This window comes from Streptomyces sp. NPDC085927, from assembly GCF_044540975.1.
Lineage (GTDB): Bacteria > Actinomycetota > Actinomycetes > Streptomycetales > Streptomycetaceae > Streptomyces > Streptomyces hirsutus.
In genome coordinates this window covers 256864-313625 of record NZ_JBITSN010000002.1, presented here as the reverse complement: position 1 = coordinate 313625, position 56762 = coordinate 256864, and the positions used below count along the sequence as shown (strand labels likewise).

General features: G+C 71.5%; 52 protein-coding genes, 2 tRNA genes and 1 pseudogene (2 of these 55 only partly in view). 30 read left to right on the top strand and 25 right to left on the bottom strand.

Annotation, left to right across the window (positions count from 1 at the left end; genetic code table 11):
• Nucleotides 1-1904, bottom strand: the 5' portion of a protein-coding gene (locus ACIF80_RS06360) for a DHA2 family efflux MFS transporter permease subunit (RefSeq protein ID WP_399800077.1). It extends 232 nt beyond the left edge of the window; 1904 of the gene's 2136 nt are visible here — the first part of the coding sequence; the start codon lies at nt 1902-1904; its stop codon lies off the left edge, out of view.
• Between the two features lie 703 nt (nt 1905-2607).
• Between ACIF80_RS06360 and ACIF80_RS06355 the strand changes: the two genes are divergently transcribed.
• Nucleotides 2608-3543 (top strand): peptidoglycan-binding protein, encoded by a 936-nt coding sequence (locus tag ACIF80_RS06355; protein WP_399800075.1) that lies wholly within the window; start codon nt 2608-2610, stop codon nt 3541-3543.
• Nucleotides 3544-3598: 55 nt separating this feature from the next.
• Here ACIF80_RS06355 and ACIF80_RS06350 read toward each other — a convergent pair whose 3' ends face one another.
• Both ACIF80_RS06350 and ACIF80_RS06345 read right to left on the bottom strand, forming a co-directional pair.
• A complete protein-coding gene (locus tag ACIF80_RS06350) occupies nt 3599-4276 on the bottom strand; it encodes an HAD-IA family hydrolase (protein WP_399800073.1) in 678 nt (225 codons plus the stop codon).
• Between the two features lie 283 nt (nt 4277-4559).
• On the bottom strand, nt 4560-5141 hold the full coding sequence (locus ACIF80_RS06345) for a TMEM165/GDT1 family protein (RefSeq protein WP_399800070.1): 582 nt from the start codon (nt 5139-5141) through the stop codon (nt 4560-4562).
• Between the two features lie 525 nt (nt 5142-5666).
• Between ACIF80_RS06345 and ACIF80_RS06340 the strand changes: the two genes are divergently transcribed.
• The 3 genes from ACIF80_RS06340 to ACIF80_RS06330 all read left to right on the top strand — a co-directional run bounded on the left by ACIF80_RS06340 (nt 5667) and on the right by ACIF80_RS06330 (nt 8912).
• Nucleotides 5667-6311, top strand: coding sequence for an HNH endonuclease family protein (locus ACIF80_RS06340; RefSeq protein WP_399800067.1), 645 nt, complete (start codon nt 5667-5669; stop codon nt 6309-6311).
• 89 nt (nt 6312-6400) lie between these two features.
• Entirely contained in the window at nt 6401-8137 is a 1737-nt protein-coding gene (locus ACIF80_RS06335; protein WP_399800064.1) for an alkaline phosphatase D family protein, read from the top strand.
• A 172-nt stretch (nt 8138-8309) separates the two neighbouring features.
• Nucleotides 8310-8912 (top strand): DedA family protein, encoded by a 603-nt coding sequence (locus ACIF80_RS06330; RefSeq protein ID WP_399800061.1) that lies wholly within the window; start codon nt 8310-8312, stop codon nt 8910-8912.
• A 112-nt stretch (nt 8913-9024) separates the two neighbouring features.
• Here the strand turns inward: ACIF80_RS06330 and ACIF80_RS06325 are convergent, their stop codons facing one another.
• Nucleotides 9025-9270 carry a DUF2277 domain-containing protein gene (locus tag ACIF80_RS06325; protein ID WP_399800059.1) on the bottom strand — a complete coding sequence of 82 codons (246 nt, stop codon included), beginning with the start codon at nt 9268-9270 and terminating at the stop codon, nt 9025-9027.
• Between the two features lie 139 nt (nt 9271-9409).
• Here ACIF80_RS06325 and ACIF80_RS06320 point away from each other — a divergent pair, with 139 nt between their 5' ends.
• Nucleotides 9410-9769: a hypothetical protein gene (locus ACIF80_RS06320; protein ID WP_399800056.1), complete on the top strand. Its 360-nt coding sequence runs from the start codon at nt 9410-9412 to the stop codon at nt 9767-9769.
• Nucleotides 9770-9876: 107 nt separating this feature from the next.
• On the opposite strand, the gene ACIF80_RS06315 is transcribed toward ACIF80_RS06320, so the two are convergent.
• Nucleotides 9877-9951 (bottom strand) — tRNA-Val (locus ACIF80_RS06315).
• A gap of 249 nt (nt 9952-10200) precedes the next feature.
• Here ACIF80_RS06315 and ACIF80_RS06310 point away from each other — a divergent pair.
• The 4 genes from ACIF80_RS06310 (at nt 10201) to ACIF80_RS06295 (ending at nt 13770) form a co-directional block, all read left to right on the top strand.
• Nucleotides 10201-11037, top strand: coding sequence for a DUF4097 family beta strand repeat-containing protein (locus tag ACIF80_RS06310; protein WP_399800054.1), 837 nt, complete (start codon nt 10201-10203; stop codon nt 11035-11037).
• A 75-nt stretch (nt 11038-11112) separates the two neighbouring features.
• Complete coding sequence (locus ACIF80_RS06305) at nt 11113-12567, top strand: hypothetical protein (protein ID WP_399800051.1); 1455 nt, start codon at nt 11113-11115, stop codon at nt 12565-12567.
• A gap of 114 nt (nt 12568-12681) precedes the next feature.
• Nucleotides 12682-12909, top strand: coding sequence for a zinc ribbon domain-containing protein (locus ACIF80_RS06300; RefSeq protein WP_079130690.1), 228 nt, complete (start codon nt 12682-12684; stop codon nt 12907-12909).
• A gap of 99 nt (nt 12910-13008) precedes the next feature.
• A complete protein-coding gene (locus ACIF80_RS06295) occupies nt 13009-13770 on the top strand; it encodes a DedA family protein (RefSeq protein ID WP_399800048.1) in 762 nt (253 codons plus the stop codon).
• A gap of 84 nt (nt 13771-13854) precedes the next feature.
• On the opposite strand, the gene ACIF80_RS06290 is transcribed toward ACIF80_RS06295, so the two are convergent.
• The 3 genes from ACIF80_RS06290 to ACIF80_RS06280 are packed head-to-tail and all read right to left on the bottom strand — an operon-like array spanning nt 13855 to nt 18472.
• On the bottom strand, nt 13855-14667 hold the full coding sequence (locus ACIF80_RS06290; RefSeq protein WP_399800046.1) for an HAD family hydrolase: 813 nt from the start codon (nt 14665-14667) through the stop codon (nt 13855-13857).
• A complete protein-coding gene (locus tag ACIF80_RS06285) occupies nt 14667-17273 on the bottom strand; it encodes a phosphoribosyltransferase (RefSeq protein WP_399800043.1) in 2607 nt (868 codons plus the stop codon). The genes ACIF80_RS06290 and ACIF80_RS06285 overlap by 1 nt, the downstream gene beginning before the upstream one ends.
• A 32-nt stretch (nt 17274-17305) precedes the next feature.
• On the bottom strand, nt 17306-18472 hold the full coding sequence (locus tag ACIF80_RS06280; RefSeq protein ID WP_399800040.1) for an HpcH/HpaI aldolase/citrate lyase family protein: 1167 nt from the start codon (nt 18470-18472) through the stop codon (nt 17306-17308).
• Between the two features lie 204 nt (nt 18473-18676).
• On the opposite strand from ACIF80_RS06280, the gene ACIF80_RS06275 reads away from it, so the two are divergent.
• Nucleotides 18677-19597, top strand: coding sequence for a TerD family protein (locus tag ACIF80_RS06275; RefSeq protein WP_399800038.1), 921 nt, complete (start codon nt 18677-18679; stop codon nt 19595-19597).
• Between the two features lie 18 nt (nt 19598-19615).
• On the opposite strand, the gene ACIF80_RS06270 is transcribed toward ACIF80_RS06275, so the two are convergent.
• The 6 genes from ACIF80_RS06270 to ACIF80_RS06245 form a co-directional block, all read right to left on the bottom strand.
• Nucleotides 19616-20353, bottom strand: a complete 738-nt coding sequence (locus tag ACIF80_RS06270; protein ID WP_399800035.1) for a Tellurium resistance — start codon at nt 20351-20353, stop codon at nt 19616-19618.
• A gap of 216 nt (nt 20354-20569) precedes the next feature.
• Nucleotides 20570-21709 carry a DUF475 domain-containing protein gene (locus ACIF80_RS06265; protein ID WP_399800032.1) on the bottom strand — a complete coding sequence of 380 codons (1140 nt, stop codon included), beginning with the start codon at nt 21707-21709 and terminating at the stop codon, nt 20570-20572.
• Nucleotides 21710-21784: 75 nt separating this feature from the next.
• Nucleotides 21785-22360, bottom strand: a complete 576-nt coding sequence (locus ACIF80_RS06260; protein ID WP_399800029.1) for a TerD family protein — start codon at nt 22358-22360, stop codon at nt 21785-21787.
• 323 nt (nt 22361-22683) lie between these two features.
• The gene (locus ACIF80_RS06255) at nt 22684-23259 is read right to left on the bottom strand and encodes a TerD family protein (RefSeq protein ID WP_055691342.1); all 576 of its coding nucleotides are present in this window, start codon (nt 23257-23259) and stop codon (nt 22684-22686) included.
• A gap of 132 nt (nt 23260-23391) precedes the next feature.
• A complete protein-coding gene (locus ACIF80_RS06250; RefSeq protein WP_399800026.1) occupies nt 23392-23850 on the bottom strand; it encodes a peroxiredoxin in 459 nt (152 codons plus the stop codon).
• 157 nt (nt 23851-24007) lie between these two features.
• On the bottom strand, nt 24008-24445 hold the full coding sequence (locus ACIF80_RS06245) for a DUF3052 domain-containing protein (RefSeq protein ID WP_042170042.1): 438 nt from the start codon (nt 24443-24445) through the stop codon (nt 24008-24010).
• A 409-nt stretch (nt 24446-24854) separates the two neighbouring features.
• Between ACIF80_RS06245 and aceE the strand changes: the two genes are divergently transcribed.
• Nucleotides 24855-27602 (top strand): pyruvate dehydrogenase (acetyl-transferring), homodimeric type, encoded by a 2748-nt coding sequence (aceE, locus tag ACIF80_RS06240; protein ID WP_399800022.1) that lies wholly within the window; start codon nt 24855-24857, stop codon nt 27600-27602.
• Between the two features lie 121 nt (nt 27603-27723).
• Here the strand turns inward: aceE and ACIF80_RS06235 are convergent, their stop codons facing one another.
• Both ACIF80_RS06235 and ACIF80_RS06230 read right to left on the bottom strand, forming a co-directional pair.
• Nucleotides 27724-28032 carry a small hydrophobic protein gene (locus ACIF80_RS06235; protein WP_399800021.1) on the bottom strand — a complete coding sequence of 103 codons (309 nt, stop codon included), beginning with the start codon at nt 28030-28032 and terminating at the stop codon, nt 27724-27726.
• A gap of 262 nt (nt 28033-28294) precedes the next feature.
• Nucleotides 28295-29917, bottom strand: coding sequence for an MFS transporter (locus ACIF80_RS06230; RefSeq protein ID WP_399800018.1), 1623 nt, complete (start codon nt 29915-29917; stop codon nt 28295-28297).
• Between the two features lie 195 nt (nt 29918-30112).
• Here ACIF80_RS06230 and ACIF80_RS06225 point away from each other — a divergent pair, with 195 nt between their 5' ends.
• From ACIF80_RS06225 to ACIF80_RS06215, 3 genes are all read left to right on the top strand, one after another.
• A complete protein-coding gene (locus ACIF80_RS06225; protein WP_399800016.1) occupies nt 30113-30787 on the top strand; it encodes a TetR family transcriptional regulator in 675 nt (224 codons plus the stop codon).
• Nucleotides 30788-30873: 86 nt separating this feature from the next.
• On the top strand, nt 30874-32091 hold the full coding sequence (locus ACIF80_RS06220; RefSeq protein WP_399800013.1) for an alpha/beta hydrolase: 1218 nt from the start codon (nt 30874-30876) through the stop codon (nt 32089-32091).
• 67 nt (nt 32092-32158) lie between these two features.
• On the top strand, nt 32159-33007 hold the full coding sequence (locus tag ACIF80_RS06215; RefSeq protein WP_399800010.1) for a DUF4429 domain-containing protein: 849 nt from the start codon (nt 32159-32161) through the stop codon (nt 33005-33007).
• A gap of 57 nt (nt 33008-33064) precedes the next feature.
• Here the strand turns inward: ACIF80_RS06215 and ACIF80_RS06210 are convergent, their stop codons facing one another.
• Together ACIF80_RS06210 and ACIF80_RS06205 are read right to left on the bottom strand one after the other, a co-directional pair.
• A complete protein-coding gene (locus ACIF80_RS06210) occupies nt 33065-34117 on the bottom strand; it encodes an aldo/keto reductase (RefSeq protein ID WP_399800007.1) in 1053 nt (350 codons plus the stop codon).
• The gene (locus ACIF80_RS06205) at nt 34114-34590 is read right to left on the bottom strand and encodes a MerR family transcriptional regulator (protein ID WP_399800005.1); all 477 of its coding nucleotides are present in this window, start codon (nt 34588-34590) and stop codon (nt 34114-34116) included. The genes ACIF80_RS06210 and ACIF80_RS06205 overlap by 4 nt, the downstream gene beginning before the upstream one ends.
• Nucleotides 34591-34678: 88 nt before the next feature.
• Between ACIF80_RS06205 and ACIF80_RS06200 the strand changes: the two genes are divergently transcribed.
• From ACIF80_RS06200 to ACIF80_RS06185, 4 genes are all read left to right on the top strand, one after another.
• Entirely contained in the window at nt 34679-35164 is a 486-nt protein-coding gene (locus ACIF80_RS06200; RefSeq protein WP_399800002.1) for a GNAT family N-acetyltransferase, read from the top strand.
• Between the two features lie 18 nt (nt 35165-35182).
• Nucleotides 35183-36010, top strand: a complete 828-nt coding sequence (locus ACIF80_RS06195) for a serine hydrolase domain-containing protein (protein ID WP_399799999.1) — start codon at nt 35183-35185, stop codon at nt 36008-36010.
• 483 nt (nt 36011-36493) lie between these two features.
• Nucleotides 36494-36679, top strand: a complete 186-nt coding sequence (locus ACIF80_RS06190) for a GNAT family N-acetyltransferase (RefSeq protein WP_399799996.1) — start codon at nt 36494-36496, stop codon at nt 36677-36679.
• Nucleotides 36680-37539: 860 nt separating this feature from the next.
• Nucleotides 37540-37908, top strand: a complete 369-nt coding sequence (locus ACIF80_RS06185) for a nuclear transport factor 2 family protein (protein ID WP_266073587.1) — start codon at nt 37540-37542, stop codon at nt 37906-37908.
• On the opposite strand, the gene ACIF80_RS06180 is transcribed toward ACIF80_RS06185, so the two are convergent.
• The 5 genes and pseudogenes from ACIF80_RS06180 to ACIF80_RS06160 all read right to left on the bottom strand — a co-directional run bounded on the left by ACIF80_RS06180 (nt 37865) and on the right by ACIF80_RS06160 (nt 41516).
• Nucleotides 37865-38515 (bottom strand): transcriptional regulator, encoded by a 651-nt coding sequence (locus ACIF80_RS06180; protein WP_399801197.1) that lies wholly within the window; start codon nt 38513-38515, stop codon nt 37865-37867. The genes ACIF80_RS06185 and ACIF80_RS06180 overlap by 44 nt on opposite strands.
• 66 nt (nt 38516-38581) lie before the next feature.
• Nucleotides 38582-38662, bottom strand: a pseudogene (locus ACIF80_RS06175) (transcriptional regulator); the annotation flags it as partial.
• A 139-nt stretch (nt 38663-38801) separates the two neighbouring features.
• Entirely contained in the window at nt 38802-40274 is a 1473-nt protein-coding gene (locus ACIF80_RS06170) for an MmgE/PrpD family protein (protein WP_399799992.1), read from the bottom strand.
• Nucleotides 40271-41281 (bottom strand): diacylglycerol/lipid kinase family protein, encoded by a 1011-nt coding sequence (locus tag ACIF80_RS06165; protein ID WP_399799989.1) that lies wholly within the window; start codon nt 41279-41281, stop codon nt 40271-40273. Before ACIF80_RS06165 ends, ACIF80_RS06170 begins: the two co-directional genes overlap by 4 nt.
• Before the next feature lie 147 nt (nt 41282-41428).
• A tRNA-OTHER gene (locus ACIF80_RS06160) sits at nt 41429-41516 on the bottom strand.
• A 210-nt stretch (nt 41517-41726) separates the two neighbouring features.
• On the opposite strand from ACIF80_RS06160, the gene ACIF80_RS06155 reads away from it, so the two are divergent.
• The 11 genes from ACIF80_RS06155 (at nt 41727) to ACIF80_RS06105 (ending at nt 54045) form a co-directional block, all read left to right on the top strand.
• Nucleotides 41727-42845 carry an acyl-CoA desaturase gene (locus ACIF80_RS06155; protein ID WP_399799987.1) on the top strand — a complete coding sequence of 373 codons (1119 nt, stop codon included), beginning with the start codon at nt 41727-41729 and terminating at the stop codon, nt 42843-42845.
• Between the two features lie 351 nt (nt 42846-43196).
• A complete protein-coding gene (locus tag ACIF80_RS06150) occupies nt 43197-44615 on the top strand; it encodes an MFS transporter (protein WP_399799984.1) in 1419 nt (472 codons plus the stop codon).
• Nucleotides 44616-45015: 400 nt separating this feature from the next.
• Nucleotides 45016-46614, top strand: a complete 1599-nt coding sequence (locus ACIF80_RS06145) for an aldehyde dehydrogenase family protein (protein ID WP_399799981.1) — start codon at nt 45016-45018, stop codon at nt 46612-46614.
• Nucleotides 46615-46641: 27 nt separating this feature from the next.
• Nucleotides 46642-47778 (top strand): acyl-CoA dehydrogenase family protein, encoded by a 1137-nt coding sequence (locus ACIF80_RS06140; RefSeq protein ID WP_399799979.1) that lies wholly within the window; start codon nt 46642-46644, stop codon nt 47776-47778.
• A 29-nt stretch (nt 47779-47807) separates the two neighbouring features.
• The gene (locus tag ACIF80_RS06135; RefSeq protein WP_399799976.1) at nt 47808-49094 is read left to right on the top strand and encodes an aspartate aminotransferase family protein; all 1287 of its coding nucleotides are present in this window, start codon (nt 47808-47810) and stop codon (nt 49092-49094) included.
• A gap of 6 nt (nt 49095-49100) precedes the next feature.
• Nucleotides 49101-49595 carry a type II toxin-antitoxin system RatA family toxin gene (locus tag ACIF80_RS06130; protein ID WP_399799973.1) on the top strand — a complete coding sequence of 165 codons (495 nt, stop codon included), beginning with the start codon at nt 49101-49103 and terminating at the stop codon, nt 49593-49595.
• A gap of 236 nt (nt 49596-49831) precedes the next feature.
• On the top strand, nt 49832-50356 hold the full coding sequence (locus ACIF80_RS06125) for a hypothetical protein (RefSeq protein ID WP_399799971.1): 525 nt from the start codon (nt 49832-49834) through the stop codon (nt 50354-50356).
• A 141-nt stretch (nt 50357-50497) separates the two neighbouring features.
• Nucleotides 50498-51466, top strand: a complete 969-nt coding sequence (locus ACIF80_RS06120) for a VlmB-like protein (protein ID WP_399801194.1) — start codon at nt 50498-50500, stop codon at nt 51464-51466.
• On the top strand, nt 51463-52488 hold the full coding sequence (locus ACIF80_RS06115; RefSeq protein WP_399799968.1) for a beta-ketoacyl-ACP synthase III: 1026 nt from the start codon (nt 51463-51465) through the stop codon (nt 52486-52488). Before ACIF80_RS06120 ends, ACIF80_RS06115 begins: the two co-directional genes overlap by 4 nt.
• A 106-nt stretch (nt 52489-52594) precedes the next feature.
• Complete coding sequence (locus ACIF80_RS06110) at nt 52595-52825, top strand: acyl carrier protein (RefSeq protein ID WP_055605733.1); 231 nt, start codon at nt 52595-52597, stop codon at nt 52823-52825.
• Complete coding sequence (locus tag ACIF80_RS06105; RefSeq protein ID WP_399799965.1) at nt 52822-54045, top strand: beta-ketoacyl-[acyl-carrier-protein] synthase family protein; 1224 nt, start codon at nt 52822-52824, stop codon at nt 54043-54045. The genes ACIF80_RS06110 and ACIF80_RS06105 overlap by 4 nt, the downstream gene beginning before the upstream one ends.
• A 258-nt stretch (nt 54046-54303) precedes the next feature.
• Here the strand turns inward: ACIF80_RS06105 and ACIF80_RS06100 are convergent, their stop codons facing one another.
• Nucleotides 54304-55038 (bottom strand): BTAD domain-containing putative transcriptional regulator, encoded by a 735-nt coding sequence (locus ACIF80_RS06100; protein ID WP_399799962.1) that lies wholly within the window; start codon nt 55036-55038, stop codon nt 54304-54306.
• Nucleotides 55039-55911: 873 nt separating this feature from the next.
• On the opposite strand from ACIF80_RS06100, the gene ACIF80_RS06095 reads away from it, so the two are divergent.
• Nucleotides 55912-56427: a transposase gene (locus tag ACIF80_RS06095; RefSeq protein ID WP_399799959.1), complete on the top strand. Its 516-nt coding sequence runs from the start codon at nt 55912-55914 to the stop codon at nt 56425-56427.
• Nucleotides 56428-56722: 295 nt separating this feature from the next.
• On the opposite strand, the gene ACIF80_RS06090 is transcribed toward ACIF80_RS06095, so the two are convergent.
• Nucleotides 56723-56762 carry the 3' end of a thioesterase II family protein gene (locus ACIF80_RS06090; RefSeq protein WP_399799956.1) on the bottom strand. 737 nt of this gene lie beyond the right edge of the window, so the window shows 40 of its 777 coding nt (coding positions 738-777); its start codon lies off the right edge, out of view; its stop codon occupies nt 56723-56725.

Sequence of the window (56762 nt, the reverse complement as noted above, 5' to 3'; positions counted from 1 at the left end):
AGGCCGAGGCCCTCGCGCCGGGCGAGGTGCCGCACCTCGGCCTGGCGGGCGGCCTCCATGACGACATCGAGCGGGACGGTACTGCGCTCGGCGAGCAGGGCCGGTTCCACCGAGCCGTGCCTCCTGATCCGCAGCAGCAGCCAGCTCGTCGCGGGCAGCAGGTCGTAGCCCGCGCGGGTGGTGGTCTTCCGGTAGATGTCACGCCGGCCCTCGCGGGTGCCGAGCAGGGACAGCGCGCGGCACACCTCGTCGTACGACGACCGTTCCACCGGGTTGCTGGCCAGCGTCTCGGTGCCGTCGGGCGCGGTGACCGAGGTGCGCAGCTTGTCCTCCTTGAGGAACCAGGCGAGGACGAACCCGAGGAGGACGACGGGAACCGCGTACAGGAAGACGTCGGTGATGGCGGAGGCGTACGCGTGGACGGCCTCCGGGCGCAGGGCGGCGGGCAGGTTCTGGATGCCGCGCGGGTCGGCCTCCAGCGCGTCGGCGGAGACGCCGGGCGGGAGCCGGGCACCGCGGAAGGCGGCGGCGAGCTTGTCGCCGAGGCCGTTCGTGAAGATCATGCCGAAGACGGCGACGCCGAAGGAGGCGCCGATGGAGCGGAAGAAGGTCGCGCCGGAGGTGGCGACGCCCAGGTCCCGGTAGGAGACGGCGTTCTGCACGATCAGTACCAGGACCTGGATCACCAGGCCGAGCCCCAGGCCGAAGACGAAGAAGAAGGCGCTCATCACGAGGGTGGTGCTGTTCTCGTCGAGCTGGTGGAGCAGCAGCAGGCCGATGATGATGAGGCCGGTGCCCGTGATCGGGAACACCTTCCAGCGGCCGGTACGGCTGACGATCTGTCCCGAGGCGGTCGAGGCCAGCAGCGTTCCGGCCACCATCGGCAGCATGTGCACACCGGACATCGTCGGGCTGGCGCCTTGGACCACTTGGAGGAACGTCGGCAGGTAGACGCTCGTGCCGAACATGGCGAAGCCGACGATGAAGCTGATCACGGCGGTGAGCGTGAAGGTGCGGATCCGGAACAGCCCCAGCGGCAGCACCGGTTCGACGGCCCGGCGTTCCACGGCAACGAACGCGACGGCGAGGACGGCGCCCAGCACCGCGAGGCCGATGATCTGCGGCGAGCCCCAGGCCCAGGTGGTGCCGCCGAGGGAGGCGACCAGGACCAGGCAGGTCGCGACGGAGGCGATGAGGAAGGTGCCGAGGTAGTCGATGACGTGCCGGGTCGACCTGCGCGGGATGTGCAGCACCGTCGCGATGACGGCGAGGGCGACGATCCCGAGGGGCAGGTTGATGTAGAACACCCATCGCCAGCTCAGGTGCTCCGTGAACAGTCCGCCCAGCAGCGGTCCGAGGACGCTCGTCGTGCCGAAGACCGCGCCGAACATGCCCTGGTACTTGCCCCGTTCACGGGGCGGCACGAGGTCGCCGACGATCGCCATGGACAGCACGATCAGTCCTCCGCCGCCCAGTCCCTGGAGCGCGCGGAAACCGATCAGCTGGGCCATGTCCTGCGCCACGCCGCACAGCGCGGACCCCACCAGGAAGATGACGATGGCGGTCTGGAACAGCCGCTTGCGGCCGTACTGGTCGCCGAGCTTGCCCCACAGCGGGGTCACGGCGGTCGAGGCCAGCAGATACGCGGTGACCACCCAGGACAGATGCTCCAGACCGCCCAGTTCACTGACGATGGTGGGCAGCGCGGTGGCCACGATGGTCTGGTCGAGTGCGGCGAGCAACAGGCCGAGGAGCAGTGCGCTCATCGAGACGATGACGTTGCGGGGCACCTGCTCACCCTCACCGCCCGGCCCGGCGCCGGGGGCCGGCGGTCCGGAACCGGCGCCGGGCGAGGGCCGCGCGCTGCCCGCCCTCTTTGCCCTGCCGTGCGCGTCCCCGGACATGGCCACCTCCACAGGTTCTCGTCTCCACGCTCCATCGTGATCGGTGTGACCGGTTATGGCCTGTCGAGTCCCTCCGGAAGACCGCATTCCGGGGGCGTGTGCGTCGGCGTGTGGAGAAGATCTGCATAATCTCTGGAGATCGCGAGGGGAGGGAGTACACGTGGACGATTCGACGGGCACCCCGTGCCCGGCATGCGGTGCGCCCAGGAACAGGGACAACACCCCTTCCTGCGCCTGCACTCTGCGCGCGTCCGACGCCCTCCGCGACGCCCGTACGGCGCAGGCGGCGGAGGCCGAGGACTTCACCCCGCTCCGCATCCGTCCGTACGTCGAACTCGACGACGGCACGACGGCCGCACCGGGTACGCCGAACAGTGGTGGTACGCCGGGCGGCGACCGCGCACCGGAGCCGGAAGCCGGACGAGGAGCCGGCCGGGTCGGACAGACCGGCCAGGCAGGCCAGGCAGGTCAGGCAGGTCAGGCAGGTCAGGCAGGTCAGGCAGGTCAGGCAGGTCAGGCAGGTCAGGCAGGTCAGGCAGGTCAGGCAGGTCGGCCCGGACAAGAGGCGGAAGAGTCCCCCGCCCCGCCCGGCACGGACCGGCAGGACGCGCCGGCGGCTCACGACGGGCTCGCGGCGCGGAACGAGCGGACTCCCCGGGACGGGCGGACGACGCCCGGCGCACCGCAGCCGGCCGACGCGACCATGCAACTGCGCGCCATCACCCCGGACGCGCCCGCCGCGCCCGGGACCCCGGACACTCCCGTCGCCTCCGGGATCCCAGGGGCCTTCGAGGACCCGGACGCGACGTCCGTGCTCCCCTCGGCCACTCCGGTGACGGCCTCTCAGCCCCCGCCCCTCGCCGCGCCCCTCGCGCCGCCCACCACGGAGCCGAGCGCCACCGACCTGAACCTGTTCGACTCCACCCGTCCGCTCGGGGCGGTGTCCGCCGCGGCAGGGCCGCACGCGGGCCCGGCCCCGGACGCCGGCGAACCCGCGCCCTCCGGTGGCCGTCGCCGTCGCACCACGCTGCTCGTGGCCGCCGGAGCCGTCGTGGCGGTGATCGGGGCCGCCGGATGGGCGAGCGGGCTGTTCGCCTACGAGACGCCGTCGCGGGACGGCGCACTGCCGAAGGACGTACGGGCGAGCGTGCCGGACGCGCCGTCCGACGCGCCCTCGGCGGCACCGGCCACGAGCGTGTCCGGCTCACCGGAGGCGTCCGCCCCGGCGTCGGCCTCGGCTCCGCCGTCCGGGAGCGCGAGCCCGTCGGCGTCGCCGTCGGCCTCGGAGTCGGAGGCGGAGCCGGGCGCTTCGGCGACCCCGTCGGCCGCGGCGGAGCCCTCCGCGGCCCCGACGACCACGGCCCCGGCCGACGCCCCCGAGGAGGCGGAGGAGCTGGACGACGGCGCCACCGCCGGTCCCACGCTGAGGCGCGGCGACCAGGGACCGGAGGTCGCCGACCTCCAGCAGCGCCTGAGCAGGGTGTACCTGTACAACGACTCGGTCCACGGCCGGTTCAACCGCCGCACGGAGGACGCCGTCCGCACCTACCAGTGGTCGCGGGGCCTCCGCGGCGACGAGCTGGGCGTGTACGGACCGGAGACCCGGGCCCGCCTGGAGGCGGAGACCGGCAACCGCTGAGGCGACGGAACGTGCCGCACCGGCCTCACCGCCGCGCGGCGGCAGGCAGGCGACGTCAGCCCGTGTGCCCGGCGTCCGTGATGTGCAGCAGGATCGTCCCGTCCGCGCCGCGCTCCACCCGTACCCGGGTCAGGTCGCGTACGACCACGTCCGGGTCGTGGAACCCGGCGCGCGGGCCGATGCCGACGACGCGCATGCCGGCCGCGCGCCCCGCGGCGATGCCCGCCCCTGAGTCCTCGAAGACCACGCAGTCGGCCGGTGCGACGCCCAGTTCCGCCGCGCCCTTGAGGAAGCCCTCGGGGTCGGGCTTGCTCGCGCCGACCGACTCGGCGGTCACCCGCACCTCGGGCCGTTCCAGCCCCGCGGCGGCCATCCGCGCCGTGGACAGGGCGACGTCGGCGGAGGTCACCAGGGCGTGCGGGAGGCCGGCGAGCGAGGCGAGGAACGCGCGGGCGCCCGGTATCTCGACGACGCCCTCGGTGTCCGAGGTCTCCTCGGCGAGCATGCGTGCGTTGTCGGCGTGGTTCTGCTCCATCGGCCGGTCCGGCAGCAGCAGCGCCATCGAGGCGTAGCCCTGGCGGCCGTGCACGACCTTCATGACCTCGTCGCCGTCGAGCCCGTTCCGCTCGGCCCAGCGCCGCCAGACACGCTCGACCGAGGCGTCCGAGTTGACGAGGGTGCCGTCCATGTCCAGCAGGAGGGCGCGGGCGGTGAGTACGGCGGTGGCCGTCATCGGCAGCTCCAAAGCGCGGGGCGGGCCCGGGAGGGGCCCCGGTGCGGTTCCCGGGGAGGGGGAACAAGGCGGCCCCGCCCGCCGGTCAGGGGAAACGGGCGGGAGCCACTTTGTTCATCCACGATACAAAACAAGTCCGGCATCCCGCCAGCTCCTCCGCCGACCGTTCACGGATCGTTGGCCGCGCCGTCGCCCCCGCAGCCGCCGGCGGAACCGGCCGACCGGCCGGCCACCCCGCCCGGCCCGCCCTCCCCGGTCCACCCGCCGGCCCGGCCCGCCCCGCTCAGCCGGTCACCGCCTCCCACAGGCTCCACACCCCGAGCCCCAGCATCAGCAGCGCCGCGATCCGGGTGATCAGCTTGAGCGGCACCCGCTTCATCAGGGCCTTTCCGCCGACGATGCCGAGCCCGGCCACCGCCCACAGCGCCAGCACCGCACCCAGGCCGACGGAGAGCGGGTCGTCGTAACGGGCGGCGAGGTTGGCCGTCATGATCTGGGTGAGATCGCCGAACTCGGCGACCAGGATGAGCATGAAGCCCGCCCCGGACACCTTCCAGAAGGACTGGTTCTCCGGCTTGCGGATCTCCTCGTCGTCCTCGTCCTTCTTGAACAGCAGCATCGCCGCGCCGCCCAGGAAGAGCACGCCCGTGATCGCGTGCACGAGCTGCTGCGGCAGCAGGGTGAGCACGCTGCCCGCCGCCACCGCGAGCGCGACATGCACGGCGAAGGCGGCGGCGACACCGGCGAAGACGTAGGAGGCCCGGTAGCGGGTGCCGAGGACGAGGCCGGCGAGCGCGGTCTTGTCCGGCAGCTCGGCGAGGAAGACGACGCCGAACACGACGGCCGTCACGGTCAGGTTGATCAAGGTTCCTCGATCGGTCGGGGCTGCCCCGCCGAGAGTCTGCGCGTGTCCACGGGACGCCTCGGCACGGCAGCGCACATGGCACCCGTGCCGAGGGGCACGGGCGTGCACTGCTTGCCGAAGGTCTCGCCGGCCGACCCCTGTACGGGGCCTGCCTCCGGGCGCCGGCTCAGACGAGCTGAGCAGTATGTCGACGGTCCGGCGAAGGGCTACTCCCCCTCTGCGCCACCCATCGTACGCGAGGCCGGTCCGAACACCCGCCCGAGCGCTCGCCGGGCAGCCGTACGCACCTCTCCGCGCACGTCTCCGCCCGCCCCTCCGCGCACCCGCGCCCCGTCCGCGGGGGCGGGGATCCCGCAAAAACGTCACGCCCGCACGACATCCGCACCACATCGGCACCGCCGCACATCTAGACGCGCCATGCACACGTCATTAACTTCTCACCGAACCCACCCCTCCCCGTAACACCCCGGGGCGAGCATTCCCCTTGCTCGCACTCCAACGGCCCCACCCCACAAGGGAGTTCGCATGCCGAAGTTCTACGCGCGTCGACGTCTGGGCACAGTCGCGGCGCTCACCGCGCTCATAGCCTCCGCCGGGATACTCAACGGCCCGAGCGCCTCCGCAGCCCTCCCCACCCCGGTGAGCGCCTCCACCGCCCGCACCTACCTCGCCTCGCTCAGCGTGTCCGCCGAGAACCGCACCGGCTACAACCGCGACCTCTTCCCCCACTGGAGCACCGTCAGCGGCACCTGCAACACCCGCGAGACGGTCCTCAAGCGCGACGGCACGAACGTCGTCACCGACTCCGCCTGCGCCTCCACCAGCGGCAGTTGGTACTCCCCGTACGACGGCGCCACCTGGTCCGCCGCCTCCGACGTCGACATCGACCACCTCGTCCCGCTCGCCGAGGCCTGGGACTCCGGCGCCGGCTCCTGGACCACGTCCCGGCGCCAGTCCTTCGCCAACGACCTGACCCGCCCGCAGCTGCTCGCGGTCACCGACAACGTCAACCAGTCCAAGGGCGACAAGGACCCCGCCGAGTGGATGCCGTCCCGCACGGCCTACCGCTGCACCTACGTCCGTGCCTGGGTGCAGGTGAAGTACTACTACGGCCTGTCGGTCGACTCGGCCGAGAAGTCCTCCCTGCAGGGCCACCTCGCGAGCTGCTGACCGCGCGGTACACCGCAACGGGCCCAAGATCCCCCGCTCTCCTCCGTCGTTCCGTACCGTACGGGGCGACGGAGGAAGGGGGCACCACCATGACCGGACTGCGCCTCGGGCCGCTGCTGAGGTACATCGACGATTCGTCCGCGACCGTCTGGATCGAGACGAGCCGGCCGGGCACCGCCGAGGTGCGCTGCCCCGACGGGTCCGGCGGGACGGCCCGCACCTTCCAGGTCGCGGGGCACCACTACGCGCTCGTCGAGGTGACCGGTCTGTCCCCGGGCACGACGACGCCCTACGAGGTGTTCCTCGACCGCACCCGCGTGTGGCCGCCGGCCGAGGACGAGGCCTTCGCGTCGCTGCCGCCCTCCGTCATCGCCACTCCCGGCACGGGAGCCGACGCCGGTGTGCGGGTCGCCTTCGGCTCCTGTCGCTGGGCTTCCCCGCCGGCCGGTGAGCCCGATCCCGTCGGCCCCGACGCACTGCACGGCCTGGCCGCGCGCATCGCCGCCGATCCGGGCGGCGAGCGGCCCGACGTGCTGCTCCTCCTGGGCGACCAGGTGTACGCGGACGAGGTCTCCGACCCCACGCGCGCCTATCTCGCCGCCCGCCGCGACCTCGGGGACCCGCCGGGCGACCAGGTGGCGGACTACGAGGAGTACACCCACCTCTACTACGAGTCCTGGCTCGACCCGCTGGTGCGCTGGCTGCTGTCGACCGTCCCCACGTGCATGGTCTTCGACGACCACGACGTGATCGACGACTGGAACACCTCCGCCTCCTGGGTCGCCGACATGCGGGCCACGTCCTGGTGGGGCGAGCGGGTGCGCAGCGGGCTGATGTCGTACTGGGTGTACCAGCATCTCGGCAACCTCTCCCCGCGCGAACTGGAGGCCGACCCGCTGTACGCGTCCGTGCGGGAACGCCCCGACGGGACGGACGTGTTGCGGGCCTTCGCCGCGGAGGCCGAGGCGGACGCGGCCTCGGTGCGCTGGAGTTACCGGCGCGACTTCGGCCGGGTGCGGCTGCTGATGGTGGACACCCGGGCGGCCCGGGTCCTGGCGGAGGGCGAGCGCGCGATGCTCGACCCGGCCGAGGCGGCCTGGCTGCACGAACAGGCGCTGGACGAGCGCGGCGCGTACGACCACCTCCTCATCGGCACGTCCCTGCCCTGGCTGCTGCCGCATCTGGTGCACGACGTCGAGGAGTGGAGCTCCGTACTGGCCCGGGGCGACAAGGGGCCCCGCTGGGCGCGGTTCGGGGAGTGGCTGCGCCGCGCGGCGGACCTGGAGCACTGGGCGGCCTTCCCGGAGTCCTTCGGGGAGCTGGCGGAGGTGATCGCCGAGGCCGGTACGGGGCCGGACGCGCCGGCGACGGTGTGTGTTCTCTCCGGTGACGTCCATCACGCGTACGTGGCGGAACCGAGCTGGGGCGCGAAGGGGCGGGGACGCGGGTCCGGGGACGGACGGGGACGGGTGCGGGAGCCGGAGGCCCGGGTGGTGCAGCTGACCTGTTCCCCCGTGCACAACTCCATTCCCCTGTCGATCCGGCTCGGGTTCCGCTTCGGCTGGAGCACCGTCGCCCGCGGCCTCGGCCGGATCTTCGCCCGGCACGGGCGCTCGGGGCGGCCGCCGGTCAAGTGGCGCAGGACCGGCGGGCCTTGGTTCGGCAACCAGCTCATGACGCTGACGATGCGCGGGCGCTCGTCGGTGCTGCGGCTGGAGCACGCGCACACGGCGGAGCGCCCGGCACCGGGGACGGGCGCGGGGCAGCCGGGCCCGGGACCGGAGGTGCGGCTGAGAAGGGTGACGGAGACCGAACTGAGCGGGTGACGTACGGGGGGAACCCAAGGCGACACGGACGCACGGCGTCGTACGCACGAACTCTTCGTGACCTTTCCGTCACCTGTCCGGCGTACTCTCAGTGACTGTCAACGGTCGTTCCCGCCGCTCTCCGCGCTACCGCGGCACGGTCCGGCCGACGGGGGAGCCACGGGGAGTTCGGGTGGAGAGTTTCGGGTCGCTGATCGGCAGCCCATGGGTGTACGCGGTGGTGGCCCTCTCGGTCCTGCTTGACGTGTTCCTGCCGGTGCTGCCGAGCGGGGTCCTCGTGATCGCGGCGGCCACGGCCGCCGCCGCGGGCACCGCGACCGACGTGCCCGACATCCTGGTCCTGACGCTCTGCGCCGCCACCGCCTCCGTCCTGGGCGACCTGGTCGCCTACCGTCTCGCCTGGCGCGGCGGCGACCGTCTGGACCGGGCGATCGCCCGGTCCCGCCGCCTGACCGGCGCGCAGGAACGTCTCGGCGCCGCGCTGGCCCGTGGCGGCGGCGGTCTGGTCGTCCTCGCCCGTTTCGCCCCGGCCGGCCGCTCGCTGGTCTCGCTCGGCGCGGGCGCCGCCCGCCGCCGGGCCCGCGACTTCCTGCCCTGGTCGGCGCTGGCCGGCCTGTCCTGGGCCGCCTACAGCGTGGCCCTCGGCTACCTCGGCGCCCACTGGCTGGGCGCGACCTGGATCGCCACCGCGGTGTCGGTCGGCGCGCTGTTCGCGGCGGGCGCGGGGGCGGCGTACCTGATGCGCAGGCAGCCGATACCGGTGGAGGCGTCGTAACGGGACAACGGGGGCCCGCACCGCCCCTCTTCACCCGCTCCGTCGTTCACCTCGCCCGTCCCGCCCGTCCCGTCTCCCCGCCTCCTCGTCTTCTCGTCCGTCCCGCCTGCCGCTACCCCGCCTGCCGCGCCGCGGCCGTGCTCGTGCCGGCGCCGCGCACCTCCAGGCCCTCCAGCAGGCCGGCCGTGGCCTCGGCGATCGCGTCCACGGCCCGGTCGAAGACCTCGCGGTTGTGGGCGGCCGGTGCCCGGAAGCCGGACACCTTCCTCACGTACTGCAGGGCGGCGGCCCGGATCTCGTCTTCGGTGGCCTCCTCGGGCAACGCGGGCGGACGCAGGGTCTTGATACTCCGGCACATGCCCTCAGTCTCGCCCCGGAGCGCCCCTGACGGCCATACCGGACGACCACGTACCCGGACTCACCCGACCGGATGAACCGGACGAGGAGACCCCCGAGTTGACTCGCTCCCCAAAATCGAACATGCGTATGATTGGCGCGTGGCTGCGACCTATGACTTCCCGAGTGACCTCCTCGCCGGTCAGGAGGAGTTGCGTCAGGTCCAGGCCGAACTGTCGGTCCTGCTGAAGCGGCTTCCCTGGTCGGTGGAACCGCTCGACGGGTTCAGCGACGACACCGGCTGGCGCCTGGTCGAGCGCCCCGCCTCCCCCGGCTGGACGGACGACGAGCAGGCCGAGGTGGAGAAGCTCCGGCGCCGGGAGCACGAACTGGTGGTGTTCGTCAGCACCCATCGGTACTGGGCGGAGCTGACCGGCGCCGACCGCGTCCACGCCCGCTCCCGGCTGAAGCACGCGCACGAGGCACCGCCGTCGCCGGGCGGGACGGAGCCGTCCCCGTAGGGACACTCCCGGTACGGACGGCACCACGAACAGCACCGTGAACGGAACAGGGCCCTCCGGAGCTGCTCCGGAGGGCCCTGTTCCCGCGAGACCACGGGATCGCGATGTGGTGGGCGCGGACGGTTTCGAACCGCCGACATCCTGCTTGTAAGGCAGGCGCTCTACCCCTGAGCTACGCACCCGGGGCCCGGGCGCACCGCCCGGGCCGGTCGACAGCCTACATGGCCAGGGGATGGGTCCCGGCTCCCGGGTCCTTCCGCATCCGTCCGGGCGGGGCTCCTTCCGGGTCCCCTCCGGGTTCTTCCCTCATTCCGTCCGGGGGGTAACCCCACCTTGGTTCCGGTAGTGGCCCGGATCCCCCGGCGGGGCCCGTTTCCGTACGGTCGTAGAGCGCCGGAAAGCGCGACCGTCCGTCCCAGGGGGAGACCGTCATGACCCGCACGACCCGCACGTCCAGCACCACCGGCACGACCCGCGCCGCCCGCGCCACCGCCGGCTCCTCCCGTGGCGTGCGCCTGCGCGCGGTCGCCCTCGGCGGGGCCGCCGTGGTGCTGGCCGGCGGGCTGACGGCCTGCGGGGCGTCCGCCGCGGACGACACCGCCCCCGACCGCCGTTCCTTCGACCTGCCGGGCAGCATCCTCACCGTCGACTCCGACGACTCCGCACTCGAGATCGTCGCCGTGGACCGCACGCCGTCGGGGAAGGTCGAGGTCACCCGGTGGTTCCAGGGCACCGTCGCCCTCGGCACGGACCCGAAGGCCACCTGGTCGCTGGAGGGCGACCGGCTGAAGCTGCGGATCAAGTGTTCCGGCATCGTCGCCGACTGCTCCGTCAAGCACCGGGTCGAGGTGCCCCGCGGGATCGCCGTGAAGGTCGAGGAGGGCGACGGCAGTGTGCGCGCCCGGGGCTTCCGCGACGCGCTGAACATCCGTACCGGGGACGGCTCCGTACACGTCACCGACACCACCGGCCCCCTGAACCTGCGGACCGGCGACGGATCGGTGCGGGCCGAGGTCGCGTCCCGCACGGTGCGCGCCCGGACCGGCGACGGCTCGATCCGCCTGGAACTGAGCGCCGTACCCGACCTGGTGGAGTCCCGCAGCGGCGACGGTTCCGCCACCGTCGAGCTCCCCCGGGCCACCTACCGGGTGACGTCCGGGACCGGGGACGGCGCCGAGAAGGTGTCGGTGTCCCGCGACGACACCAGCTCCCATGTGGTGGACGTCCGCACCGGCGACGGGAGTCTCACGGTCCGTACGGCGGACTGACCGACCCGTGTGTTCGTCCTCCACCGGTGGGACAATGGCCATCGGGAAGGGCGAACGACAGTACGGGAGAGGGATGTGACGGCGATACCAGAGCAGCCGTACTCGCCGTCGAGACCACGCGTGGGCCGCACGCGTAGTCTTCTGTCCGGGGGTCCGGTCTCCCGGGGCCCCGTCTCCCGGGGCCCCGTCCCCCTGGGCCGGGTCGCCGGTCCGCTCCGTGACGCGCTCGCGCTGACGGCCCTGCCGCTGGTGGCGGCGCTGGCCCTGCCCGCCGCGTTCGCCGGCGGCGGCACCCGGCGCTGGTTCGGCGGGCGGGCCGAGAACCAGCGGGCCGAGGCACAGGCCGCCAAGGACGCGGCGGCGGCCGCGTTCTACGAGCTGGACACCGCCCAGCGGGACCTGCGGATCTCCATCGAGACGATCGCCGCCGTCGACAGCTCCCCCGCCGCCCGTCGCACCGTCGCCGACTTCGAGGCGCTCGGCCGCCGGATCGACGAGGCCAGCCACACGTACATCGAGGCCGTCGACGCCCATGATCTCGACCGCGACGACCTGGAGGCATCCGCCGCCTCCCGGGCCCGTACCGAACTGACCGCCGCCAAGGGTGAGCTGGACCGGGTCAAGCGGGAACTGGACCGCTTCACCGACGGGCTCGGCCCTCTCCTCGGCAAGGCCGAGACCCAGCTGGCCCGGCTCGCCCCCGCCGTCGAGCGGGCCCGTCAGGCACTGCTCGCCGCGTCGAACGCGCTGGACGCCGCCCGTGCGGCGGGGCTGCGGGCCGATGACCTCGCCGCCCGGCTCGCCGCGCTCTCCCCGGAGCTGACCAAGCTGAACCAGGGCGCCGGACAGCACGGCGTGCCGCAGACCCTGGAACGGGCCGAACGGGTCATCCGCCAGGCCGAGGCCATCCGCGCGGAGGCCGACCGGCTGCCGGAACAGGCCGCCGAGACCGGCCGCCGGCTGGTCTCCCTGCGCACCCGCGCGCAGGCCCTCACCACCCGTTCCGAACAGGTGGAACCGGCGCTCAGCGAGCTGCGCCGGCGCTTCAGCGCCGCCTGCTGGCAGGACCTCCAGGGCGTTCCCGACGTGGCCGTGGAGAACGTGCGGCAGGCCGAGAGCAAACTCGCCGAGGCGAGCGCCGCACGCGACGAGCAGCGCTGGGCGGACGCCACCGCTCTGCTGTCGACCGTACGGGCGCTGCTGAACACGACCGACGAGGCCGTGTCCGCCGCCGGAGACCGGCTGCGGCAGCTGAACGCCGTGCAGAAGGACCCGGAACAGGAGATCGAGCGCACCCGCTTCGCCATCCGGGACGCCCAGCGCCTGGCCATGGCCGGCCGCCACACCCCGGACCCGCGCCACGCGCACCCGCTGGACAGCGCCGTGGCCCGGCTGGAGCGGGCCGTCGCCGGGCTGGAGGGCCGCCACCCCGACTACTGGCACTTCCTGACGGAGACGGAAGCGGTCCGCCAGTCGGTGGCGCGGGTGGTGGCCCTGATCCGCGAGGACCGGGGCGGCTCGGCCGGCTGACCGGTACGGACCCGGCCGTCTTCCCCCTCCCCCGCCACGACCCGCGACCCGCGAACCTCGGCCGGCGGCCACCACCACGGGCCACGACCGCCGTCCGCCGGTTAGCCTGTGCGCATGCCTCGCTACGAGTACCGCTGCCGGACCTGCGGCGACACCTTCGAACTGAGCCGTCCCATGGCCGAATCCGCTGCCCCGGCCGCCTGCCCCGCAGGACACGACGACACCGTGAAACTCCTGTCCACGGTCGCCGTGGGCGGTGCCGCCCAGGCACCGGCCGCCGCTCCCCGCGCGGGCGGCGGAGGCGGTGGCGGCGGCTGCTGCGGCGGAGGCTGCTGCGGCTGACGGCCCGCGCCCCGGCCCCCGGGCGCCGGGGCGCGACCGCGGGGCCGCCGGGGATCTTCCTCAGGTTCTCTTCAGCTACGGCTTTGTACGGTTGCCTGCATGACAGCCATCGCAGCGCACACCGTGTCCGTCGCAGCGGGCGGGGAAGCCGGACCCCAGTGGGTCAACGACCTCATGGACACCCTGGGTGCGCCGGGAGCGGGACTCGCCATCGCGCTGGAGAACCTCTTTCCGCCGCTGCCGAGCGAGGTGATCCTGCCGATGGCCGGGTTCGCCGCGAGCGGCGGGCGGATGAGCCTGCTCGCCGTGCTGCTGTGGACGACGGCCGGTTCGGTGATCGGCGCGCTCGCGCTGTACGGCGTGGGTGCGCTGCTCGGCCGGGAGCGGACGGTGGCGATCGCGGGGCGGCTGCCGCTGGTGAAGGTCTCGGACATCGAGAAGACCGAGGCGTGGTTCCTGCGGCACGGGACCAAGGCGGTGTTCTTCGGCCGGATGATCCCGATCTTCCGCTCGCTGATCTCGGTGCCGGCCGGTGTGGAGCGCATGCGGCTGTCCGTGTTCCTCGGCCTGACCACCCTGGGCAGTGCCATCTGGAACACCGTCTTCGTGCTCGCGGGCTACGTGCTGGGCGAGAACTGGCAGCAGGTCACGACCGTCGTGTCGGGCTACTCGAAGGTGGTCCTCGGCCTGGCCGCGCTGGCGGTGCTCGCGTTCTTCGTCCTGCGGATGCTGCGGCCGGGTGCCGGCCGCAGGCGGCGCGACCGGCAGTCGGGCACGGAAGAGGTACGGCCCTCGGACTCCCCCGAGGAGGACGACCCCGCCGGCCGGTACGACCTGGCCGGCCGGGGACGCCACGGCTGACCCCGCTCACCGTTCCCCGGCGGCCTCACCGAGGCCGCCGTCCTACCCGAAGCGCCTCGCAGGAGCCGCCCCACCGGGGCCGCCTCACCGGGGCGGGCGCGCCGCCCTCAGGAACTCCCGCAGGATCTCCTCCCCCGCCACGACCCCGCGCTCGGGGAGCGCGGTGACCCCGGGGGCCGTCCAGTCGGCGTCGGCCAGTTCGCCGTGGCCGGGGCGCCAGCTCCGGTCGGCGGCGAGCAGCAGGTCGGCGTCGAGGAGCGAGTCGCCGGCGGCGAGGGTGAGGTCGGCGCCGGTGCGGCGGGCGACCTCGCGCATGGCCGCGCTCTTGGTGAGCGGCTTGGGTACGGCGTAGATCTTGCGGCCCTGCAGGGAGACCGTCCAGCCGCGGTTCTCCGCCCAGACGGCGAGTTCCTTCACCCATTCCTCGGGCAGCAGTTCGCGCTCGACGACGAGGTAGGCGAAGAGGTCCTCGGCGACGCGGTGCTTGCGCGTCCAGGCCGGGTCGGCGGTCCGCTCCAGGTGGCCGCGCACCTCGGAGAGCGGGGCGCACTCGGCGGCGAGGCGGTCGGTCACCCGGGCGTGCCAGTCGGGGTCGGACTCGCCGTCGACCAGGAGGTGGCCGCCGTTGGCGCAGATCGCGTACGCCGGTGCGGGGCCGGGGAGACTGATGCGCCGGTACTGCTCGCGGGTGCGGGTGGTGGTCGGTACGAACACGGCGGCGTCGCCGAGTTCGGTGAGGAGCCGGGCCGCCGTCTCCGTCAGGTAGGACAGCGGGCGGCTCTCGTAGACCTCCACGCACAGCAGGCGCGGGGCCTCGGCGTCGGGCACGCTCAGGGCGAGGGCGTTGGCGGAGTAGATGAGGGTGCGGTCGAGGTCGCTGGCGACGAGGACGGTCATCAGGCCGTCACCGCCTTGCCGTCGGCGCCGGTCGCGCCGCGCGTGTACCGGGGGTGGATCAGACCGACGCAGGTGTACGGCAGTTCGGCGACCTCCTCGACGGGGACGCCCCGCTGGTCGGCCAGCAGCCTTACGTGGTCGAGGTCGTGGCCGGCTCCGGCGCGCGCGAGGATCTTCCACGGCACCCGGCGCAGCAGGACGCGGGTGGTCTCGCCGACGCCGGGCTTGACGAGGTTCACGTCGTGGATCCCGTACTCCTCACTGATGCGTTCGACCGCGGCCCAGCCCTCCCAGGTGGGGGTGCGGTCGGCGGCGAGCAGTTCCTTGGCCTGGGCGCAGGCGGCGTCCGTGACCTCGGGGAAGCGGGCGGAGACGGCGTCCAGGAAGGCCACCGAGGCGTCCGCGCCGGCGAGTTCGCGGTAGAACTTGGCGCCGTGGAAGTCGTCCGGACCGACCAGGTCGGCGCGGAGCACGGTGCGCGAAACGAGGCCGGAGACGGTCGAGTTGAGGCAGGCGGACGGGATCAGGTAGTCCTCGCGGGTGCCGTACGTCCGCACGCAGGAGCCGGGGTCGGCCAGCACCGCGATCTCCGGGTCGAAGCCGGTGACGCCGTGGGCCTTCTCGAACTCCTGGACAGCCTGGGCGAGTTCGCGGGTGATGGCGCCCTTGCCGGTCCAGCCGTCGACGAAGACGACGTCCCGGGGGTCGTGGTGGGCGGCCAGCCAGCGCAGCGCGTTGGCGTCGATGCCCCGGCCGCGGACGATGGAGACGGCGTAGTGCGGGAGGTCGAGCCGGTGGCGGTACTGGGCCCAGCGGCGCATCAGGATGCCGACGGGGGTGCCGGCCCGGGCCAGGGAGACGAGCACCGGGCGCGGGGACCTCTCGGCGAGCACGGTCTCGGTGACCACGCCGACCGCGTGGGCGAGGCGGGCCGCCGAGGTGTGCAGGGCCGCGCGGAACAGCTCCTGGTAGTCCACGCTCGGCTGGTACTCGACGGGCAGTGACTCGGCGTAGTGCGCGCCGCCGCTCTGGATGGCCTCCTCGCGCTCCTCGGTCGGCGCCTCCAGGGTGACGTCGGAGAGGTCCTGGAGCAGCCAGCCGACGTCCTCGGGCGCGTACGAGGAGAAGGCGGGGCCGCGGAGGGGCTCGGGCAGCATGGGGGCGGGCCTTTCGGGGGCGGCAGGGAAAGCCGGGGCGTCCGGTCCGGCCGGCACCTCGTCGGAGGGGGCGGGTACGTACGACGGTACGACCGCGAGGAGGACCTGCGGGGTGTGGGCGGCGAGTTCGGTCAGCAGCCCGCCGGGCGCGTGCAGCGCGGGGGTGTCGGCGGCCGAGTCGACGACGGCCACGACGGTGTCGAAGCCCGCGCCGGCGACGTTGTAGGCGTAGCGCTCGCCGGGGCCATCGGCGGGGTCGTCGTGGGCGGGGAAGGCCAGCCGGGTGCGTATCGCGTAGCCGGGGTCGTCCACGGCGAGGACGGGCGAGCGGGTGGTGGTCGAGAAGCGGACCTCGAAACCGGCCTCCTGTGCGGCCGGTGCCTGCTCCAGTCTCTGTTCCAGTGCGTGGGCGAGGCGGAGCGGGGCGTACATCAGTTCCTCGAAGCCGAGGACGAGGACGCGGCGGGCGCCGTCGGGCAGCGCGTCGGCGATCCGGCGGGCCATGGCGGGCAGGGCGTCGTCCAGGCGGGCGCGGTGCGCGGGCGTGAACCCGTGCCGCCCGCCGTCGGGCAGCCCGTCCGGCCAGCCCAGCCCGACGCGCGCGACCCGGCCGGTCCGCGCCTCCGTCCCGGCCGCCGTCCGCGCCGCCGCCTCCGTCTCCGCCTCCTGCCGGGCCACGAGCTCCCGGCCCTTCTCCAGCACGCCCTCCGGGAGCCGTACCGTGCCCGAGAGGGTCGTCACCAGGTCGACACGGGCGCCGATCCCGCGGGCGAAGTCGTCCAGCCGGCCGGTGTCGGCGGGCGAGCGCATGTCGACCAGGGCGACCACCACGTACCGCCGCCGGGGGTGGCGTGCGTGCAGGTCGCGGATGGTGTTCAGGATCGTGTTGCCGGTGGAGAACTCGTCGTCGACCAGGACCAGTGGCCCGTCCCCGGCCAGCAGCCCGGGGTCCTCGGGGAGCAGCAGGTGCGAGGTGGCGTGCGAGTGGGACTCCTCGAAGCCGCCCGCCGTGGCGACCCCGGGGACCGGTCGGCGGGTGGAGTGCAGGCAGGGGGCGACGCCCAGGCCGTCGGCGACCGAGTGGCCGAGGCCGGTGGCGGTCTCGGCGTACCCGAGGACCACCGCCCGGTGCGCCTGCTCGCCGAGCAGTTCGCGGACCCGGCGGCCCAGGGCGACGCCGTGGCCGTACACGACGGCGGGCGACTGCGGTACGTGCTTGCCCAGGACGTGGGACACCAGCAGGTGCGCCCGCTTGGGGTTGCGGCGCAGCGCCAGCCCGAGCAGCCCGGTCAGCCGGTCGTCGCCCGCCAGCTCGACGCCCAGCCGCTCGGCGACCCAGCTCCCGGACCAGACGTCCCCGGCGGGTGCGTCCCCGGCCGGTACGTCCCCGCCGGCCGGCGATCCGTCGCGCGCCTCGCGGCGCACTCCCTCGTTCACTGCCTTCTCCATGGATTCCTTGCCGTCGGTCCGGTCGGTTCGGGTCACTTGGCCAGGCCGGCCGCGAGCAGCTCCACGAACCCGATGTCCTCGTTCGCGACGCCGAACACCTCGGCGCGCAGCAGGGTGCGTTCGGCCCAGGCGCGGTGCGGCTTCACCTCGTTCATCTTGTTCGTGTACGCCGACCTCATGACACCACCGCCGCCGCGTTCCGGCCGCAGGATGTCCTGGGCGTCGCTGTACTCCTCGTGGCTGACGACGGACAGCGCGTGCACGGGCAGGACGTGCGAGGGGTGGATGCAGGTCTTGCCCTGCAGTCCGTTGGCCCGGTCCAGGGAGATCTCCCGCAGCAGGCCGTCCATGGCGTGCTCGATCAGTGACTGGCGCAGCTCCACGGCCTGCACCTCGAGGAACGGGCTCTGCCGCAACTGCGGCTTGAACATGCGCTCCTGGACCCGGAAGTACTCCCAGACCGGTCCGGTCACGGTGAATCCGGTGCCGTCGACCCGGGCCAGCATGTTCACCACGTCGGCGATCACGGAGGCGACGATCTGGAGGTCGTAGGCCGTCATGTCGGGACCGCGGCGCAGCCCGTACGGGGAGCAGAAGTCGGTCACGCCGAGGCGCAGGGCGAGGACCCGGTCGCGGTACTTGTCGACCGCGCGGAGGATGCCTTCGAGGGTCTCCACACGGGTCTCGCGGTAGAGCAGCTCCGGCGACTCCAGCACCGGCATCGCGAAGAGGCGGTGGCCGCCGGCGGCCTCGGCCACGGTGAGGGCCTCGAGGAAGGGCACGCCGCGTTCCTCGGTGAACTTCGGCAGGACGAACCCGGACAGCAACCCGCCGGTGGGGCCGAGGCGCCGGACGAGGTCGGGTATCTGCTCGGGGGTGCGGACCCGGATGAACAGCAGCGGCAGAGTGGCCCCCGGCCGGCCGGCCAGGTCGGCGAACTGGGCCACAAGGTTCGCCTCGCCGGCGGCCACGTCGTCGTCGCCTATGGAGTCCTCGAGGCACAGCACCATCGAGACCACGCCGTTCCCGGCCTGCTTGACGATGTCGTCGGCGAGCCGGGGGCGGGTCGCGGGGCTGTACAGCGTGGCGCCGAGCGCCATGGAGAGCAGACGGGCCGGCGACTGGGCCGTGAACAGGCCAGGCTCCCGGTAGAAGAGACGTTTCCGCACCGCAGGGGCGATCTGTCCGAAGTGATGCATTGAACTCCCCCGGGACCGTTGGGCATGCTGAGGAATGGCTGTGGAATGTCGGAAGGTGGCCGGTAATAGTACGTACGTATCCATGTCGGCGGTTCCCGCCGGGCGTGAACTTCAGGTGACCCGGTCATGTCGGTGCCGGGCGGCATCGGCGCGCGCCGGCACCCCGCATTGTCGTGACCAGGACGGAGAGGGCAGGATGACCGCATGACGCACGCCATGCTGAAGGGGTCGAACGTCCCGCTCCGGACCACCACGGTACGCGCCGTCCTGCGCTGGTCCCCCGGCCAGGGGGTACCCGACGTGGACGCGTCCGCTCTGCTCCTCGGGCTCGACGGCCGGGTCCGCTCGGACGAGGACTTCGTCTTCTACAACCAGCCCCGGCACCCCTCCGGCAAGGTGTGGCGGCTGGGCAAGAAGCGCGTCGCCGAGAGCCTGACCGACACGATCCAGACGGATCTCGGCGGGGTCGAGGAGGGCGTCGGGCGGATTCTGCTGGTGGCGTCGGCGGACGGTGTCACCTTCGACACCGTGGACACGCTGCGCATCCTGCTGTACGACGCGCAGGCCCCGGACACGGAGGCGCTGGCGTACTTCGACGTCACGCCGGAGACGGGCCGGGAGACCGCGCTGATCTGCGGTGAGCTGTACCGGCGCGGGGACGGCTGGAAGTTCCGGGCGCTCGGCGAGGGCTATTCGAACGGGCTGAAGGGCCTGGCGACGGACTTCGGGATCTCGGTGGACGAGTCGGAGGCCGCACAGGAACCGCCCGCGGCCGACACCGACGCCGACGCCGCCCCGCCCGCGCCCTCGGCCCCCTCCGAGGCGCTGACCCAGGCGCACGCCCCCGTCGCGGCCGATCTGTCCGGCCCGATGCCGCCCGAACAGCCGCCGGGGGTCCCGGCGCAGCCCGCGTACGGCTACCCGCCCCAGCAGCCGCCGGCCACGCAGCCGGCCTACGGCTACCCGCAGCCGGCCGGCCGTCCCGCCTACGGCTACCCCCAGACGTCCCCCGCGCCCGCCACCGCGGCGGCCCCGTCCGGCTACGGCTATCCGCCCCCGGCCGCCCACACCCCCGACCCCGACTTCCGCCTGCCCCCGCAGGGGCCGCAGTTCATCGGGCGGTAGGTCCCCTCCACAGGCCGGTCACCGCCCCGTCTTCGACTTGAAGCCGCGCCCCCACTGCAGGCCCCAGCCGTAGAGGCGGTCCAGCTCTCCCTGGAAACCGTAGACGAACTTCACCTCGCGGTGGACGATGATCTCCTCCTTGACGTTCTCGATCATCACCACCGCGCAGGAGCGGGCCTGCGGGTGGCGTTCGTCCAGGCTTATCTCGATCCGCGGGCCGTTGCTGGGGTAGAGCGTGACCATGGCCTGGGTCCGGTCGAAGGCGGGTGTCTGGTCGTAGATGTACACGAAGACCAGCAGGCGTTTGATGTTCTCGCGCTGGTCCAGGTTGACGTAGAGCGTCTCCCCGGACCCGGAACCGAACCGGTCGTCGCCGCTGAGCTTGACGTACGGCGGCCCGTTGACCTCGCCGAGGAAGCCGCCGAGCGGCTGGACCACGCCCTTGGTGCCGTCCTGGAGCTCGTACAGGCAGCCGAGGTCCAGGTCGACGTTGACCATGCTCTGGCTGTGGGCGATGACCTCCGGGGGCTTGAGCGCCTTGAGGGGATGGCGCAGCAGGCTCTCCCGCCGGGAGCCGCTCAGGTCGGAGGTCCGCATCCGCCAGCTCAGATTGACCCGCAGGTTTCCGGTGGCCGCGCCCTGTTTGGTCAGGGACACCTGCGCATTCCGTTTCGTCAGCTCGATGGCGTTGGTCGCCGCGTTGCCCGAGTCGAAGGCGCCGTCGTTTCCGCGCCACAGTCCGTCCAGGAAGCCCATTCCCGCCCCAAGTCCACTCGTCGAACCCCGCTGCCCCGCTGGTCCCGCTGCCCCGCTGGTCCTTGCCGCCCTGCTGCCCCGTCGGCGCCCCCGCTGCCCCGCCCGCCCCACGGGTCGCCCCGGGGCCCGCGCGGGCCCAGGACGGCCGTCGGGGCGGCCCCGAGGACTGGTCCTCGACGGCCGCCCCGAACAGAGCGTTCCTCACCCGGAGGGCTGTCACACCCCGGAGGAGACCTCGGTCTTCTCTCCCGTGCCGCCCTCGGCCGCCGCGTGGGCCTTGTTGCGGCGCACGGAGGACCAGAAGGACAGGCCGATCAGGAAGACACCGATGAAACCGGTGATGAGCTCGTTGACCTCGTACTGGATCGTGATGAGCAGGAGCGCGGCGAGGGCGCCGATCGCGTAGTGCGCGCCGTGCTCCAGGTAGACGTACTCGTCGAGGGTGCCCTGGCGGACCAGGTAGACCGTCAGCGAACGGACGTACATGGCGCCGATACCGAGCCCCAGGGCCATCAGCACGATTTCGTTGGTGATGGCGAAGGCGCCGATCACGCCGTCGAAGGAGAAGGACGCGTCCAGGACCTCGAGGTAGAGGAACATGAAGAACGCGGCCTTGCCGCCGATGGCGAGGGCCGTCTTGGGCTTGCCGGCCCGCGCGGCCTGTTCCTCCTCCTCGTGCTCACGCTCCTCCGTCTCCTCGAGCCGGTTCTCGAAGTAGCCGGAGAGCCCGCCCACGATCATGTAGGTGATCAGACCGCCGATACCGGCGAGGAGGACGGTTTCCGCCTTGTCCACGTGCAGGCCGCCGTGCTGGTGGGCGTTGGCCCCGACCGTGAGGGAGGCGGTCAGCAGGACGATCAGCGCGATGCAGGCCGACAGCATGTCGACCTTGCCGAGCTTGGACAGCGGGCGCTCGATCCAGGTCAGCCACTTGATGTCCCGGTCCTCGAAGATGAAGTCCAGGAAGATCATCAGCAGGAACATGCCACCGAAGGCGGCGATCGACGGGTGGGCGTCGGTGACCAGTTCCTGGTAGCGGTCCTTGTCGGTGAGGGCGAGATCGACCGCCTCGATGGGTCCGAGCGAGGCGCTGACGGCGACGATCACGACGGGGAAGACCAGTCGCATACCGAAGACGGCGATCAGGATGCCGATGGTGAGGAAGATCTTCTGCCAGAAGGCATTCATCTTCTTCAGGATTCCGGCGTTGACCACCGCGTTGTCGAAGGACAGCGAGATTTCGAGGATCGAGAGGATCGCCACGATGCCGAAGGCGGTCCACCCCCCGAAGAGGATCGCTGCGACCAGGCCGAGCGCGGTGACCGCGAACGACCAGCCGAAGGTTTTCAGAACCACTGGCTACCCCATCGTGTGTTGGGGGCTCCCCCGGACGCTCTCCGGAGGAGACTCTCCCCGCTGCCGTAGTCGGCTTTACGAAACGTTGACTCCGAAGTCTAGAGCGATGCCCCGCAGCCCTGACGCGTACCCCTGTCCCACCGCCCTGAACTTCCACTCGCCCTGATAGCGGTAGAGCTCACCGAAGATCATCGCGGTTTCCGTGGAGGCGTCCTCCGACAGGTCGTAGCGGGCGAGCTCCTGACCGTCCGCTTGATTGACGACTCGGATAAAAGCATTGCTGACCTGGCCGAATGCCTGGCCGCGGTCGTCGGCCAGGTGGATGGAGACCGGGAAAACGATCTTGTCGCACCGGTCCGGCACCTTGGAGAGGTCGACCAGCAGGGACTCGTCGTCGCCGTCGCCCTCACCGGTGAGGTTGTCACCCGTGTGTTCCACCGAGCCGTCGGGGCTGTGGAGCTGGTTGTAGAAGATGAACCACTCGTCCCCCATGACCCGGCCGCCGCTGCACATCAGTGCGCTGGCGTCGAGGTCGAAGGGGGCTCCGGTGGTGGAGCGCGCGTCCCAGCCGAGCCCGATCAACACCTGCGTGAGGTTCGGTGCGGCCTTGGACAGGGAGACGTTTCCTCCCTTGGCGAGCGTGACGCCCATGATCCTGGTCCCTCCCCTTGGGGCCTGTCTTTCGGTTCCTCCCGGGAACGCGAGGCCCGGCACGCACATCTGCCGCGTCGTCGTCGGTCGCCATGGCTCCGCCATGACTCCCTCCTCCGCCTTGCAGCTGCACGCACCGGTCCCCGCTCACCGGAGCTTTGCCAGGTGCCGTCTCTCGGAGCCGGGATGAACCCGAAGACAGGACCGTGATGTTTCTCAGATGGTCCTGCACGTCCGGCGCCGCACGTAAACCGTGCGGCGCCGGACGGAACAGCCGTGCGAGACGGCCGGACCCGGGCGTCGACGCCCGGGGCACGAATGTCTCAGACGTTCACACCGAAGTCCTGGGCGATGCCCCGCAGACCGGAGGCGTAGCCCTGGCCGATGGCGCGGAACTTCCACTCGGCACCGTGCCGGTACAGCTCGCCGAAGACCATGGCGGTCTCGGTGGAGGCGTCCTCGGACAGGTCGTAGCGGGCGATCTCGGCGCCGCCGGCCTGGTTGATGACGCGGATGAACGCGTTGCGCACCTGGCCGAAGGACTGCTGGCGGTTCTCGGCGTCGTAGATCGACACCGGGAAGACGATCTTCTCGATCTCGGCGGGGACACCCGCGAGGTCGACCTTGATCTGCTCGTCGTCGCCCTCGCCCTCACCGGTGAGGTTGTCGCCGGTGTGCTCGACCGATCCGTCGGGGCTCTTGAGGTTGTTGAAGAAGACGAAGTTGGCGTCGTTGGTGACCTTGCCCGTGTTGTTCACCAGCAGCGCGCTGGCGTCCAGGTCGAAGTCGGTGCCGGTCGTGGTGCGGACGTCCCACCCCAGTCCGACGATGACCGCGGTCAGGCCCGGCGCCTCCTTGGTCAGCGATACGTTGCCGCCCTTGCTGAGGCTGACTCCCACGAGTCCTCCATTGATGTCCGGGGGCGGGAAGCCCCGTCGTGCGTCGGATGTCGGATCAACGAGTCGATCCTAATAACGGGTTCCCGGCCACCGCAGGTCCCGGGGCCGAGGAATCACCGCTGTCGGGCGTGCTCACAGCGTGTCGAGCACCTCGACGTAGTCGTTCAGGTCGCGTGCGTCCGGCAGCGCGTTGACGACCGTCCACCGTACGAGGCCCTCCCGGTCGATGACGAAGGTCCCCCGTACGGCGCAGCCCTTGTTCTCGTCGAAGACGCCGTAGGCGCGCGAGACGTCCCCGTGCGGCCAGAAGTCGGACAGCAGGGGGTACTCCAGGCGCTCCTGCTCGGCGAAGACGCGCAGGGTGTGGATGGAGTCGGTGGAGACCGCGAGCAGCCGCGTGTCGTGGTCGGCGAGGCGGGCCGGGCCGTCGCGCAGGGCGCGCAGCTCGTCGGTGCACACGCTGGTGAAGGCGAAGGGGTAGAAGACGAGCACCACGTTCTGACGGCCGCGGTGGTCGGACAGCCGGACGGGCGCGCCGTGGTTGTCCTTGAGCTCGAAGTCGGGGGCGTGCTCGCCGACCTGGATCGCCATCGCCTGGATCGTCCCTTCGGGGGGTGCTGTGCCCGGTTCTGTTCCCTGGGACCACCCTACGCAAGGGGTACGGCAAAGGGCCGGACGGGCTGAGCTGGTCAGCCCGTCCGGTACACAGCGGGATACGGCCGGCCGCGGGAGCGGGCCGCCGCCGTGGTTACCTCCGGGACTTGGCGGCCTTGGGTGTGGCCAGTCGGCTGCCGCTCCAGTCCTTGCCGACGCTGACGCTCTTGGCGGCGGTCAGGCCGGCGGTGGTGGCGGCTTCCGAGATGTCACTCGGTTCGACGTATCCCGAACGGCCGGTCTTGGGCGTCAGGAGCAGAATCGCCCCGCCTTCCTCGATGTACGTGCCGGCGTCCACCAGCGCATCCGTCAGGTCGCCGTCGTCGTCGCGGAACCACAGCACAACGGCGTCAGCCACGTCGTCGTAGTCCTCGTCGACAAGGTCGCTCTCGATGACGCCCTCGATGGCCTCGCGGAGCTCCTGGTCGACGTCGTCGTCGTAGCCGATCTCCTGGACCACCTGCCCGGGCTGGAACCCCAGCCTGGCGGCAGGGTTCGTCCGCTCCTCCGCGTGGTCCGCGGTCGCGCTCACGGGTTGCCTCCTGATCATGGTTTGGGAATATCTCAGCCACGCGCGGGCGCGCGGCGTTGGCCGTAGTCCACACGGGCGGGGCGGATCGCGCAAGTACCCGGCCGCCCGGACCGCCTAAACGGTGACGATCCTGGCCGGGCCACCGCAACTCCAGGCACATCATCCTGGCCCACAGTGACTCACACCACACCCTTGTGCCCCGAATGGGCGTTTGGGAACTGTATACGGGTACGAGACTCGCATGAATCCGAGATTCGCTCCGTACGCCACCGTACCGGTGTCGGGTGCGGGTTACCTATTGGTAGAGATGACGTGTGCGGCCCCGGGGTGGACGATGGGGATCGCGCAGACCCGGCTACATCAGTGAAGCAGCGGCCTCCTCACGGCCCTTCGACAGGTAAGGAACAGCGTGGCTTCCGCATCCGATCGCAACCCGATCATCATTGGTGGCCTTCCGAGTCAGGTTCCTGACTTCGACCCCGAGGAAACCAAGGAGTGGCTCGACTCCCTCGACGCCGCCGTCGACGAACGCGGCCGGGAGCGGGCCCGCTACCTGATGCTGCGCCTGATCGAGCGGGCCCGTGAGCGGCGCGTGGCCGTGCCCGAGATGCGCAGCACGGACTACGTGAACACGATCCCCACCCGCGCGGAGCCGTTCTTCCCGGGCAACGAGGAGATCGAGCGCAAGATCCTCAACGCGACCCGCTGGAACGCGGCGGTGATGGTCTCGCGCGCGCAGCGGCCCGGGATCGGCGTCGGCGGCCACATCGCCACCTTCGCCTCCTCGGCGTCGCTCTACGACGTGGGCTTCAACCACTTCTTCCGCGGCAAGGACGAGGGCGACGGCGGCGACCAGGTCTTCTTCCAGGGGCACGCCTCGCCGGGCATCTACGCGCGGGCATACCTGCTGGACCGGCTGAGCGAGCGGCAGCTGGACGGTTTCCGGCAGGAGAAGTCGAAGGCACCCGAGGCGCTGTCGTCGTATCCGCACCCGCGGTCGATGCCGGACTTCTGGGAGTTCCCGACCGTGTCGATGGGCCTGGGCCCGATCAGCGCGATCTACCAGGCCCGGATGAACCGCTACATGCAGGCGCGCGGCATCGCCGACACCTCGAAGTCGCACGTGTGGGCGTTCCTCGGCGACGGCGAGATGGACGAGCCGGAGTCGCTGGGCCAGCTGACGCTCGCGGCCCGCGAGAACCTCGACAACCTGACCTTCGTCGTCAACTGCAATCTGCAGCGCCTGGACGGGCCGGTGCGCGGCAACGGCAAGATCATCCAGGAGCTGGAGTCGGTCTTCCGGGGTGCCGGCTGGAACGTGATCAAGCTGGTCTGGGACCGTTCCTGGGACCCGCTGCTCGCCCAGGACCGGGACGGCGTCCTGGTCAACCGGATGAACACCACGCCGGACGGCCAGTACCAGACGTACGCCACCGAGTCCGGGGCGTACATCCGCGACCACTTCTTTGGTGACGACCACCGGCTGCGCGCCATGGTGGAGAACATGACCGACGACCAGGTGCTGCACCTGGGGCGCGGCGGCCACGACCACAAGAAGATCTTCGCGGCGTACCAGGCGGCGAAGGACCACAAGGGCCAGCCGACGGTGATCCTGGCCAAGACGGTCAAGGGCTGGACGCTGGGCCCGAACTTCGAGGGCCGCAACGCCACGCACCAGATGAAGAAGCTGACGGTCGACGACCTCAAGGGCTTCCGCGACCGGCTGCACCTGCCGATCTCCGACAGGGAGCTGGAGTCCGGCCTGCCGCCGTACTACCACCCGGGCCGGGACTCGGAGGAGATCCAGTACATGCACGACCGCCGCAAGTCGCTCGGCGGGTACGTGCCGACGCGTGTGGTGCGCTCGAAGCCCCTCGCACTGCCCGAGGACAAGACGTACGCGAACGTGAAGAAGGGCTCGGGCCAGCAGTCCATCGCGACGACCATGGCCTTTGTCCGCCTCCTCAAGGATCTCCTGCGGGACAAGGAGATCGGCAAGCGGTTCGTACTGATCGCGCCGGACGAGTACCGCACGTTCGGCATGGACTCCTTCTTCCCGAGCGCGAAGATCTACAACCCGCTCGGGCAGCAGTACGCGTCCGTGGACCGCGAGCTGCTGCTCGCGTACAAGGAGGCACCGAACGGGCAGATGCTGCACGACGGCATCTCCGAGGCCGGCTGCACGGCCTCGCTGATCGCGGCCGGCTCGGCGTACGCCACGCACGGCGAGCCGCTGATCCCGGTGTACGTCTTCTACTCGATGTTCGGCTTCCAGCGCACCGGCGACCAGTTCTGGCAGATGGGCGACCAGCTGGCGCGCGGCTTCGTCCTCGGCGCGACCGCGGGGCGTACGACGCTGACCGGTGAGGGCCTTCAGCACGCGGACGGCCACTCGCAGCTGCTGGCGTCCACGAACCCGGCGTGCGTGGCCTACGACCCGGCCTTCGGGTTCGAGATCGCGCACATCGTGCAGGACGGTCTGCGCCGGATGTACGGCGGCGACGAGGAGCACCCGAACGGCGAGGACGTCTTCTACTACCTGACCGTCTACAACGAGCCCATCCGGCACCCGGCCGAGCCGCAGAACGTGGACGTGGACGGCATCCTCAAGGGCCTGTACCGCTTCAGCGAGGGCACGGCGGGCTCGATGCCGGCCCAGATCCTCGCGTCCGGTGTCGCGGTGCCCTGGGCCCTCGAGGCGCAGCGGATCCTCGCCGAGGAGTGGGACGTCCGGGCCGACGTCTGGTCGGCGACCTCCTGGAACGAGCTGCGGCGCGAGGCCGTGGAGTGCGAGCGGCTCAACCTGCTGAGCCCGGAGGAGGAGCAGCGGGTGCCGTACGTCACCCGGAAGCTGTCCTCGGCGCAGGGTCCGGTCCTGGCGGTGTCGGACTGGATGCGGTCGGTGCCCGACCAGATCGCGCGCTGGGTGCCGGGGACGTACCAGTCGCTGGGCGCGGACGGCTTCGGCTTCGCCGACACGCGCGGGGCGGCCCGGCGGTTCTTCCACATCGACGCGCAGTCGATCGTGGTGGGAGTGCTGACGGAGCTGGCCCGCGAGGGGCACGTCGACCGGTCCGTGCTGAAGCAGGCCATCGACCGCTACCAACTGCTCGACGTGGCCGCGGCCGACCCGGGTCCGGCGGGCGGCGACGCCTGACGCGGGGGCGCGACGCGTGACGAAGGGCCTCCGGCGTTCGCCGGAGGCCCTTCGTCCGTTCCGTTCCGGAGACTTCCGTCCGGTGTCCGGGTCACCCGGTTCGTCCGGGCCGTCCGGGTGGTCAGAACACTCCGTAGCCCGAGCCGGTGGCTCCGGCCAGCCAGATGACCGCCAGCAGCGTGTCGATGGCGCCCAGCACCACGGCGACCAGCGCCGGGATCGAGCGGGACCCGCCCCAGCTGCGGCCCATGGCGAGCCAGCCGCAGACGATCGCCGCCGGGCCGAGGACGATCCCCAGCACGAAGAATCCGGCGACCGCGCAGATGACTCCGATGATTCCGAGCGTCGCGCGATCCGGCCCGGTCCGTGACCACGTCCGGCCACGTGAGCGGGGGTGCCTGCGCGTGCCGTTTCCGAAGCTCGCCATCATCAACTCCCTGAACCCCGGGGTCGATTGGAGTTGTAGTGGGGTTCGACATGCGGGTACCCCCACTCGGGGCGTGAATGCCCCCGAAGCGACGGCGGGCGGGCCGCTGCCTGCGCGCTGCCCCCCTCCGGCAGCGCGCCGCAGCCGCATCCCCCAGGCCCTGCGGAGGACATGACCCACTGTGACCTGCGGCACCCTCGTAACGGGAGGGGTCACCCCATCGGTTCACCCTGATGAGCGACCCCGGTCACCGGGTCCGGGCCCGTCAGATGTGGCCGACGCCCGCGCCGGCTTCCGCGTTCTCACCGCGCTTGGTGAGGAAGGCGACGCCCACCGCCACGACGGCGACTCCGGTGGCGACCAGGGAAGCCGTGCTCATGCCGGAGATGAAGGTGTCGTGGGCCACGTCGGTGACCGTCGCGACCATCTCCGGGGGCATCTGCTCGCTCACCGGGGGCACACCGACCTGGACGGCCTCGGCGGCCTGCGCGGCCTGTTCCGGGGTGAGCGGCTGGAGTCCCGCGTCCGCCCAGTTGTCCGCGAGGTCGTTGTCGACCTTGGAGGCCATCACCGCGCCCAGCACGGCCGTACCGAGGCTGCCGCCGACCTGCATGGCGGCCTGCTGGAGACCACCGGCGACACCGGAGAGCTCCAGCGGCGCGTTGCCCACGATCACCTCGGTGGCTCCGACCATGACGGGGGCCAGGCCGAGGCCCAGCAGGGCGAACCAGAGCGACATCATGGCGCTGCCGGTGTCCTTCTGGAGCGTGGAGATGCCGAACATGGCGAGCGCGGTGAAGGCCATGCCGCCGGCCAGCGGGATGCGCGGACCGACCTTGGTGATCATCACGCCGGCGAGCGGGGAGCCGACGATCATCATGCCGGTGAGCGGCAGCAGGTGCAGACCGGCGTCGACCGGGCTCAGGCCGTGCACGTTCTGCAGGTAGAAGGTGACGAAGAACAGGCCGCCCATGAAGGAGATGGCCATGAGGATCATCAGCACGACACCGGCGGACAGCGGGACGGAGCGGAACATCTCCAGCGGGATCAGCGGCTCCTTGACCCCCCTCTCCCAGAACGCGAAGACCGCGAAGAGCACCACCGAGACGGCGATGAACCCCCAGGTCTTGAGGTCTCCCCAGCCCCACTCGGGGGCCTTGATCAGCGCCCAGACGAGGCAGAACATCGCGCCGGACAGCAGGGCGATGCCGGGGACGTCGAAGGAGTGCGGGCGGTTCTCCGCGCGGTGGTCGAGCAGGATCCACACACCGAGGGCGAGCGCGACGACGCCGACCGGGACGTTGATCCAGAAGACCGACTGCCAGCTGACGTGCTCGACGAGGACGCCGCCGAGGATCGGGCCGCCGGCGGTGGAGGCACCGATGACCATGCCCCAGATGCCGATGGCCATGTTGAGCTTCTCGGCCGGGAAGGTCGCGCGCAGCAGGCCCAGCGCGGCCGGCATCAGCAGCGCGCCGAACAGACCCTGCAGGACGCGGAAGACGATGACCGACGCGATGCTGTCGGACAGGCCGATCGCGCCCGAGGCGGCGGCGAAGCCGACCACGCCGATGAGGAAGGTCTGCCGGTGGCCGAACCGGTCACCGAGTTTGCCCGCGGTGATCAGGGAGACCGCGAGGGCGAGGAAGTACGCGTTGGTGATCCACTGGACGTCGGCGAAACTGGCGCCGAGGTCGCTGGCGATGGCGGGGTTGGCGATGGCGACGATGGTGCCGTCGAGGGCCACCATCATGACGCCGACGGCGACGGCGAAGAGGGTGAGCCAGGGATGGCCGCGCAGCCCTCTGCCGCGTGCCGCGTCCGACGAGGCGTCCGGAGGTGTCCTGTCCCCGGGTCCCGTCGCGTCGATGGTGGTCTGACTAGTCATGCGTTCGAGGCTAGTGACAGCCACTGACAGTTGACAAACCAATTCATCGATCGGTAACTCGGTCGACACACCCGTATAGCCTGAACTGGGAGAACAGTTCAGGAAGCGTCCCGGGGAACCACGGGAACCACGGGGAACCGCAGGGAACTCCGGGGAACCACAGGGGAATCGATCCGGAGAGCCACGGGAGGAACGATGGAGACGGTCGGGACCGTCGTCGGCGCGGTGCCGTCGCCGGGCCTGCGGGAACGCAGGAAGCGGCTCACCCACGACGCGCTGGTCCGGTCCTCCCTGGAGCTGTTCGCGACCCGCGGCTACGAGGGGACGACGGTCGACGACATCGCGGCGGCCGTCCACGTCTCGCAGCGCACCTTCTTCCGCTACTTCGCCAGTAAGGAAGAGGTCGCGTTCTACATCCCGCGCCTCGCGGAGTCCCTCGTCGTCGACGCCGTACGGGGGCGCCCTCCCGGCGAGCCGCCGCTGGACGTGCTGCGCGGAGCCCTGCGGGAGAGCTGGGACGGCATCAACGAGGTCGTCGAGCAGGTCGTGCCGCTGGAGCTGCACCTGCGGGTGTACCGGGTGATCGAGTCGACGCCCGCGCTGCTCGCCGCGCATCTGCGGCGTTCGAGCGAACTGGAGGAGCGGCTGGCCCGCGTGATCGCCGACCGTGAGGGCGTCGACCTGGACACCGATCCCCGGCCGCGCATCCTGGTGGCCGCGGTCTGCGGCGTGGTCCGGGTCGCGGAACGGTCCTGGTCCGCCGGGGACTCCGGCCTCGGCGCCCTGCGCGAGCTGATGACGGCCCACCTGGACCAGCTGGGGCCCGCCCTGGCGGGGTCCTGGAACGACGCCCGACGCACCTCCGGGTGACTACTGCTCACCATCGACGCATCGAAACGTGATACCCGTCACTCGGTTGACGTGAGACCCTCTCGTTCTCCTAGTGTGTCCTGTCAGTGACTTCCTTCGACACCACCCCGCAACTGAACGTGTGGCGTGCGCTCCTCGCACTGGCCGTCGTCTTCGTGATGCTGGCGACCACCGGCTGGACGGCACTGCGCCGGCACCGGGACGCGGCGCCCCTCCCGGCCTCGCTCACCGCCTGGGAGAAGGGGCACATAGGAGGTCACCGGCTGCCCGACCCCGACTCCGCGCCCGCCGAACTGGCCCGGTTCTTCGCCTCCCTCAGCAAGGCGCAGCGGGTGGGCCTCGTCCACCGCTTCCCGCTCGCGGTCGGCAATATGAACGGCGCCCCGGCCACGCTGCGCTACCGCGCCAACCGCATCGCGCTGGAACAGGCCCGCGAGATCGAACGGGAACGGATGCGCGACAAACGGCTGACGCCCGCCGGGCAGCATCAGGCGGGCCGCCGGATGAACCGCTTCACGGCCCTGATGAGTCCGGGCCGCCAGATCCTCTCCTTCGACCCGTCGGGCTCCGGCCGGGCCGCCGAGGTGTTCGGCGACCTGCGCGAGGCCGAGCGGGTCTCGGTCGTCGTCCCCGGCGTCGACACCGACCTGCTCACCTTCCAGCGCAGCCACCGCCGCTACGCGGCGCCCGTCGGCATGGCCCAGTCGCTCTACGCGGCCGAGCACACGGCGGCCCCCTCGACCCGTACCGCCGTGATCGCCTGGGCCGACTACACCGCGCCCAGCGGACTCGGCATGGAGTCGGCGATGGCGGCGCGCGCCGAGAACGGCGCGGCACGCCTCGGCGCGCTGCTGCGCGCCCTGCCCGGCGAGGCCCGCGTCTCCCTGTTCTGCCACAGCTACGGCTCCGTGGTGTGCGGGCTCGCCGCGCCCACGCTGCCCGGCCGGGTGACCGACATAGCGGTGGCCGGCAGCCCCGGCATGCGGGCCGAGTCGGTCACCGACCTGCGCACCCACGCGCGGGTGTGGGCGATGCGGGACGCCGACGACTGGATCCAGGGCGTGCCCTATCTGGAGGTCGGCGGGCTGGGGCACGGGGCCGACCCGGTGTCCTCGGCTTTCGGAGCGCGCGTGCTGTCGGCGCGTGAGGCCCGGGGACACAGCGGGTACTTCGTGCCGGGCACCGACAGTCTGCGCAACTTCGCCGAGATCGGTGTTGGCGCATACCGCGCGGTGGACTGCGCACACGAGAACGGCGTATGCCGGGCGGGTTTGTCCGGTGCCGCCGCATCGGAACGCGCGTAGAGAACGGAGGAACTGCGGTATGCCCGGGGAGGGGACGAAAAAGCTCGTGCCGCATACGATGAGCCGCATGGGTGACGTACTGGCCGGATTTCACGCTGCCTGGGAGTTCGAGTCCGACTCCGTGCTCATCCGGTACGAAAGGGGGATCAGAACACCCAAGTTGTTTCAGGCACTCGGGGAACGCCGCATCCCCCTGGAGGCCGTCGCCGGAGTGACGCTGACCCCCGGCAGACGCGGCACCGTCGTGCTGCGCATCGAGCCGCGGCCCGGCGCCGACCCGTTGATGGAGGCGGCGGCCGGTCAGCTGAAGGACAGTTGCGACCCCTACCGGCTCGTGCTGCCCGCCGAACGCGAGACGCTCGCCGAGTACTACGCCGACGAACTCCTCTCCCTGCTCACCGAGTCGGGCCCCGCCGAGCGCCATCTGGTGTCCGCCCCGGACACACCGCTGCACTTCAAGGCGTACGACGGCAGGGCCTCCTTCGACGGGAAGGCGGTCTCCTTCCGCTGGTCCTGGACGGGGGCCTCGTCCGCGAAGTGGAAGGCCGGCGACCAGCGCTTCCCCGTCGGGGAGTTGTGCGGCGTGGAGTGGCGTTCCCCGGAGGTCTTCGAAGGGCATCTGCGGCTGCTGCGCCGCGACGGGCCCGCCCGGCCCCCGCAGGCCGACCAGGACCCGGGGGCCGTGGTGTTCGGGCTGGGCTACGGGCCGGTGCACGAGTCGCTGCCGTTCGCGGCGGCCGTCCTGGCGGCGGCGCGGACGACCGCGCCGGTGCCCGCGGTGGCCGTGGCCGCCGTGCGCCGCGACCCCGCGGACATCGCCGACCGCATACGCCACCTCGGGGAACTGCACGAGGCGGGACTGGTGACGGACGAGGAGTTCTCCGTGAAGAAGGCGGAGTTGCTGGCGGAGCTGTAGGGCTCCGCCGGCCGTGGCGGTGGTCCGCCGCGCTCCGCCGGTCGTACGGGTGTGGCGCTACTCCCGTCCGGCGGACGTGAACGCCATGTTCGGGTAGCGGGTGCCCGCCACCTTGGCGGCGATCGGGTCCAGTCGGGCCAGTTCCGCGTCCGTGAGGGTGATCCGGGTCGCCGCCGTGTTCTCCTCCACCCGGGTGGGCTTGCGGGTGCCGGGGATCGGGACGACCGGCAGGCCGTGCACGGCCGACCGCTGCTGGACCCAGGCCAGGGCGATCTGGCCGGGCGTGGCGCCGTGCGCGTCGGCGACGGCGCGGACCGGAGTGAGCAGGGCCGCGTTGGCCACGGCGTTCTCGCCGGTGAACCGGGGCATCTGGCGGCGGAAGTCGTCCGCTGTGAGGTCCTGGCCGGCGTCGACGAAGGAACCGGTCAGGAATCCCCGCCCGAGCGGCGAGTACGGCACCAGGGTCACGCCCAGTTCGCGGGCGGCCGGTACGACGTTCGCCTCGATGTCGCGGCTGAACAGCGACCACTCCGACTGCACCGCGGCGATCGGGTGCACGGCGTGCGCGTCCCGCAGTTCGCCCGCGGTGACCTCGCTCAGCCCGAGCTGCTTGACCTTGCCCTCGCGCACCAGCTCGGCCATGACGCCGACGGTCTCCTCGATCGGCACGTTCACGTCGCGCCGGTGCATGTAGTAGAGGTCGATGGTGTCGATGCCGAGGCGCTTCAGGCTCGCCTCGACGGCCTGCCGGATGTACGGGGCGTCGTTGCGGACGATCCGCCGGGTCGGCTCGTCGGGCGGGATCGACAGCGCGAACTTGGTCGCGATCACGATCTCGTCCCGGTGCGCCCCGAAGAACGGGGACAGGAACCGCTCGTTCTCCCCCGCCCCGTACGAGTCCGCCGTGTCGTAGAGCGTGACGCCCAGTTCCAGGGCCCGCTCCAGGGTCGCCCGGGAGGCGTCCGCGTCCGCAGGGCCGTAGGCGAAGCTCATGCCCATGCAGCCCAGACCCTGCACGCCCACCTCGGGGCCGCCCGCGCCCAGTGGGGCCGTCGTGATCCTGCCGTTCGTGCCGTCGGTGCCGTGAGTGCCGGGGGTGCCGTGGGTCATCGGGACCTCTCCGACGCCAGGGCCCGCCCGGCGTCCGCGTAGAAGCTGATCTTCCGGTCGAGCACGGCGAGGGTGCCCTGGAGCTCCGCGATCCGGGCCACCACGTCCTCGCGGGTCGCCTTGAGGAGTTCGAAGCGGTCGGCGTAGGTGTGGTCGCCCTCCCGCACCATCTCCGCGTACCGGACCATGTCCGCGACCGGCATCCCGGTCAGGCGGAGCTTGCCGACGAGGGCGAGCCAGTCGAGGTCGCGGTTGCTGTAGCGGCGCTGGCCGGTGTGCGACCGGTCGATGTGCGGCATCAGCCCGATGCGCTCGTACCAGCGCAGGGTGTGTGCGCTCAGCCCGGTGAGGGCGGCCACCTCGCTGATCGTGTACTTGTCCGCGCCGTCCGGCCGCCGGTCGCCCTGCGGCGGCCCGGCGCAGGTGTCGGTCCTGGCACCCGTGCTCTCACCCGTGGTCTCCGTCACCGTCATACCCTCCACGCTAGATCCCTGGAGTGCACTCCAGGCAAGCACGACCGGCGGGAAAACGGCGGGAGGGCGGACGTCCTGGCCGATTAGCATGCCGGCCATGACTCGTGTACCTCGTGTACGCCGTGCGGTGGCCGACGACGCGGAGGAAGTACTGCGCCTGCGCCAGGTGATGATCGACTCGATGGCCCGTTCCTCCCCCGCCACGGACTGGCACGCCGACGCCCTGCCGGTGCTGCGCGCGAAGCTCGCCGAGCCGGACGGCCCGTTCGCGGCGTTCGTCGTGGACCGGCCGGAGCGGGGCGGGCTGTCGGCGCTGGTGGCCGGCACGATCGAGTACCGCATCGGCGGCGCGTACAACCCGCACGGCACCGACGGCTATGTCTTCAGCGTCTCCACCGACCCGGACGCCCGCCGCCAGGGTTGTGCGCGGGCGTGCATGGAGGCGCTGCTGGAGTGGTTCCGGGAGCGCGGCGCCCGCCGTGTCCGCCTCACCGCGTCCGCGCAGGCCGAGCCCCTGTACGCCTCCCTGGGCTTCGCCCGGAGGCCGGACCCGTTGCTCGAGCTGCGGCTGTGAGCGCATACCCTCGAGGGCATGTCGCTCAAGAGCCTCGCGCTGATCGAGAACTGGCCGGTTCCCACCGCGGCGGCGGGCGTCGTCCGGGCGGACGGCACCGTCCTGGGGACCCACGGCCCCACCGGCCACCGCTTCCCGCTCGCCTCGGTCACCAAGCCGCTCGCGGCGTACGCGGTGCTCGTGGCGTACGAGGAGGGCGCGATCGAGCTGGACGAGCCGGCCGGTCCCGAGGGCTCGACGGTCCGCCACCTCCTCGCCCACACCTCCGGCCTCGCCTTCGACGAGCACCGGGTGACCTCCGCCCCCGGTGAGCGCCGCCTGTACTCCAACGCCGGGTTCGAGCAGCTCGGCGACCACATCGCGAAGGCGACGGACATCCCGTTCGCCGAGTACCTGCGGCAGGCGGTGCTGGAGCCGCTGGGGATGACGTCGACGTCCCTGGAGGGCACCGCCTCCCCGGCGAAGGACGGCACGTCCACGGTGGACGACCTGCTGCGCTTCGCCGCCGAGGTGCAGGCCCCGCGCCTGCTGGACCCGCGGACCGTCGCCGAGGCGATGACGGTCCAGTACCGGGGCACCAAGGGCGTCCTGCCGGGCTACGGCCACCAGAACCCCAACGACTGGGGCCTCGGCTTCGAGATCCGCGACTCCAAGTCCCCGCACTGGACGGGCGGCTCCTCCTCGCCCCGCACCTTCGGCCACTTCGGCCAGTCGGGCACGTTCCTGTGGATCGACCCGGCGGCGGGCGTCGCCTGCGCGGCCCTGGCCGACCGCGCCTTCGGCCCCTGGGCGGTCGAGGCCTGGCCGCCCTTCACGGACGCGGTCCTGGCGGAGATCCGGGCCTGAGCTTGTTCATGGAGGGATGGCACCCGGGGCAGAGACCGGAGCGGCATGGGCACAGGGACGTCCAAAGGATCCGACGATGGCCCCGAACGTCACATGACAAGCCGAGTGCCTGTTTCACATCTCCTGATGGTGCACCGGTCTCGAAGCACGCGTGGCCACCGGTGTGTCGGGCCGGCGTCGTCCGGCATGAGTGATCAACGGCATGAGGTCGTCGTCCACTGTGCTCAGCCGGCCGGTGTGGAGGGGCTGGTGGCATGCGGGAGCGCACTGTTCGCAGAGGATGCCGGGACGAGGGATCCGAGCGTCGACGCACGTCGGCCTCGTGGGTTCGGACCTGAACGCTTCGCCTCCGGCGTAGACGACCCGACCAGGCTTCTGCTCGTCGCAGACCGCGACGGGCGGGTCGTGGGACGCCTCGCCGGGTCCGTGGCCGAGGGATCTGCGCTGAGACCGGTCCAGGTCGCGACGCTTGTGAGCATGTAGGTGCAGCCGGCCCGGCGCGGTGGTGGGCTCGGAGCGCGCCTGGTCGCCCGGTTCTCGGCCTGGGTGAAGGAAGTGGGGGCCGAACCGGCCGAGGCGGCCGCGTACTCCAGCAACACCGATGCACTTCGCTTTTACGAGCGGAACGCTTTCGCGAGTCACACAGTGACGTTGCGGACCGCTTCGTGAGTGCCCGGTGCTGTGGAAGAGGGTGCGGGGAACGCGGCCTGAGTGGGGTGGCGGTGGTCCGGGCGACCGTCGGTCTGCGTCGTTCTCGTGAGATGACGGTTGCCCTGTCCGGCTGGCCTGTCTGCGGGTGGTGCACCTGGTCATGGGGGTGATCGCAGCCCGGGTGACGAGCGGTTCGGAGTGCCGGGCGAACCGTTCGTGGTCTCGTGCGTGTCGGCGGGGCGTGCGTGATCCCGGTCGGCGGGTGTTCGGCCACCCAGCGGTGGGGGCAAGATGAGGAACCCGAGGGTTTCGGCGGCCGACTGACGGTCTTGAGCGTCAGTCGGCCGCCTCCTCGCCCACCGCACCGGACCGGCGACCGGGATGGCGGCGGGCAGTTCGATATCCAGTACCCCCTCGGGGCGTCCTGGCCGTCCGGCCACTCCACCAGGAGCGTCCGGGCAGGCAGGACGCCGTTCCACCGGGTGCGGCCACTGCCCGCCTCCTGGGCCGCGGCCGGGGACTGCTTGCCCGCGGGCCGCACGGTAGGACCGCGAACCGTGAGTACATCGCGCCTTTGCCGCCCTGCCGCCAGGTCACCTCGGTGAACCGGCCGGCACCGGCCTCAACCGCGAGGAGGGAGACGACTCGCGGCGAGGTGCGGCAGCGGGGCAGGGCCGGCGGCCCGAGCCCGCCGTAAGCGGGCTGGTGCGGTTCGGCATCCTCCGGGTGGGCGACGTCCTTCCTGCCACCCGGGAGAGCCGACGGCTTTCTTCATTACCTCAGGGGTAATCGACCGATCGGGCAGCTCGATGGAGAGTTGGATCAGGCGTCGTCGCACGACGTCGGTCCGCTCCGTCATTTCCGAAGGGACGCACTCCGTGACGCAGTACAACAACGCCGTCAGCCGGTACCTGGCCGCCTGGAACGCCGTCGGCTCCGAGGCCATCGCCAAGGCCGTCGCCGAGGCGTGGACCGAGGACGGCACGTACACCGACCCGCTGGCGGACGTCCAGGGGCACGAGGGCATCCAGGCGGCCATCGAGGGTGCGCACGAGCAGTTCCCCGGCTTCGAGTTCCGGCTCAAGGGCGAGGTCGACGGCAATCACCACATCGCGCGCTTCTCGTGGGACCTGGTGTCGACGGCCGACGGGTCGTCCCCGGCGGGAGGCTCCGACGTGATCACACTGGCGGAGGACGGACGGATCAAATCGGTGAGCGGATTCCTCGACCGCGTTCCGTCCGCGTGATCCTCTCTCCCATCACCTGAAGCGCCTGCGCGGTCTCCGGGTCGGCGGGCAGGAAGACCTCGACCTCCAGCTCGGAGACGGTGACCTCGGTGGGTGCGCTCAGGCTCATCACCGCCGACACGAAGGACAGCACCTGCCCTTCGTGCTCCAGCAGCAGCGGCAGCGCGAAGGGGAAGCGGAAGGCGTCGTCCCGGTCCGGTCCGGTGTTCTCACCGCGCCAGGACGGGGGTGCCGGATAACGGCTCACTTCTTCGTACAGCTCCCTCAGAGGCGCCGAACCCCTCATGGTCAGCTGGTGGCACAGCCGTCCCAGCAAGTGCGCCCGCCAGAGGGGGTACTTGTGGATCCGGGGCGCGAGCCCTTCGGGATGCATGGTCAGCCGCATGATGTTCGGCGACGGCAGCAGGAGATGTTCCGCCACGTCGGACACCAGGGCGTGGAAGGCGCGGTTGGCCTCGATGACGCGGTACTGCGCGTCATGGATGAAGACCGGATTGGGCTCGTAGGCGACGAGCAGCCGCTTCAGCTCCTCGCGCACAATGCTGAGATCTTCCGTTTCCGTGAAGGAGTTCTCGGGAAAGAACGGGGCGAATCCAGCGGCGACCAACAGGACATTTCGTTCGCGAATAGGAATGTCCATGTGGTCCGCTAATCGTAACAGGATGCTGCGGCTCGGGCTGGCCCGCCCCGTCTCGATGAAGCTGATGTGCCGCGCCGAACTGTCCGCCCTGGAGGCGAGTTCGAGCTGACTCATACGACGCCTTTTCCGCCACTCACGCAGCAGGGTCCCAACGTCCTGACTGCGCCCGGCGTACCATCCGTTATAACGCATGAATTAAATTTAACACATTCCCTTTGCCATTGGAATATGCCAACATTCGGTCCAGCGGCGCTCAGCCGGCGAGCACCTGCGCCGTCCACCGGCGCAACTGCGCGGCGTCCATGGCGGCCAGGCCCTCGGCGGCTCGGGCCAGGTCGGCTCCGCCGCACAGCTCGGTGAACTTCTGCCGCACCAGTTCCGCGTGGTGCTCGCGGGTGTGCGGCCCGGCGGCGCCCAGCGGGATGAGACGCTCCCGCGTCAGGAGTCGCCCGTCCCGGAGACGCACGCTCACCCGGGCCCCGGTCGTCTTGGTGGACCGGGAGAAGTCGGACGGCCCCAGCCCCTCGTTCGCCTGCCGTGCGAGCAGTTCGGTCTCGGGCCCGCCGAACGCCCGGAGCCAGGGTCCCGCCGCGTCCCCCGCCGTCCGGACCGCCTCGCCGAAGGGGGCCTGCGACCGGAACAGGGCGCGGGTGAGCTCCGGGTCGTGCACGACCCGGACGCGGTCGGCCAGACGCCAGCGGTCCGGCTCGGCCAGCAGGGGGCGCTCGAAGTCCGCCGTCCCGAGCCGGCCGGTCAGCAGCGCGGTCGCCACCGGGTAGGGCGTGTGCAGTACCAGCGCGCCCAGCGGGGCGTCGGGGCCGGTGACGTAGCGCTCGGCCGTGCGGCCCGCGAACAGCGTGTACAGCGATGCCTCCACCACCACTTCGGTCACCGAGTCCACATCGACGCGGCCCAGGGCCTGGTGGAGTTCGAGGGCGCAGTCGACGGCGGCGTCGATGCCCGGACCACCGGGGCGCATCTTGAAGGAGAGCGTCTCCGTGTACCAGCGGCTGCCGAGGCCGTCGGTGAGCGCCCCGACCAGCGGCACATCGGAGAAGGCGGCCAGGAAGCCGTCCGGGTGCTCCATCAGGTCCGGTGCGCCGCGCAGACCCGCGGCGGCGGCGTCGCAGGCGTCCAGGCCGGCGCGGACCGGGGTGAAGGTGTTCAGGAGCCGGGCGTCGCTGGCGAGGAAGGCCCGCATCAGGGGCCGGTGGGGCATCGCGAAGGCCAGAGCGAGCGCGTCGGTCCAGTGGGCCGCGTCGGCGCCCTCGCAGTGCGACCGGCCGCTGACTGCGCCGGCCAGGTGGGTGTGGACGGCGCTCTGCCCCCGCAGCAGGCCCAGGGTCGCCGCCGCGGTCATGCGGGCCGCGCACTCGTTGGCGACCACCACCGCGGTGATCAGGCGGGCACCGTCCAGGCCGAGACCATGGGCGAACGCGAGGGGCACGGCGACCGTGGAGTTGGACAGGTGCCCCGCGTAGGCGGTGTCGTCGAGGTTCAACCACGAGCCCAGCGCGGCGAGGACAGCGGCGCTCTGCCGGGCGTCGGCCTGCAACGGCGGTCCGAACGCCTTGACCAGCCGCTGTCCCAGGGGGTGGTCGAGTCCGGTGCGGATGGCTGCTGCCTGCGACAGCACCTGGCTGGTCGCGAGCCGGCGCACGCGTTCCGGGATGGCCTCGTACTCCAGTCCGGCGGCCCATTCGCACAGGTCTGTCAGCGCGGTCACACCGGGTCCGCGGTGTCGAGTCCGGCGCACGCGCGGGAGTGGCCGGCTGAGAACTCGGCGGCACCTCGGCCGCCCCACACCGGCAGCGCCGCCGGCAGCACCTCCAGGGTGATGCGCCGCAGGGTGGGCGGCTGAAGTTCGCCGTCGTGCTCGAAACAGAGCGGCACCCCGTCCAACCGCTCGACGACGACGCGGCGACCACGTCCGTAGAAGACCCCGGGACTGCCGAGGTGTTCCCCGTTCCGGGTCAGCTCGGGCACCAGTGGCGGGGGAACGCTCGCGTCGACGACGCACACGTCGAGCAGCCCGTCGTCGTACTCGGAGCGTGGCAGTACCCGGTACTGGCCTCCCCGGTGGCGTCCGCCGCCGACGTTGGCGAGGACCGTGCCGCCCTCGTGCAGCACGGTCCCGTCGACGGTCACCCGCCCGGGGTACGGGGTGAAGGCCTCGGCCGTCTCGGCGAAGGCTCGGGCGTAACGGGCCCGGCCGCTGAGCGGGACCGAGCGGGCCACCCGCAGCGCGTCCGCGATGACGCCGGAGCAGGCACCGAGGAAGACCTTCGCGCCGGTCTCGGCGACCCGCGCCAGATCGAGCCGGTGCCGCGCGGCGTCCCCGGCCAGCACGTCGCGCAGGCTTTCCCGCCAGGGGCGTTCGCCCCAGAGCATCAGGTAGCCGGAGTTGCCGGTGCCGGCCGGTACGACGGCCAGGGCCGGGCCGGGGTCCGGCCGGTCCGGGCGGGCGCGAGTCATGCCGTCGACCACTTCGTGCACGGTGCCGTCGCCGCCGACCGCGACGATCAGGTCCGCGGCCGGATCCCGTCGCTCGCAGGCTGCCTGGGCGGCGGCCGCTGCGTCGCCCACTCGTCGTGTGCGGCGCAGCGTCACCTCCTTGCCCGCTTCCGCGAACAGGGCGAGGACGCCGTCGAGGAGGACGTCGTCCATGGTCCCTGCGGTCGGATTGGCGATGACGACGGCATGCCGGGGCGGCGGCGCCGTGAAGGTGGTCATGAGAACGAGGCTCCCGTCGAAGAGCGAGCGGTGCGAGAGCGTCCGCACCGTGGGCGCACGCCTCGACCGCGCCCACGGTGCGGACGCACCCGGGGCGCGGCACGTCGTTCCGCGCTGCCCACGCGGTGCGACGGCACGACAGTCCGGCGGAGAGGACAGGATTCGAACCTGTGAAGGCGGGCTAGCCACCCGACCGGCGAGCCGGTCCCCGATAAGCCGCTCCGGGCACCTCTCCTGGAGCCCGGCTCCGGATTCCTCCGGCGCCGGCTACGAGAACGACTCTGCCGGACCGCCCTGACGTGCTGCTGACGAAGCCCTGACGGGCGGGACCCGGCGGCGGCGAAGTCCGGTCAGGGACTGGTCAGCGCACCGTCAGGAGCCCGTCTGACCATGGGACCCCGTCCCGTCATTCCTGACGGACCGTCTCTTGCAAGGAGAAAGAGGTATGCAATCACCTCACGAGGATGCCTTGGCCGAGCGTTCGGGGGCGGGCCCCACGAAGCCGCTGGCTGCCGTACCCGGAAGGGTCCGCGACGCTCCGGCCGGCACCGTGGGCGCCTCGGCGACCTTCGCCGAGCTGCTGCAGCGGGTCAAGGCCGAAGGGCTGCTGGACCCCGCCCGGGGCTATTACGTCGGCAAGCTGGCACTGAACACGGCGCTGCTCGCGATCGGCTTCACGGCGTTCTTCACACTCGGTGACAGCTGGCTGCAACTGCTGGTGGCGGTGTGGATGGGGCTGTGCGGCGCGCAGAGCGCCTTCATGTGGCACGACGCCGGTCACAAGTCCATGTTCGGCACCCACTGGACGGCCTCGCTCATGGGGTACATCCACGCGAACCTCGTCAACGGGGTGAGCTACGGCTGGTGGGTCAACCACCACAACCGGCACCACAGCCACCCCAACCACCTGGAGATGGACCCGGACATCGGCCGGCGGACCGCGATCTTCGACATGAAGCAGTACTCGAGCCGCAGCCGGCGCGGTCGCTTCATCGTGCGGTACCAGTCGGTGCTCTTCTTCGTCCTGCTGGTGCTGGAGTCGTACAAGATGCAGCGGACGGCGGTGACGACGCTGGCGAGGAACGAGGTGCGCCGCCGCTGGCTGGAGGTGGCGCTGATCGTGCTGCGCGCCGCGATCTACCTGACCTGTGTGTTCGTGGTGCTGCCGGTGGTGCTCGGTGTGGTGTTCATCCTGGTGCAGCAGGCTGTCCTCGGGGTCTACTTCGGGCTGATCTTCGCCCCCAACCACAAGGGCATGGCAGTGCGGGACGGCGAGCGGGAGGAGTTGGACTGGCTGGCCCGCCAGGTGCTCACCTCGCGCAACATCCGGCCTTCCCTGCTGATGGACTTCCTCTACGGAGGGCTCAACTACCAGGTCGAACACCACCTGTTCCCCGCGATGCCGCAGAGGAGTCTGCGCAGGGCGAGGGAGTTGACCCGGGAGTACTGCGCCGAACGCGGGATGCCCTACCACGAAGTGGGTTTCTGGGCCTCCTACCGCGAGGTCGCCACCTTCCTGCACGAGGTCAGCGCGCCGGCCCGCGAGGAGCGCGCCGCCGCCTGATCCGGTTCTTCTCGGTGACCCGGCGCATCGATGCCGAGCGCCGGGTTTCACCGTGCCCGGTCGGCCCGCCCCAGCGGACGGCACCGTCCGGCTCACGCCCGCGGTGACACGACCGCTCCCCGCCGCGCCCCGTCCCGCGGCCGGTCCACGGACCGTAGGACGCCCGGCGCCGATGGACGACCAGTCCACCGGCTCACGGGGCACCGGGCCACCGGCCACCGGCAGCCGTGCCCCCGAGTCGCTGGAGTGCACCCCCACCGACTGCGCCCCCCGGCCGCACACCATCGCCCCCGCGCCCTCCCCCACCGTGCCTCCCCGAGCCCCTCCCGTAGGAAAGGTCAGCACATCACCATGTCCCACGACACCTCCGGGACGGTCAGACCGACCGCGTCGGTCGCGAAACGGCTCGACCGTCTTCCCGTCCTGCCCACGCACCGCCGGATCACCACCGTGATCGGTGTCGGCCTGTTGTTCGACATGTACGAGAACAACCTCTCCGGCACCCTGTCGCAGGTGCTCCACTCGGACTTCGCCCTCTCTGCGACCGACGTGAAGCTGGTCCTCGCGTCCGTGTTCCTAGGCCAGTTCTTCGGGGCGATCCTGATGGGCCGCTTCGCCGACCGCTTCGGGCGGCGCCAGGCGTTCCTGATCAACCTGGCGGTCTACTCGTTCTTCTCGCTGGCCGGGGCCTTCTCGCCCTCCGTCGGCTGGCTGATCGCCACCCGGTTCCTCGCGGGCATCGGGATCGGCGCCGAACAGACGCTCAGCGACAGCTACCTCGCCGACGTCCTACCCGCACGGCATCGCGGCCGGCTGATGGCCTGGGCGTACACCATCGGCTTCTGCGGAGTGCCCGCGGTGGGCCTGACGGCCATGTGGCTGGTGCCCCTCGAACCCCTCGGCGTGGCGGGCTGGCGCTGGCTGTTCGCGCTCGGCGCACTCGGCTCGGTGGTGGTGTGGGTGTGGCGCCGGGGACTGTTCGAATCACCGCGGTGGCTCGCGGCGGTCGGCCGGAACACGGAGGCCGAGGCTCTGACCACCAGCCTGGAGGACGAGGCGCGACGGCTCGGCAAGGAGCTGCCCGAGCCCGGCGTCCGGGACGCCGCGCACCCGCTCCACGACACGCCGCAGGACGAACCGCCCGCCGTGTCCGCCCTGCCGATCGGCCCGTTCCTGCGGCAGCTCTTCTCCGCGCGCTATCGGCGCCGGACGGTGCAGTCCTGGATCCTCTGCCTGCTCTCGACGGTCGGCTACTACGGCTTCGGCACGCTCGCCCCGATGGTGCTGGCCGCCAAGGGGTATGACATCGTCCAGGGCCTGGGCTACTCGGCGGCCGTCTTCATCGGCTACCCGGTGGGGGCCCTGCTCGCGGTGCCTCTGATGGACCGGGTCGAACGCCGATCCCTGGTGGCCCTGTCGGCCACCGGCATGGCGCTGGCCGGCCTGGGCTTCGCTTTCGCCGGCTCGCCCGGGACGGTCATCGCCTGCGGCTTCGCCTACACGTTGGTGAGCAACGTCTTCTCCAGTGCGTCGCACGTGTTCCTGGCCGAGCAGTATCCGACCCCGATCCGCGCCCAGGCGTCGGGGACGGCCTACTCGCTGTCCAAACTCACCGCCGCCGCGCTGCCGTTCGTGCTGCTCCCGATCCTGGAGCACGGCGGTCCGGGGATGCTGTTCGCGACGATCGCGGCGGCCATGGGGACACTCGCGGCGGCGGTCTTCCTGCTCGCCGACCGCGCCACCGGCCACCCGGTGAACGCCGAGGAGTAGTCCACCGGCGGGTCGGCCGGCTCCTCGTCGTCCACCACCCCGAAGGCCGCCGCCATGAACCACACGAAGGCTTGCCGGAGTTCGGCCGCGCCGTCGCTGTACGGGGTGCTCGCGTGTGCGCACATGAGGGATTCTCCCAGGACGGGGCCGCGTACGGAGATTTTTCGTGAACTCCGTGCGCAACCTTGGCGAATCGAATCGGGCAGTGCACGGAAGAACGTATAGATCACCATGCACCCGGGGGACACACAAGGAAATTAGAACAGATCGGAATTGAAGAAAAAAGAAGTACGGACGACCGTCAGAACCTGGTCAGGGCCGCATCAGAATGACGTCAGGTCGAACTGGCAGAATCCACGAAGAGAAACCTGTGGAAGAAATGTAGCCCCTGGAGGAGAGAGTGCCGGAGAGTAAATTACGGAGCTACAAACTCTATATAGCGGGGAAAGACGTCGACAGTGAGGAATGGGTCTACACCGTAGAATCGCGCTCCCTGCTGGAGGACGTCTTCACGAGTGTCGGCCTGAAGCGGGAACTGGAACGGAACCCGGACTCGGAGCTGGCCCACCACCCCTACGTGGCGGGGCGCTGCGCCGTCGCCGGCGACACCGCCATCGCCCTGGCCAGTGAGGCCGCCGCCGCCGCCGCACCCGGATGGGCCGCGGTGCCGCTGGACCGGCGGATGCGACTGGGATCGATGTTCCGCGAGGCACTGATCCGGCAGCAGCAGACCTTCACGGACATGCTGGTGGCCGAGGGCCACCCGGTGAGTCTGGCACGCTGGGAACTGAGCTGCCTGCTGCAGATCTACAGCGACGAGAGCCTCGGCTGGTACCGGCAGCAGATGCACACGGAGATCGCCTACGGCGACCGCCGGCTGATCGTCCGCCGGCAGCCTGACGGTGTCGTCGCCTTCCACCCGCCGCAGAACGCCCCGGCGCCCAGCGCCGCGCTGGCCGTGCTGGCCGTCATGGCCGGCAACGCGGTGGTCGTGCGGGCACCGCGCAGCATCGCCCTGAGCACCATGTGGCTGCTGCGCGACGTGGTCGGCCCCCTGCTGGAGGAGATCGGCGCGCCCCCCGGGGTCCTGAACGCCATCTGCGCCAATCCCGGCCGGACGCTGAACCACTGGCTCGAAGACCCGCTCATCGACGACATCTTCTACATCGGTGGCAGTACCGAGGGCCTGCGCTTCCAGGAGCAGTGCGTGGCTCGCGGCAAGAAGCCGATCCTGGAGCTGGCCGGCAACGACGGCATCGTCGTCTGGCGCGACGCCGACGTCCCCCGGGCCGCGGAGGCGATCTGCGAGGCGTTCTACGGCTCCGGCCAGATCTGTATGGTGCCCAACTACGTGCTGGTGCACCCCGAGGTCGCGGACCGGCTGATCGCCGAGGTCGCCGCGTGCGCCCAGGCCGTCCGTCCCGGATACCCGGAGGACTCCGGCGTCCTGCTGTCCCCGGTACGCCGCAGTGAACGGTTCTTCGACCTGCTGCGTCAGTCCTACGAGCAGGGGGGCAGGCTGGTGACCGGCGGCCGCCGGGTCGAGGTGGACGGCACCCCGTCCGAGACGGGGGTCTTCCTCCAGCCGACCGTCCTCAGGATCGACGGTCTGGCCGACGCGAGGAAGCACGACGTGGTGCGGCAGGAGACCTTCTTCCCGCTGCTGCCCGTCGTCGTCCTCGCCCCCGCCGGGGACGAGGACCTCCTGGACCATCTGATCGACTTCGTCAACACCAACGAGTACGGGCTGCGCAACTCGCTGTGGGCGGAGTCGGAGTCCGTCATCGCCGCGTTCGTCCAGCGGATCGGCAACGGCGGCCTGCTCAAGATCAACGACTCGCACATCGGCTTCCTGCCGTATCTGCCCAGCCACGGTGGCACCGGCCTGACCGGCGGCGCGTTCGGCGAGGCCAACTACCCGATGCTGAAGACCTCGCACCTCCAGGGTGTCAGTGTCGCGCGGGGCGTCCGACCGCGCGACGCGGTTTTCGGCAGCTGAGTCCACACCCGAGACCGGAGGTCTTCCGTGCGTTCCCTCGACACCGCCCGAGACTTGTGCCAGCAGTACCATCCGGGGCTGATCAAGGCGCTGGAGAGCATTCCCTCTGCGGAGCGGGAGTCCTCCGGCAGTCCGGTGATCGGGCTCTTCCGGGAACACGAAGGCGCCGGACTGATGGTCCCGCGTCCGTACGGCGGCCTGGGGGCCGGCCTTCTGGACGCGATCCGTGTCCAGCGCGCGCTCGGTTCGGTGTCCCCGTCGCTCGCCGCGGCCACCGCCATGCACCACTTCACCGCGGCCATGCTGTTCGATCTCGCCGGCACCGCCGGCCGCCTGACGGACCGACAGATGGAGGTGCTGAGCGGGATCGCGCCACGACGGCTGCTGATGGCGTCCGGCTGGGCGGAGGGCAAAACCCAGCAGAACATCCTCCTGCCCTCCGTGACCGCCGTCCCCTCCGCGGACGGCTTCCTGCTGACCGGCAGCAAGAAGCCGTGCAGCCTGGCCGGTTCGATGGACCTGCTGACGGTGAGCATCGCCGTCCCCGGCCCCGGCGGACCCGAGCTCGCCCTGGCCCTGGTGCCCGCCGACGCCCCCGGCGTCTCCGTCCGCCCCTTCTGGGGCAACGACGTGCTGGCCGCGGCGGAGAGCGACGAGGTGCGGCTGGAGAACACCCCCGTCCCCGCCGAGCTGGTCATCCGTACCTCTTCGGAGGACCCGCGCCGGCTCGACGACCTTCAGACCGCCGGGTTCGTCTGCTTCACCCTGCTGATCTCGGCGGGTTACGCGGGCGCCGCGGCCGCGCTGGTCGCCACCGTGCTGGAGCGCGGGCGCGGCAGCGAGGGCGACCGCGCGTCCCTGGTCATCGGCAGCGAGGCGGCTTTCGCCCAGCTGGAGGGCGCGGCCCGCGCGGTACAGGACGGGCTGACCGGCGAGGCCGCGGTCGCCGAGGTCCTCGTCGCGCGGTACGCCACACAACGCGCCCTGGTGCGGACCGCGGACCTGGCCCTCGACCTGCTGGGCGGCATCGACTTCATCCGCGGCCCGGAGCACACCCGCCTGGCCGCGTCCGTGCGTCCGCTGGCCTTCCACCCGCCGGGCCGGTCGTCCGCCGCCGGGCCGCTGCTGTCGTGGTTCACCGGCGGCCCGCTGGAACTCTCCTGACCTCCGCCCCCCCTCTCTGGAGCACCGTCATGACCGTCCTGAGCACCGAGACATCTGCCCCCGACACCGAAAAGCACATCCTCGGCCTGTACCGGGCTCATCTGAGCAAGGGCCGAGCCACCGTGGCCGAACTCTTCGGCAGCCACATGGAGGTCGAGTCCTCCGGTGCCTGGCTCACCACCAGCGACGGTGAGCGCTTCCTCAACGCCGGCGGCTACGGCGTCTTCCTGATGGGTGCCCGGCACCCGCTGGTGGTCGAGGCGGTCGCCCGCCAGTTGCACACCCATCCGACCGCGACCCGCATCCTGCTGGAGCCGACGGTGGCCCGGGCCGCCGAAGCGCTGCTGTCCGTGGTGCCCGCCGGTCTGGAGCGGGTGCACTTCGCGCTGTCCGGCGCCGAGGCGGTGGAGGCCGGCCTCAAACTCGCACGGGCCTCGGGCCGCCGCCGTACCGTCGCCATGCTGGGCGGCTACCACGGCAAGACCCTGGGCGCGCTGTCGGCCACCGCCAAGGAGGTCTACCAGAAGCCCTTCCGGCCGCTGCTTGCGGACTTCACCCACCTGCCGTTCGGCGACGCGGACGCCCTGCGGGACGAACTCGCCGCCCACCCGGGCGAGGTGTGCGTGATCCTGGAGCCCGTCCAGGGCGAGGGCGGGGTCATCATTCCGCCCAAGGGCTACCTTCGCCAGGTCGAAGCGCTGGTGCGCCAGTACGACGGTTTCCTCGTCCTCGACGAGGTGCAGTCGGGCTTCGGGCGACTGGGCGAGTGGTGGGGTGCCGACATCGAGGGGATAGTCCCCGACGTCCTGCTGGCCGGCAAGGCGCTGGGCGGTGGGGTGGCCCCGGTGTCCGCGGTGGTGGCCACCCGAAAGGCCTTCAAGCCGTTCGACCTGGACCCCTACATCCACACCGGCACCTTCGCCGGCCAGCCGCTGCTCATGGCCGCGGTGCAGGGCGCCATCCGGGCGATCGAGGAAGGACGGCTGGTCACCCGGGCCATGGAGCTGGGCGCCCGGCTGCTGCCGGCCATCTCGGAGATCGCCCACCGCAACCTGGGTGACCTCCTCGTGGAGGTACGCGGCAAGGGCCTGCTCATCGGTGTCGAACTCGCCGAGGCAGGGCTGGCGGGCGAGTTGCTGATCGAGCTCTTCAACCACGGGGTCGTCGCCAACCACTCGATGAACGGCAGTTCCGTGGTGCGCTTCACTCCGCCCGCAGTGCTCGACGAGGCGGACATACGCCACCTGCTCGACGGTTTCGACAGGGCGACCCGCGACCTCATCCGCAACTCGACGACCATGCCCGAAGGGCGATGATCCGCCATGCGACACGTACTGCTGGAAGCCCTGGTTCCCGGGGAGAAGGCCGAGAGCGTCTTCCACTCGGTCAGGCGATGGGAGCGCTATCCCGAACTCGCCCCGCACGTGCAGTCGACCACCGTCCACGCGACCCATCCCGAGCCGGACTGCTCATCCAGCTGGGAACTGCACTTCCGCAGCGGCCTGTTGCGCTGGACCGAGCGGGACGAGTTCCTCGTCGACTCGCTGGAGATCCGGTTCGAGCAGACCGAGGGCGACTTCGACACGTTCCGCGGCGCGTGGACCCTCACCCAGCGGGGGGAGGACGTGTCGGTGCGCTTCGAGGCGGACTTCGACTTCGGCATCCCCAGTCTGGAAGGCATCCTCGATCCGATAGCCGAACGGGTCGTCAAGGAGACGATCGCCTGGGCGGTGGCGGGGATGCACCCCGGCACCGAGATCTTCGGCGAGGTCGCGGGGCCGGACTCCTCCCGGACCGAAGTCACGACCCCGGCCTAGGCCGGGCCCCGTCCGCGGAGCCGGCGCACGGGTCCGGCCACCGGATCGCCCGCGTCACCGCCGGTGGCCGGCACCGGCCGCCCCGCCTCCCGCGCGGCCGGAGAGACCGCCGGCGTCTCGACGTCCTCCTTCTCACCGCGCGTGCACACACCGGACTCCGCTCGTCCGCACCCAGGAAGCACGATCTCCGTTCCGTCCGGTCCGCCTCCCCGGACCGACACCCGAAGGAGTCAGCAATGGACCAGGCCAACCCTTTCGAAACACCACGCACGTTCTCGCTGCACCGCGCCGAGTACCTGGTGGGGCTCGCGGTGTCGACCGTGCTGATGATCGTCCACTACGACGAGATCCGCTGGCTGCCGGCCGTCGGTCTCTTCCTGTACATCGACGTCATCGGCTATCTGCCGGGAGCGATCGCGTTCCGGCGCAGCCACGGTCGGCCGATCTCCAAGGCGTACTACGCGCTGTACAACTTCATGCACAGTCTCATCACCCAGGGCGCGGTGGTCGGGCTGTGGTGCTGGCTGATCGGCCCCGAGTGGGCGCTGCTCGTCATCCCGTTCCATCTCTGCGGCGACCGGGGCCTGTTCGGCAACTTCATGAAGAGCTACGCGCTGCCCTTCGAGCCCGTCCGGCAGCCGGGCTATCTGAGGCTGCTGGACGACCTGGGGCTCGCGCACCCCAAGCCGGTCGGGCACACGGCCGATCCGGCTCCGGTGGGCCACGCGCCGGCGCGGGTCCCGTCGCGGCCGGTCGGCTGACCGGTCCCGGCAGCGCCGCACCGACCGCGCCGCGACGCACGACACCCATGACCGACCGAAGGAGAAGGCACCGCTGTGACCACCGGAACCGACCGCACACCGGACACCACGAGCACCACGGCCGCCGGCGCTCCCCGGCCGATCGCACGTGAGGCCGACTGGAACGACGCTCCCGGTCTCCTCGACGGCGCCAAGAGCCTCACTCTGGGCCCGGACGACTGCGACCTCGCCTACTGGATCACCTCCGTCGCGCAGGGAACCCTGCGCGACCGGGGCGAGAGCGGCCACCACGTGGACGCGACGGTGCCCCGCTTCCTGACCGAACCGGGTCCGCTGCGCGAGGCGCTGATCCTGGAGTTCGGCTTCCGCAGCCTGTCCGAGGAGATCGCCACCCGGCTGCTCGGCCACTACGTGCCGATCGCCCCCGGCATACCCGAGCTGGAGTTCTACGCCACCCAGTTGATCGACGAGGCCCGGCACGCCCGGGTGTTCCGCAACCATCTGGTCGAGCTGGGCATGCCGGCCGACTCGTTGCTCAAGGACATCGAGGCGCTTTCCGGCGACTACCGCCGTGACGTCCTCCAGCCCGTCGAGGACTTCACCCTGGACATGGTGCGCGACAAGCAGGACTTCATGGGCGGGGTCGCCGTCTTCGCCATCGTCATCGAGGGCGTACTCGCCCCCGCCGCAGAATTGAGCGAACGCAAGTGGACCCCGCTCTCCCCGGCGACCGGCGAGATCTCCCGGGGCACCGGCATCGACGAGATCCGCCATCTGACCGTGGCCAGCACGATCCTCCGTGACCACCTGGCGCGCAGCCCCGAGTCCCGCGACCACATCCTGGAGATCATCCGGGCCGGGGTGAAGCTGTGGGACGAGGTACCGGACCGGGAGTACGTCATCCACCGCGAGGAGCTGTTCCAGCAGGGCATGGCCGAACAGGCGGACCTGATCGGCGACTACGAGCTCTGGCCGGGAGTGCGGATGCTGGACACCACACCGGAGCAGCGCTACGACATGGCGGAGCGGTGGACGGACGAGATGGCCGAGGTCCGGATGGCCTACATGGGGCTGCCGGTGGAGGCTCTGACCGGCGGCAGCCCCGCATGACCGGCCGGGCCGCCGCACCCGCGGCGGTGATCGCGGGCATCGGCCGGTATCTCCCGCCGGACGTGGTGACCAATGACGATCTGGCAGCACGGCTCGACACCTCCGACGAGTGGATCCGGTCACGCACCGGTATCGCCTCCCGGCGTGTGATCGCGCCGGGTGTCACGACCTCGGACCTGGCGGTGGAGGCGGGCCGGCGGGCCCTGGCCTCGGCGGGCGGTGGCGACGCGGAGGCCGTGGTGCTCGCGACGACCACTCCGGACCAGCCCTGCCCCGCCACGGCGCCGCTGGTCGCGGACCGGCTCGGGCTCGGGAGGGTCGCCGCGTTCGACGTCTCCTCGGTGTGCAGCGGCTTCCTGTACGGGCTGGCCACCGCGGCGGGACTGATCGCCTCGGGCACGGCGGAGAACGTTCTGCTGATCGCGGCGGACGCCTTCACCACGATCATCGATCCCGCCGACCGGAGCACCGCGGTGATCTTCGCCGACGGGGCGGGCGCCGTGCTGCTGCGGTCCGGGCGGCCGAACGAGCCGGGCGCCGTCGGCCGGGTGGTCCTGGGCAGTGACGGTTCGCTCGGCGGGCTGATCGAGGTGCCCGCGGGAGGGTCGCGGCAGCGGTCCTCCGGGGTCGCCGCCGAGCCGGGCGAGGAGTTCTTCCGGATGCGGGGACGTGAGACGTTCCGGCACGCGGTGGGCCGGATGACGGAGTCCTCGCGGACGGCGCTCGCGGCGGCCGGCTGGGACGGTCCGCTCGCCGCGGACCGGTTCGCCGCGCACCAGGCCAACGGCCGGATCCTCACGGCCGTCGCCGAGGAACTCGGTATTCCGCCGGAGCGACGGCTGTCCAACATCGAGCGGACCGGGAACACCGGGGCGGCGTCGCTCGCGGTCCTGCTGGCCGAGGCGACCGCGCGGGGAGAGCTGGCGGCCGGCCACAAGACGCTGCTGACCGCCTTCGGCGGAGGTCTCGCCTGGGGGGCGACCGCCCTCCTGTGGCCCGAACTCAAGACGGTCGACGACTGACGGACGCGGCGACCTGCCGGCGTCACCCCCTGCCCATCACGCCGCACCGGGCGGCACCACGGCGTCGGGCCGCGCAGCGGACCGACCGGACAGCGAAGGATGACACGTGTTCGAGACACTGAAGGAAATGCTGGTCAGCAAGCTCAAGGTCGCTCCGGAGCAGGTCACCCCGGAGGCGACGCGCGAGGACGTCGAACTCGACTCGCTCGCCATCGTGGAGCTCTCGCTGCTGCTGGAGAAGGAGCTGGGGCTGCAGATCAGTGACGACGAACTGCTGGAGGCGGCGACGATCCGTGACATGGCGGACCTGATGACCGAGCGGAGCGCCTCGGCATGACCTCCGGTGCCGATGTCGCGGTCACCGGCCTGGGCCTGGTCACACCGGCCGGGTGCGACGCCGGCCGGACCTGGGCCGGTGTCCTCGGCGGGCGGCCCACCGCGGCCCTGGATCCCGAACTGGAGGGAAACGCGGTCCGGTTGTCCTGCCGGGTGTCCGGCTTCGACGCCGACGCGCTGCTGGGGGCACGCCGGGCCCTGCGGCTCGATCCCTTCGTACGGTTCACCCTGGTGGCCGCCCACGAGGCGGTGGCGGACGCGGGTCTCGACCCGGCCGGCTGGGACGGGGCGCGGGTGGGTGTGGTGCTGGGGTGCGCCGACGGCGGCCCCGGCACCGTCGAGGCCCAGCACCGGACGATGCTCGACGAGGGGGCGCACCGGGTCTCCCCCCTACTGCTGCCGATGCAGCTGCCCAACATGCTGGCGGGTCAGACCGCCATCGAGTTCGGTGTCACCGGTCCCAATCTGGTGGTGGCGACGGCCTGCGCGTCGGGGGCCACGGCCATCGGGGTGGCCCGGGACCTGTTGCTCCTCAACCGTTGCGACGTCGTGCTCGCCGGAGGCGGCGAGGCCATGATCACGCCTCTGGTGATGGCCGGCTTCGCCCGGATGGGGGCGCTGTCGCACCGGGAGGGCGATCCGGCCACCGCTTCCCGTCCGTTCGACGCGGAGCGGGACGGTTTCGTCGCGGCGGAGGGCGCCTCGGTGCTGGTGCTGGAGCGAGCCTCGGACGCGCGGGCCCGCTCGGCCCGGATCCGGGCCCGGGTGGTCGGTTACGGCGCCAGCGCGGACGCGCACCACATGACGAGCCCGCACCCCGCGGGCACGGGATGCGAAGCGGCGGTGCGGGCGGCGCTGGCCGACGCCGGAGCGGGTACGGGGGACGTCGGCCACGTCAACGCCCACGGCACCTCCACACCGCTCAACGATCTCGCCGAGGGCCGGATGATCGGCCGGCTGTTCACCGACGGACCGGTGGTGACCTCCACCAAGGGGGTCACCGGCCACATGCTCGGCGCCGCCGGGGCCGTCGAGGCCGCGCTGACGGTACTGACCCTGGAGAAGAACGTGGTGCCGCCCACCGCCAATCTCTCGGCACTCGATCCGGAGCTGGACATCGAGGTCGCGACCGCCCCGACCGCGTGTCCGGACGGCCTGGCGCTGAGCAACTCCTTCGGGTTCGGGGGCCAGAACGCCGTCCTGGCCCTGGCCCGGGCCTGACAACGGCCCGGGCCGGGCCCCCGGCACTCCCCCGGCCCGTCCTGCGGGCTCCGTGTCCGCAGGACGGGCCCCGCTCCCCCTCCTCCTCGCTCCGCTGTGCCGCCGGTGTGGCGGTACCCCACGGTCCTCTCCGTGCGGGGTACCGCCGCACCGGCGGCACAGCGGTGCTCCGGGAGCCGCCGGTGGCCCGGAGTGGGCCCGCCGCGTCCCACCGGTGGACGGGACACGGTACGACCGTGGGCGTCCGGCGGGACGGGGTCACAAGGTGGCGCCCGGTACGAGGCCTCCGACGTCCAGGGCCGGGTCCTGGTTGAGGATGCCCTGCAGGAGCCTGCGGAGTTTGACCGAGGGCTCCAGACCGAGTTCGTTCACGAGCCGCAGGCGGGCGTTGTTGTAGGCCTCCACGGCCTCCGCCTGCCGACCGGCCCGGTAGAGGGCCAGCATGAGCATCTCGGTCAGCCGCTCGCGCCAGGGGTGGATGGCGCTCATCCGTTTCAGCTCGCTGATCGTGTGGCCCAGGTCGGCGAGCTGCATGCCCAGCCAGAGAGTGTCCTCGACGACGGCCAGATGCTCCTCCGCCAGTGCCAGGGCCGTGCTCTGGCACATGGGCCCCTGGGCAACCCCCTGGAGCGGTTCGCCGCGCCACAGGGACAGCGCCTCGCCGAACATCCGGTAGGCCCGTTCGGGCTCCCTTCGCATGTGTTCCCGGGCACGGGAGGCGAGGTCCCGGAAGATCTCGGTGTCGATCTCGTCGGCTCGCAGATCGAGCGCGTATCCCGATGGGCGGGTCAGCAGTTCCGGGGCGGTTCGGGTGGGTCCGGCCAGCTTCTGGAGGGTCCGGCGCAATCGGTAGACGTGGGCCTGGAGCGAGTTCTCGACGGTGAGCGGCGGATTCTCGCCCCACAGCTCGCGGTAGAGCTGCTTGGCGGCCAGCGGTTGGCCAGGGTTGATCAGCAAGGACGTCAGCAGAGTCTGCTGCAGGCTGCCGGTCATCGTGTGGGTTCCTTCTCCCGCGTCCACCTGTAGCGGCCCCAGGACACGAAAGAACAGGCCGGCCCCGCGGGCGTCGCGTCGTTCGGGATGCACCGCGGACATTGCAGCGCTTCCTTTATTCGAATTATCGAGGCGGCAAAAATGGTGCATTTTTCTTTCCTCCGATCACGCCACACGGATAACTCCTCCATTGACTCCGCAGAACTCGGTGCCCACAAGAGGAAGAATGCCATCCACGACGCTAACCAGACAGCACAGCTCCGGCCTGGACCTGATACGGATGCCGAGTCCGCACGAACATTCCGGAAAAAACCGGAATAATACACACCCCAATCAGGCCAACTTGACCAAAACCTTCACGACGGCGATTGGCCGATTCGGGCACCCCGCCGACCGCTGGACGGTAAACACCCTCCCAATTACCTCTCAGGTAATTGACGACGGACAATTCGCTAGATCATCAACCCCCGATCACTCAAAGGACCATTCAGGACAGGACTTCCTCCATCAGCCCATCCGTCCACGCGACGCGAATCGAAGGATTGCGTCCGCATTCCTCGCGCCCGGAAACCCGACTTCCCTGTGGTTATGTAAGCGATTCGTGTCCGATTCGGGTAATGATTATTTTTACTTCGCACCCCGTACTTCGCGCCGCCCGAGGACCCCCGGGAGCACGGGCGACCCTGCCCGGGCACGCCGCCTGCCCTGGTTTCCGCGAAACCGCCGCTGACCTCGCCCGGAAGGGAACCGGCGCGCGCGGCCGGCCCGTTCCGAACCCCGTCCGACATACCGACCCGGCCTGGCGGATCCGCGCCCATGCCCGTATGGGTCCTCACCCGTGCCCGTTCTCTGTCCGAGGTCTGAGGGGTTCCCATGTCTTCCGTCAAGCGGGCCGGGGGCTCCTGGGTCCGTGGAAGTTCAGTCGCGGAGCGTGGCGGACGGGACGCTGATGCGCTGGAGGACGAGCTCCTCCAGCTCGTCTGCCGACAGGCACCCGAACTCCTGGAGGTGCCTGGCGTCGGTGCGATCACCGCAGTTCAGATCCTGGTCGGCCGGTCACATCCGGGCCGGTTCCGTTCCGAGGCCGCCTTCGCCTCCTTCGCCGGCGTCGCACCGGTCCCGGCTTCGTCGGGCCTGACCGACAAGCACCGGCTCGACCGTGGCGGCGACCGCCGGCCGAACCGAGCGATGCACACGATCACCCTGATCAGGATGCGGCTCGCTCCCGCCACGAAGACGTACTCGCCCGCCGTATCGGCGAGGGCAGGAGCCCTCGCGGTGCGCAGCGACGCCCCGAGCACAGCATCTGCCGCCAGATCTTCAAGATCCTCGGACAAAGGAGCCGTCCGGACGGAGAAGGGCTTCCTCGATCAGCTTGACACGACGTAGCAGCAGCCTCGGGGGCGGCCGCCGTGGTCGGCCGTACCGGGCGCGGGCGGCGCGACAAGCCGAGGAGGGCCGCCGGGACGGGACACCGCACAGGGCGGGGGGGGGGGGGGGGGGGGGGGGGGCGGCCGCGCCCCGGGGGGGGCCGCCGCCCCCCCCCCCGCCGCCCGCCGCCGGGCGGCGGGGGGGGGGGGGGGCGGGGGGGGGGGGGGCGCCCCCCCCCGGGGGGGGGCGGGGGGCGGCCCCCCCCCGGGGGGGGGGGCGCCGGGGGGGGGGCCCCCCCCCGCCCTGTGCGGTGTCACACCGTCGGAACCAGGCGCCGCAGATGGCGGCCGAGA

Coding starts and splice junctions, on each gene's coding strand:
- ACIF80_RS06230 (WP_399800018.1), bottom strand. CDS start 29,917: ATGACTAGTCAGACCACCATCGACGCGACGGGACCCGGGGACAGGACA.
- ACIF80_RS06270 (WP_399800035.1), bottom strand. CDS start 20,353: ATGGGCTTCCTGGACGGACTGTGGCGCGGAAACGACGGCGCCTTCGAC.
- ACIF80_RS06115 (WP_399799968.1), top strand. CDS start 51,463: ATGACCGGCCGGGCCGCCGCACCCGCGGCGGTGATCGCGGGCATCGGC.
- ACIF80_RS06200 (WP_399800002.1), top strand. CDS start 34,679: ATGCCGGCCATGACTCGTGTACCTCGTGTACGCCGTGCGGTGGCCGAC.
- ACIF80_RS06355 (WP_399800075.1), top strand. CDS start 2,608: ATGCAACTGCGCGCCATCACCCCGGACGCGCCCGCCGCGCCCGGGACC.
- ACIF80_RS06260 (WP_399800029.1), bottom strand. CDS start 22,360: ATGGGCGTCACGCTCGCCAAGGGAGGAAACGTCTCCCTGTCCAAGGCC.
- ACIF80_RS06210 (WP_399800007.1), bottom strand. CDS start 34,117: ATGACCCACGGCACCCCCGGCACTCACGGCACCGACGGCACGAACGGC.
- ACIF80_RS06195 (WP_399799999.1), top strand. CDS start 35,183: ATGTCGCTCAAGAGCCTCGCGCTGATCGAGAACTGGCCGGTTCCCACC.
- ACIF80_RS06290 (WP_399800046.1), bottom strand. CDS start 14,667: ATGACCGTCCTCGTCGCCAGCGACCTCGACCGCACCCTCATCTACTCC.
- ACIF80_RS06215 (WP_399800010.1), top strand. CDS start 32,159: ATGGGTGACGTACTGGCCGGATTTCACGCTGCCTGGGAGTTCGAGTCC.
- ACIF80_RS06300 (WP_079130690.1), top strand. CDS start 12,682: ATGCCTCGCTACGAGTACCGCTGCCGGACCTGCGGCGACACCTTCGAA.
- ACIF80_RS06280 (WP_399800040.1), bottom strand. CDS start 18,472: ATGCATCACTTCGGACAGATCGCCCCTGCGGTGCGGAAACGTCTCTTC.
- ACIF80_RS06275 (WP_399800038.1), top strand. CDS start 18,677: ATGACGCACGCCATGCTGAAGGGGTCGAACGTCCCGCTCCGGACCACC.
- ACIF80_RS06125 (WP_399799971.1), top strand. CDS start 49,832: ATGGACCAGGCCAACCCTTTCGAAACACCACGCACGTTCTCGCTGCAC.
- ACIF80_RS06135 (WP_399799976.1), top strand. CDS start 47,808: ATGACCGTCCTGAGCACCGAGACATCTGCCCCCGACACCGAAAAGCAC.
- ACIF80_RS06205 (WP_399800005.1), bottom strand. CDS start 34,590: ATGACGGTGACGGAGACCACGGGTGAGAGCACGGGTGCCAGGACCGAC.
- ACIF80_RS06250 (WP_399800026.1), bottom strand. CDS start 23,850: ATGGCGATCCAGGTCGGCGAGCACGCCCCCGACTTCGAGCTCAAGGAC.
- ACIF80_RS06340 (WP_399800067.1), top strand. CDS start 5,667: ATGCCGAAGTTCTACGCGCGTCGACGTCTGGGCACAGTCGCGGCGCTC.
- ACIF80_RS06130 (WP_399799973.1), top strand. CDS start 49,101: ATGCGACACGTACTGCTGGAAGCCCTGGTTCCCGGGGAGAAGGCCGAG.
- ACIF80_RS06155 (WP_399799987.1), top strand. CDS start 41,727: ATGCAATCACCTCACGAGGATGCCTTGGCCGAGCGTTCGGGGGCGGGC.
- ACIF80_RS06100 (WP_399799962.1), bottom strand. CDS start 55,038: ATGACCGGCAGCCTGCAGCAGACTCTGCTGACGTCCTTGCTGATCAAC.
- ACIF80_RS06295 (WP_399800048.1), top strand. CDS start 13,009: ATGACAGCCATCGCAGCGCACACCGTGTCCGTCGCAGCGGGCGGGGAA.
- ACIF80_RS06225 (WP_399800016.1), top strand. CDS start 30,113: ATGGAGACGGTCGGGACCGTCGTCGGCGCGGTGCCGTCGCCGGGCCTG.
- ACIF80_RS06235 (WP_399800021.1), bottom strand. CDS start 28,032: ATGATGGCGAGCTTCGGAAACGGCACGCGCAGGCACCCCCGCTCACGT.
- ACIF80_RS06350 (WP_399800073.1), bottom strand. CDS start 4,276: ATGACGGCCACCGCCGTACTCACCGCCCGCGCCCTCCTGCTGGACATG.
- ACIF80_RS06310 (WP_399800054.1), top strand. CDS start 10,201: ATGACCCGCACGACCCGCACGTCCAGCACCACCGGCACGACCCGCGCC.
- ACIF80_RS06165 (WP_399799989.1), bottom strand. CDS start 41,281: ATGACCACCTTCACGGCGCCGCCGCCCCGGCATGCCGTCGTCATCGCC.
- ACIF80_RS06335 (WP_399800064.1), top strand. CDS start 6,401: ATGACCGGACTGCGCCTCGGGCCGCTGCTGAGGTACATCGACGATTCG.
- ACIF80_RS06285 (WP_399800043.1), bottom strand. CDS start 17,273: ATGGAGAAGGCAGTGAACGAGGGAGTGCGCCGCGAGGCGCGCGACGGA.
- ACIF80_RS06150 (WP_399799984.1), top strand. CDS start 43,197: ATGTCCCACGACACCTCCGGGACGGTCAGACCGACCGCGTCGGTCGCG.
- ACIF80_RS06325 (WP_399800059.1), bottom strand. CDS start 9,270: ATGTGCCGGAGTATCAAGACCCTGCGTCCGCCCGCGTTGCCCGAGGAG.
- ACIF80_RS06095 (WP_399799959.1), top strand. CDS start 55,912: ATGTCTTCCGTCAAGCGGGCCGGGGGCTCCTGGGTCCGTGGAAGTTCA.
- ACIF80_RS06105 (WP_399799965.1), top strand. CDS start 52,822: ATGACCTCCGGTGCCGATGTCGCGGTCACCGGCCTGGGCCTGGTCACA.